The following is a 57,671-nucleotide window of genomic DNA, read 5'->3' as shown; positions in this document are numbered from 1 at the left end:
GCTTCAAAAATGCAGCCTGTACCAGATCACGGGGAAACCAGTTATAAAGGATCGGGACGTCTGAAAGGCAGGAAGGCTTTAATAACAGGAGGCGACTCAGGTATTGGCCGCGCTGCTGCTATCGCATATGCAAGAGAAGGTGCCGATGTAGTGATCAATTATTTACCCGAGGAGCAACCTGATGCCGATGAGGTGATTGCATTGATTACTGCAGAAGGACGCATCGGGTACGCAATTCCCGGAGATATCACAAACGAAGCGTTCTGTCAGTCTTTAGTAGAACAAGCAGCCGAAAAACTTGGCGGAATTGATATACTGATAAACAATGCTGGCCGTCAGCAAGCTGTAGATTCACTTTTGGATCTGTCTTCTGCTGGTTTTGATGCAACGATCAAGACCAATATTTACGCGCCATTCTGGATCACCAAGGCTGCATTGCCACACCTGCCTGCAGGTGCTGTGATTATTTCTACGACATCTGTACAGGCCTATGATCCTTCAGAAAACCTGTTCGATTATGCGCAGACCAAGGCTGCCAATGTTGCTTTTGTGAAGTCGCTGGCCAAACAGCTTGGCCCAAAAGGTATACGCGTAAACGGCGTTGCACCGGGGCCTGTATGGACACCGCTACAAACCAGTGGAGGTCAGCCTCAGGATGCTATTGTTGAATTTGGGGGCAAAACCCCGCTTGGACGCCCGGGACAGCCTGCAGAACTGGCTTCTATATTTGTTCAGCTTGCTGACAGTGAATCCAGTTATACTACCGGACAGGTTTACGGAGCAGCAGGGGGTAGTGGGAATCCCTAGAAAATCAAAAAATTGTTTTGTAAACAAAAGGAGCTTCCAATCAAATTAGAAGCTCCTTTTTACTTTTGTACACCCAATAGGATTCGAACCTATGACCTACGGTTTAGAAAACCGTTGCTCTATCCAGCTGAGCTATGGATGCGTGTTTCCCTGTTAGGAGCGCCAAAGATAGGATTTCTGTACAATACCAGCAAATCTTTTTTTCTAATTATGCTTCTTTGAGACTCAGTATTTTCTTGCCGGGGTTCATTTCTGCATAGTCTAAAACCATATTCAAAATATAATCATTTGATGGATAAGGTTCTATACATGACTTGAGGGTATCCATATCATTTACATCAGTATCAAAAGAAATATAACCCATTCCATAAAACTTGCCTTCTTCAACCCATAAACAGCTTTGTTCATCCTCATTTCTGCCGTTATCGATCAGTGCAAAAGATGGGAGGGTTGATTTTAAGTGTGCGACGGCAGCTTTTACACGCGTGTTGTAACTGTATGGATGCTCAAGTCCCTGACATGCCCCGTGGCAATCGCCCTTTTCCACGGCCGTGCAGGAAGACCTGTTTTTTTGGATAAAGCATAGTTTTTCACAAAGCTCATGCTCAGTGATCATCCCGCGCAGCATGCTTTGGCCGGCCAGGATACTGTTAAATGTAAACAGGGCATTGGTGTTCTTCTTATATTTATCTATCCCAAGCCTGATATAGCCCTTCTGATCTTCAAAGGAATACAGGGCATACTTTTGTTCAAAACGCTTTAATGCCCGGTTATTTTCAGGCCAGTGCTTCTGTATTTCTGCGGCTTCAAGAATGAGTGCCATCAACTCTGTTCCGCAGATCGTAAAATCAATTGTATGGATATTCTTAAGAAATTCCTGTCGTTGTTTCTTGATGCTGTTTCCGGAAAAGTGTGAGCAGACCCGTTTTTTAATGTTTATAGCTTTCCCTATATAGATAATTTTACCTTTATTGTCCTTAAAATAATATACCCCCGGGTTAGAAGGCAATGCATCTATTGAGGCTCTTGACAGGTTTGGGGGCAATACCTGTTCCTTTGATGCCTTGTGTAATGAAAGTGAAATGAGTCCTTCCGTATCATTTTCCAGCAGCAGGCTCAGCAAAAGTGCCGTTGCTGCAGCATCGCCCCCAGCCCTGTGGCGGTGGTTCAGAGGGATACGCAATGCCTGGCATAATTTACCCAGGCTGTAAGAGCTCTGGCCAGGGATGATCTTCCTGCTCATGCGTACTGTACAAAGTTTCTTAGAAATGAGATTAAAGCCGCTCTGTGCCAGCTGGTGTCTTACAAATGAGAAATCGAAATTCACATTATGTGCAACAAAAACTTTATCAAAAAGCATTTCATAGATCTTTGGTGCAACCTCTGCAAACAAAGGCGCATCTCTCACCATATCATTGCTAATGCCGGTTAAACTTTCTATATAGAAGGGAATTTCCTGTTCCGGGTTGATCAATGTTTCAAAAGCATCTATAACTTTTGAACCATCATGAACCAGGATGGAAATTTCGGTAATCCCATTACCCGAGGCAAAGCCCCCGGTGGTTTCAATATCTACTACTGCGTATAACATTTATCAAATGATGTTCTAATACAAATGTGCTAATAAATTTAGTAAAAAAAACGAATATTAAATTTATTCTCAAATGGCATGTAAATAGCATAGATGAAAATGAAATGGGGATAAGTAATGTCTAAGAAAATATTGGCGGTGGATGATGATAACGACATCCTTGACGTTATCAGAATTATATTGGAGGATGAGGGCTATGAAGTCTTTACACTGGCAAACGGAAAATATGTGTTTGATTCTGTGGAGGAAAATATCCCTGATCTGATCCTGCTTGACGTTATGCTGGGCGGATTAGACGGGAGAGATATATGCAGGGCACTCAAGGAACATGAGGAATATAAAAAAATACCTGTAGTGATGATCTCTGCAAGCCATAATTTAAACAACCTTTTGCTGATGCCAGGCGCGCCTGATAACTTTCTGGCCAAACCTTTTGATATTGATCGTTTGATCGACATGGTAAAAGCTCAGCTTGCAGCTTAATTTTAACTGTACTAATTAGTATATAAAATCGTACTAAATTCTATATAATTAAAACCGGTCAGAGTGTTTATTCTTATAAGATTGCTCAATGATCTGAGGATAGCGGAATGCAGGCGTTTTCTATCATCCGGTTTTACGAATTCATCCAGTTCCTGGAAAAAGGCCTCAATTGTTAATAGATCCGGGCAATTATTAAATGTTGAAAAATAAATTAATTTGCTAAAATGTTATAGCATTACAGATTCAATATTTGTTAACAATTACATGTTGCACACTTAAGAATTACTGAACATTTAATACCCATATTTGTTATGATAAATGAACTAACCAGATATGAATATGTTAAGTAATTATCTCAACTTTCAGTTTGATGTACAGGGCAAACCTGTAACAGGTTTTTGTATGAGAATCCAGGACGATTTTCATGAAACCTATGCTGTAATAATGGATGGATACCATTCATTTTGTGTTTGGCTGGATAAGCCTTCCTCTACCTGGAGGTCGTCCAAATATGTGAATGTTGAGCCTGGTGTTCTGGAGAAGATCATCGACCATTTAAACGTTCACCAGTTAGCCTAGCTAAACAAAATAATGGAAAAGCCTCTGTTGAATTCAATTCTCCAGAGGCTTTTACGTTAATAAACAATTATTTGTGGAAGAATAAATAGGATACGAGCACGGCTGCGATGATCCCGGCAAGATCTGCAATTAATCCAAAGGGTATGGCGTAACGGGTTCGCTTGATGCCTACAGAACCAAAATACAGGGCAACGATATAAAAAGTGGTATCTGCTGAGCCATTAAAAACACATGACAGCCTGCCAACAAAAGAATCAGGTCCGTACGTTTTCATCGTATCTACCATCATGGCCTTTGCACCACTTCCGCTAAGTGGTTTGATCAATGCTGTAGGCAATGCCGGAGTGAAATCAGTATTGATGCCCATGTGTACAAAACACCAGGTAAAACCATCGACAATATACCCCAATACACCGGAATTTCTGAGTACGCCAATTGCCACCAGCATGCCCACGAGATAGGGGATAATAGTAATGCAAGTGGTAAAGCCCTCTTTTGCACCTTCAATAAAGACTTCATATACATTTACTTTTTTGCGTAATGCGCCGAGGATAAATGCGATAATGATTGAAAAAAGAATCACATTCGAAGCTACTTTTGATACCGCCTGAATTTCTTCTTTGCTCAGGTAATTGGTAAAATAATAGACCAGAGCAGCAATACCTAAAGTAATACCTCCCAGCCAGGATATGACCACTGCATTGAGCAGGTTAATCTTCTGTTTCAGCGCAACAGCTATCAGGCCAACCACAGTTGCTACATAAGTGGCAATCATGCAGGGAATAAATATATCCGAGGGATCTGCTGCACCCAGGATAGCCCGCTGTGCCATGATCGCAAGGGGAATCAGTGTAAGTCCGGAAGTATGCAGCACCAGAAACATGATCTGCGCATTGCTGGCCGTTTCTTTATTGGGATTTATTTCCTGTAAACTCTGCATGGCTTTTAAGCCGAAGGGTGTTGCGGCATTATCCAGGCCCAGCAGATTTGCAGAGAAGTTCATCACCATGTGCCCAGTTGCCGGATGATTTTTCGGGACCTCCGGAAAGATGCGGCTGAAAAAAGGGCCGATGATCCTTGACAGGAAGCTGATCGCTCCGGCCTTCTCGCCAATGTTCATGATACCCAGCCAGAGGGTCATGATACCTGCCAGCGGAAGGGCAATATCCATCACCCCGGTTTTTGCCGATTCAAAAGTACCGTCTACAATCAGTTTAAAGATTTCTGTATCCCCAAAAAAGATCAGCCTGATCAGCGCCACAACAAAAGCAATCAGGAAAAATGCAACCCAAAGATAATTTAAAGCCATTAATTTTTGTTTGAAAGTATGAATGTAAAAAAAAGGATCTGTATTCCTGAGAATACAGATCCTTTTCAGTGGAAATCCTTTGATTATAGCTGTAGTTGTTCATGAAGGCTTAATTGATTGCCAGCTTAGGGTTTGTCATCTGTCAACTCAAAACCCCATGTTTTCCCTTTCTCAGTAGCCGGTATACCACCAGTCATCCATACCGGAGCTTTTGCACCTTTCAGGTAATAATCAAAAAACTGCTGTTCACGAATCTGAATGTCTTTCCTGTTCTGACGCAGCACCAGATTATGCGCTTCGTTATTATAGTTCAATAACCATGCAGGTTTTCCTAATCTTTTTAACGCAGTAAACATTTCTATTCCCTGGTACCATGGCACTGCTCCGTCTGCGTCGTTTGACATGATCACTACGGGTGTGCTTACCTTTGGGATAGAGAACAATGGTGAGTTTTCGATATAAAGTTCTGGTTTTTCCCAAAGCGTTGCGCCAATTCGGCTCTGTGTTTTCTCATACTGAAACTGTCTGTTCATACCGGTTTCCCAGCGGATACCACCGTAAGCGGAGGTCATGTTCACTACAGGTGCGCCAGCCCATGCTGCGGCATACATATTTGTTCTGGTGATCAGGTAAGCTACCTGATACCCGCCCCAGCTTTGTCCCTGGATACCGATTTTAGTGCCGTCAACCCAGCTGTTTTTCTTTAATGCCTCTACGCCGGAATTGATAAATTCCTCGGCAGATTTTCCCGGATAACCTCTTTCATAGCTGATATCCGGTGCAAACACAAGGTACCCGTTGCTTACAAAGTAGGAGATATTTAACCTTGATGGGGTAGGAGCAGGAGGGATATAATTGTATAATCCTTCCGATAACTTCTCATAAAAATAAACGATCATCGGATATTTTTTAGCAGGATCAAAGTTTTCTGGTTTGTACAGTATACCTTCCGACTGATATCCTTTTGGGGTAGTCCATTTTACCAGTTCTGAAGTTCCCCAGTTGTAAGCAGACTGCTGAGGATTGGTATTGCTGAGTTTGGTTTCAGTTTTGAGATCGGTAGAAACATATACATTTGGGGAAGTACTATAATTGCCTTTGTCATAAATATAGCGTTCTGCACCTTTGGCTTTCACTAAGTTTGAATATTTAAACTTTGCCATAACCGCCAGTTCAGGATTTTTACTGTCGCCGGCATGCGTTCTGTAAAATCCATATTCTTTAGTATCATTGTTAAATGCAGATAACCAGATATCGTCTTTCCGGGTAATGAACCGTTCTTCAGCATCCAGTTTCTCATAACGGAATGTAATCTTGTTTTGTCTTCCAAAACCATTGGTAATCATTTTTGGTGCTGATTTACCATCTGGTGTAAAACTCCAGATATCGTACCTGTCATAGATCAGTACCTGTTTGTCTTCTTCTGTCCAGCCGGCAACACCATAGGCTGAGGGATCGTCAGGCACATCATTGTCTTCATCGGCAAATTTAACTTTGCTGTCAGTATTGAGAACGGTAACTTTTCCAGTGGCAACGGTATAGGTGGACCAGAGGGATGTTTTCTTATCAAAATATAAGATGTAGTTCCCGGCAGGGGATGGGAATGCGTCACCGTCGAGAGCAGTAATGATCTTTTTTCTTGCACCTGTTTTTACATCTGCAAGATAGTAATCACGGATGCGGGCGCCTGTCCATTGCGACTGTATCCGGTTTCCGTAATCAGTTGAAGTAAGAACAAAGCTCGCGTCCCCTTCTTTTACAATGCTGGACTCAGGCATTTTCAAATCTGTTAATGGAATAACTTTAGGATCACTGCTAAAGATATCAATCACACTCAGGTAACTTCTTTTTAGTTCTTTATCCGAATTTTTTAACTGCATGGGCTGCAGATAATCATCTTTATATCCCCATACATCTACTTTAGCATTTTCAAAATCAACAAGCGTGGTATCTTTTGCTTTTTTTAGGGGTGCTATACCAAAGAATAATTTGGTGCCTTCTTTGCTGAAAGATAATTTTCCATCGCCGCTTACTGTCCATTTCGCGGGCAAACCATCAATTTCATTGTCTACTAAAACCTGTGCGGTATCCAGGGTCAGCGAGTTGTAATAGATTCCATAATCCTTCACTTCTGTTTTCTCCGGACTGGTTTCTCCTAAAAAAGCAACCTGTTCGCCGTCCTGGTCAAATACAAACCCATTAAAATTGCCTTTAATACCCACTAAGGTCTTAACAGTTCCTTTCTCTGTATTATAAACGAATACTCCTGCTTTTGCGGTGTTGTCTTTTTTTGATCCGGGAGAGGTAAAGATCAGCTGTTTGCCATTCTTACTGATTTCATAGTCGGTCACATATTTAAAAGTCCTTTCAACACCTGTCAGCAGGTTTCTCAGGACCAGCTCTGAGCTTTCTTTTTTATCCTTATTTTTACTGGTATCTAAAACAGCCTCTTTCTGGTAGGCCAGGAAGTCGCCCGCATCTTCAGGAATCTTGAATGATTTCACGCGTGCTACTTTAGTAACAGCATTTGTAGTCAGATTCACGAAGCCAAGGGTATCTTTCGACATTTCTTCGGGTTTTTTCTTTTTAATCTTTTCCTGCCTTGTAGCTGCAAAAAGCGGTTTGATTAGAAAAGCCGCAAACTTAGCATCAGCGGTAAATTTAAGCAGATCGCCTCTTGGTATAGTTATTTTTGTACTTGCAGACAGGCTGTTTAGATATAAATTTGCATCTCCTTCCTGTTTTACGATAGAATATCCTGCCCATTGTCCGTTGGCAGACAATTGTTTAATACCAATACTCTCCCAGGAATCATAAACCGAATGGTTGAGCGGCTTTTTCTGTGCAAAGACTGATGATGCAAAGAAGAGTAGGACAATAGTGAGTTTTTTGTGCATGATTTCAAGTAAATTTAGATAGTAATATTGTTCAGGCTTAAAAATTGCAAATTATTATCAATAAATCCTATAGGTATATCAATTTTTACATTTTTGGGTCATGAATGCCTCAAAAAGCAAAGGGGCTGTATCATTGCTTTATGTTGCAATAATACAGCCCCCGGGTTCGGTAAAGAAATAACTTATTTATTCTTTTTTTCCTGCGTTTTAACCTGATTCTGCTGACGCATATAATCATCCAAACGGGTCTGGAACTTTGATTTTTTCTTTTGCTCTTCAGGTTTCTTTTTGTTTTCCTTCAGAATATTGTGAATTTTTTCATCGTTAACCATTGATTTAATCAGGAACTGCTGACCAAATGTCATCATGTTCGCAAGGAAATAATAGTAGTTTAATCCTGCAGGGTATTTGTTCAGTACCCCAAGGAAAACGATCGGCATGATATAACCGATATATTTCATTTGTCCGGTAGCACCAGAAACCTGGTTGTTAAAATAAGTGTAGATCAGCGTTGAAATGGTCATCAGCACACACATTAAACTCAGGTGATCACCAATAAAGGGAACAGTAAAACCGAATTTGATAAAATCATCATAGGTGGAAAGGTCATGCATCCATAAGAAACTCTGTCCTCTCAGCTCAAATAGATTCGGGAAGAAGAAGAAAAAAGCCATTACGATTGGCAACTGCAGCAGCATCGGTAAACATCCGCCCAGGGGATTCACACCAACCTGTTTATAGAGTTTAAGGTATTCCTGCTGAAGAAGCGTAGCATTGTCTTCACCTACTTTGGCTTTGATCTCATCCATCTCCGGCTTTAAAATCCTCATTTTAGCCATTGATATATAAGACTTGTATGTCAGCGGTGATAAAACAAGTTTTAAAGCAATAGTAAGGACCAGAATAATTAAACCATAATTCCATCCGAATCCTTCAAGGAAGTTAAATACCGGAAGTACTATAAACCTGTTGATGTATTTCAACGGCCAGTAGCCCATTTCAACCAATTTTTCCAGTTCATGTCCCTGTGCTTTTAATACTTTAAACTGGTTGGTTCCGAAATAGAACTTCATTTTATAGTTTTGAGCGGCAAGCTGACTGAAAGGAAGGTTTACGTTTGCGCTGTAACCCTTTACTTCGCCCGGTGTAGTTAATATTCTAACGCTTGCATTTGCTTTCACAAAAGGATCAGCAGGAATCAGCACAGCCGAAAAGAAATGCTGTTTGAAAGCAATCCATTCAATCTTGGCTTTATTGATCTCTACGCTCTCCTCTTTTGCAAAGCTGAGGTGATCAGGGTTTTCGTCAACGTACTTATAATAAGGGGCAGAAGATTGCTGCTCGGCCTGTAAAGATTTCTCCTGCTGCATCAGGATAGTTTGCCAGTTAAGGGCAATGCTGTCCTTTTGGATTACCTGGTTCATCCCGCTCAGGTTGATATTGAAATCAACATCATGAGAATCGCTGCTTCCCAAAGCATACACATATTCAATGTACTTATCCGCGCTGTAATTGGCACGCATTACCAGAGCATTTGCAGTTTGAGTAGAGGTAAAATAAAGATCATTGGTATTGATCAGTTTACCACCAATATTTAAGCTTAAGCCAAAGGTATTTTGATCACCATCGAAAAGCACTACCGGTTTGCCCAGGTAATTTTTTTCCCCCTTAACTTCTACCGATTTGATTTTTCCTCCTTTATTGGTGAAAGTCAGTTTCAGGGCAGCGTTTTCAAGTACAGTTGTAGTAGCAGTACCAGCTAAATTTCCACCGAATGGGCCTTTTAAAGCAGATGAATCTACTGCCGGAACAGCAGCGGGCACATTTGCAGAAGCTGGTTTTACACCAGCTTTTGCTGCAGAGTCCAGTGAGATCCGCTCGCGTTCTTTCTTCATCTCAGCCTCGCTGGGCTTGAAAAAATAGAATGAACCTGCCAAAACGATCATAATCAGGAATAATCCTGTAAATGTATTTCTATACATTATTGTTAATTTAACGCGTATTAGTTTGTTTTTTTCTTCGCGTACTCCATTGCAGCGGCGACAAATTTAACAAAAAGTGGGTGAGGATTAGCAACTGTTGACTTTAATTCGGGATGAAATTGTCCACCAACAAAAAACGGGTGGTTTTTCAGCTCAATAATTTCTACCAGTTTGCTGTCAGGATTTATCCCTGAAGCAATCATTCCAGCTTCTTCATATTGTTTAAGGTAGGCATTGTTAAACTCATAACGATGTCTGTGACGCTCATTGATGTGTGCTTTTCCGTAAGCATGGAATGCTTTTGTGCCTTTTTTAAGGTCGCATGGATATGAACCCAAACGCATTGTTCCGCCTTTGTTTGTTACCGTTTTTTGATCTTCCATCATATTGATTACAGGATCAACTGTTTCCTGATCAATTTCTGTAGTATTTGCTGTTGTTAGTCCCAGTACGTTACGGCCGTATTCAATCACAGCACACTGCATACCCAGGCAAATACCAAAGAAAGGCACTTCATTTTCACGTACATATTTGATGGAATCAATTTTCCCTTCAATACCGCGGCTTCCGAAGCCCGGAGCAACAAGTACACCATCCAGGTGGCCCAATTTTTCTGCTGCATTGTCAGGATAGATCTCCTCAGAATGGATATATTCAATTCTTACCTTACATTCATTTTTCGCACCGGCGTGGATGAAAGATTCGATAATAGACTTGTACGCATCAGGTAACTCTACATATTTACCGATCAGACCGATCCTTACATCGGCAGTAGGATTTTTAAGACGGCCCAGAAAGTCTTTCCAGCTTTCCATATCCGGCTCGTTTTTCTGCGGCAGTTTCAATTTGCTCAATACCGTTTTATCCAGCTGCTCTTTCATCATCAGCAGGGGAACTGAATAAATTGAAGAAGCATCCATAGATTCGATTACCGCATTTACGTTTACATTACAAAACAGGGCGATCTTTTTACGGATATCCATATTTATGTGGTGTTCTGTACGGCATACCAGGATATCCGGCTGAATACCGTATTCCAGTAACATTTTAACAGAGTGCTGTGTAGGTTTTGTTTTTAATTCACCGGCCGCAGCAAGGTAAGGCACAAGGGTCAGGTGAATCACAATAGCGTTGTTGGCTCCCGCTTCCCACTTGAATTGTCTTACAGCTTCAACGAAGGGCAGGGATTCGATATCACCTACAGTTCCTCCAAGCTCAGTAATCACGATATCAAATTCTCCTGTATCGCCCAGGATACGCATGTTGCGTTTAATTTCGTCAGTAATATGCGGCACTACCTGTACCGTTTTCCCAAGGTATTCTCCCTGGCGTTCTTTATTGATTACATTCTGATAGATCCTTCCGGTGGTAATATTGTTGGCCTGAGAAGTAGGCACATTCAAAAAGCGTTCATAGTGGCCCAGATCCAGATCTGTTTCTGCACCATCTTCTGTTACGTAACATTCGCCATGCTCATAGGGATTTAATGTTCCGGGATCAATATTGATATAAGGATCGAATTTCTGAATGGTTACACGGTAACCTCTTGCTTGTAAAAGTTTGGCTAATGAAGCGGAGATGATGCCCTTCCCTAATGAGGAAGTAACACCGCCCGTAACAAAAATATACTTAGTCATGTTTGTGAGTTTGTGAAATAAGAAGAGTTTTTTATACCTCTCTTATTGTTTTTGTACGGGATACAAAGCTACGGAAATATTGTCAGAATTCACTCTAAATATTCGAATTCGAATAATTTCAACAGGATAAAAATGGGCGTAAACGAAAAAAGACCTGGTAAATTACCTGGCCTTTTTTAATTTTATATTTGGTTAGAATATGCTTGATTGGTTGAATGTTAAAGTTGTAAACCGTAACACTAAGGTAAATCTAATGTAATTTTTATAATATTGCATATCTAATGTAAAAAAAAAGAGTTGCTATTTATAATACGCTGATTATCAATGATAAAATTTATAGTCATGACACACGTTTTGTCATCATTTTATCAAAACTTAAGTTATTTTGGTGTGTATTTATAATCGTATGTATGACGCTTATTCAATACGCTTAGTGTTTTATATACACTAACTATCCATTTTACTTACAGCATTCATAGTACGGTTTTACTTTTCCGGCGGAGGGAGACCATGCGATATAAACATTGCTTTCTTTACCCAGCCGGTATTTGAATCCGTTCAGTCCTGATTTTTTTAATTCAGCAAAAAATATTTTGTCGGGAGTATTTTTATCCGGCAGTTCATCATCCGTTACTGCTGGTTCAAGAAAATTCTCTTCATCCAAAAATAAACCCAGTTCGTCCTGCATAAACTTGACCTGTTTTTTCTCTTTCCCTAAATCTACATTGTCTTTATAATTGTCAAGAAGGGAAGTGGCTTTTAATATCTTGGTATAGATACGCTGACCTGATGGGCTGGTAATTGTGAAAACGAGTTCCATTTCTTTAGGGCGTTCGCCACTCAGCACAATCTTAAAGGTGTCAACTGTGGCAGTATCACTGAAAGATCTTAAGACTACTTTTGTTCGGGCTGCGGTGTCGATTTGAACTGGTTTTTCCTGGCGGCAGGCCGTGAAGAATAAAAAGAAAACAGCAATGGTTGAAAAAGCGTATCTCATGAAGCATTAAATTAATTGCCTAATATAGCTAATTAATTGCCCTTCATCTTCATGATTTTTTCAAGATCTTCAGGTGTATCCACGGCAATGGACTCCATATCGGTTACCCTTGTTTGTATTTCGTAGCCATTCTCTATCCAGCGCAGCTGCTCCAGGCTTTCTGCAAGTTCCAGGGATGATGGCTTCAACCTGGTGATCTGCAGCAGCGTTTCTACCGTGTAACCGTAGATCCCGATATGTTTGTAGAACTGGTGTGTTTCGAGCCAGTTTGCCTGCTCAGTATTCCTCAGGAAGGGAATGGTGTGCCTGCTGAAATAAATAGCCTGCTGACGGTGGTTGAGCACTACCTTGGGGATATTCTGGTTAAACAGTTCTTCTTCATCCCGGATGCGCTTAACCAAAGTTGCCAGTTTCACTGCAGGATCTGTAAAGCAGGAGCCCAGCAGATCAATCTGGACAGGGTCGATATAAGGTTCATCGCCCTGTATATTGATGATCACTTCAAAGCCCGGAAATTTCTCGGCAACTTCTGCACAGCGGTCTGTGCCACTCTGATGATCATTTCGGGTCAGCGCAAATTCTCCTCCAAACCTTTTCACCTCTGTGATTATTCTTTCGTCATCGGTAGCGATTACTACTTTATCGAGACTGGATGAACTGCATGCCTGTTCATATACCCGCTGGATCATGCTTTTACCTGCAATATCAATCAGGGGCTTGCCCGGAAAGCGGGTAGAGGCGTACCGGGCGGGGATTATTCCAAGCTTTGCCATCTTAAAAAAGTCCGTGTATTTCTGCCTCGATAGACTGGATTACGGTACCCAGGTCTTCCGGGTTATTGGTAAAATCCAATTTATCCTTATCCAGGATCAGCAGTTTGCCCAGCTGGTAATTCTTGATCCAGGCCTCATACTTTTCGTTCAGTTTAGACAGGTAATCCAAACGGATGCCCGCCTCATAATCACGTCCCCTGCGCTGTATGTTGTCTACAAGTGTAGGAACGGAAGCACGAAGGTAAACCAGCAGATCCGGTGGTTTGATAAATGATGTGATATTATCAAAGATATCCTGGTAATTTTTATGGTCTCTGGTGGTCATCAGACCCATCTCGTGCAGGTTTTCTGCAAAGATGTGTGCATCTTCATAGATAGTTCTGTCCTGGATAACATTTCTCTGGTTCTTTTCAATGTCTACAATCTGCTGAAAACGGCTGTTCAGAAAGTAGATCTGCAGGTTAAAACTCCAGCGTTTCATATCACTGTAAAAGTCTTCAAGATAAGGGTTGTTGTCTACGGCTTCGTATAAAGCTTCCCATCCATAATTTTTAGCCAGTAAACTTGTTAAAGTAGTTTTACCGGCGCCTATATTTCCAACTATTGCTATATGCATATGATCAATCTGATGCGCTTAAGGTAGTAATTTTTATTTATTGATATTTAAAATGGTTTGAAACCTATCAGTTCCCTAACCTCCCTGATAGTCCTTCTTGCGCTTTCCCTCGCTTTCTCTGCACCATGATTTGCTATTTTACGCAGATAATCGTCGTCTTTTGCTATCTCTTCGATGCGTTCCCTGATGGGCGTATTAAAGATGATCATATCTTCGGCCAGCTGCTTTTTTAAGTCGCCGTAACGGATTGCACACTTATTGTAAAGTTCATCAAAATGCGTAATTGTATCCTCCGCAGAAACGATCTTCATCAGGTCGAACAAATTCTGTATAGGCTCGGGTTTGGGCTGGTTTTCTACAGTTGGGCCACCATCAGAAACCGCTTTCAGTACTTTCTTACGGATAACATCAGGTGCATCGGCCAGATAAATGCAGTTGGCGTCTCCTTCTGATTTTCCCATTTTTCCTTTTCCGTCAAGCCCCGGAACTTTCACCAGGTTTGCCGAATAGTTAAAGGCAAAAGCCTCAGGGAAATACTCATTGTTGTATAATCTGTTAAACCTGTTACCAAAAGTACGTGTCATTTCAAGATGCTGTTCCTGATCTTTCCCCACAGGTACTTTTGTAGCCTTATGAAGCAGGATGTCTGCTGCCATCAGAGATGGATAGGTTAACAGTCCGGCATTCACGTTATCTGGCTGAGAGCGGATTTTATCCTTGAAAGAAGTGCTCCTTTCAAGTTCTCCCATGTAGGCATTCATGTTCAGGTAAAGGTACAGTTCGGTTACCTCCGGAACATCTGACTGAATGTATATTGTGCTGGCTTCAGGATCTATGCCGCAGGCCAGGTATTCTACCAATACGTTTTTCACATTTCCATGCAGGTCGCCCGGCGTAGGATGTGTAGTTAATGAATGAAAATCAGCAATGAAAAAATAACAATTATATTCATGCTGCATCTTTACGAAATTACTTACAGCACCAAAGTAATTGCCTAAATGTAATTTGCCTGTGGGACGAATGCCGCTTACTACTGTTTCTTTCATGATCTGATTTTTGTGGTCCCCTGAAGGGTTTCAAGAGGCCGAAATTAAGAAAAAACAGTTACACAGACTTGTACTAATTGTCTTTTATGTTTAAAATCTTTGGTTATTAGCGCTTTCTTTTTTAACAAAGCCGCTTTGTTGAGATTTTTTGTAGTTTTGATTGCAATGATCAATCTATTAAAGCGGGTACACTATTATTATTTTCTGTTGATCGTCCTGCTTTTCTTTGTGTTTTTTTATCCTTTTTATTATTTGGCGGCGCGGAAGCCGGCCTGGTATGGCTTCCTGAACCAGCTAAGGGCGCTGAACAGTCTGGCCTGCAGTATTTTTACGGGTGTGTTTTTTCGCTTTACCTATGAAGAGAAGCCCGCCCGCAGTCAGCACTACATCTATTGCGGAAACCATACTTCCAATCTAGATATCATGATCTTTTGCCTGCTGGCTAAAGGGAAATTCAGTTTTATGGGGAAAGACGAACTGCTGAAAAACCCTGTACTGAAAATTTTTTTCAACACCATCGATATTCCAGTAAACAGGGACAGTAAAATGTCTTCATTCAGGGCATTTAAGCGCGCAGGCGACAATCTGAGACAAGGCATGAGCCTGATTATCTTTCCTGAGGGAAGAATTGATATGGGGCAGTATCCCCCGGTGATGGCTGCTTTTAAAAACGGACCATTCAGGCTGGCGATTGAAACCGGTACGCCCATCGTACCGGTGAGTGTAACCGATGCCTGGAAAAAGTTATGGGATGACGGTGCACGCTATGGCAGCAGACCTGGAATCTGCGATATTTACGTCCACAAGCCGGTTTATACAGAAAATATGAAAGCAGATGATGCGGATCAGCTAAAAGACACTATTTTTGATCTGATTAACAGTAAAGTGATTAAGAAATGAACATAGATAAACAGACTATTTATAAAGTTGCAGATCTGGCTAGAATTGAGATTGGAGATCATGAGGTAGCTCAGCTGCAGGAAGATATGAATAAGATCCTTACCTTTATGGAGAAACTAAATGAACTGGATACTACTGCTGTTGAACCTTTGGTATACATGAATCCTGAGGTGAATGTGTGGAGGGAAGATGTAGTCATTCAGGAGCTTACGGTTGCCGAGGGACTACAAAATGCTGCAGTACATAATGAGGATTTTTTCTTTGTGCCGAAAATACTGGATAAATAATTTCTTTTGTAACAATCACAGGGAGGCTGGTGTCTAAACCGAAAGCTTGTATTAGCTTTATTATTTGTAAAATATATAGGCGAAAATGGAGAACCCGTTAATTAATATTAAGGAAATAGGTCGTAAATATGTGATTGGAACAGAAACAATCCATGCACTGAAATCAGTTTCACTGGAAATCTTTAAAGGTGAATTTGTAGCCTTAATGGGACCTTCAGGTTCCGGGAAATCTACATTGATGAATATACTGGGTTGTCTGGATACCCCGAATAAAGGCGACTATATCTTAAACGGGATCAACGTCAGCCAGATGTCAGATGATGCACTAGCCGAAGTAAGAAACAAAGAAATCGGCTTCGTCTTCCAGACCTTTAACCTTCTACCACGATCCACTTCTCTCGATAACGTAGCTCTACCGCTGATTTATGCGGGAGCGAGTAAAAAGGACCGCGACGAGCGTGCTAAACTGGCCCTCGAAAATGTAGGTCTCGGCAACAGGATTACCCATAAGCCGAATGAGCTTTCCGGTGGACAGCGCCAGCGTGTAGCGGTGGCAAGAGCACTGATCAACAATCCTTCTATTATACTTGCAGACGAACCAACAGGTAACCTTGATACAAAAACCTCTATTGAGATCATGGGGCTGCTGGAAGAAATCCACAGTAAAGGGAATACAATCATCCTGGTTACCCATGAGGAAGATATCGCACAGCATGCCCACCGGATTGTAAGGATGCGGGACGGTTTGATTGAAAATGATTACCTTAATACGGATGTGAAGACAGTTTCTCCGCGACTGACCAAATTAAAGGAGAGTGGGGATGATTTTGAACAAATTGGTAAACAATGAAGATCTATACCAAGACCGGTGACGGGGGGGAGACCTCGCTTATCGGGGGGACAAGAGTCCCGAAATACCACCTGAGGATAGAAAGTTATGGTACGGTGGATGAACTCAATTCCTATATCGGACTCATCCAGTGCCAGGATATTGATGCCCATTCAAAACGGATCCTGAAGGAAATTCAGGACCGGCTGTTCACCATCGGTTCATCCCTGGCGGCCGATCCGGACAAATCGAGCATGAAAATTCCTGACCTGCATGCAGCTGATATTACGCTGCTGGAAGAGGAAATGGACCGGATGAATGAGTTCCTGCCTGAATTGAAACATTTTATTTTGCCGGGCGGAAATACAATTGTTTCGCATTGTCATATCGCAAGATGCATCTGCAGAAGGGCCGAAAGACTCATAGTACACCTGGCTTCGGAGAGTAATGTGGATAACCAGGTGACTGTTTATCTGAACCGCCTGAGTGATTATCTGTTTGTTCTAGGCAGAAAACTGAGTTTCGACCAGAACGCTGAGGAAAACCTCTGGTTACCAAGGTTATAAAAAGTGGAAAAAAAAGTTTGTTTTCATCAACTTTTTTAATATACTTTTGCAAATTAAATAAGAACAATAAAATAGTATAGAATATGTATTGGACATTAGAATTAGCATCGCACTTGGAGGACGCTCCATGGCCTGCAACAAAAGACGAATTGATTGATTATGGTATCAGATCCGGAGCTCCTGTAGAGGTGATTGAAAATCTTCAGGCTTTGGAAGACGACGGAGAACCGTATGAAACAATTGAAGAGATTTGGCCGGATTATCCGACTAAAGATGACTTCTTCTTTAATGAAGATGAATACTAAAGACTCATAATTTAAAGGCCCCGGTAATGGGGCCTTTCTTTTTTTGGAACGAAGATTGTTTATGAATTGTCAGGAGAGTGTACTTTAACTTTTAAATTCATTTAATTAACAAACTTTATTTTAAAAACTACAACTATGGGAAATTTACTTTATTTAATCGCAGTAGTATTAATTATACTTTGGGTGATTGGCTTTTTCTTTCACGGCTTTGGTGACGTGGGCGGACTGATTCACGTATTGCTGGTTATCGCCGTAATTGCAATCCTCCTGAAAATAATCAACAGAGCCGCTTAATCATAAACAGGGCTTTTGAGAAATCAAAAGCCTTTACTTTTGCAATCTATTTACTGCAGGAATTTTCTGTTTCCAAAGAAAATGGTTTTATTTCCTCAGCATGAAGGAAGCAAGTTCCAGGTCCTGTGCATAGGTAATCTTGATATTACTTCTTTCTCCCGGCAGGATATTGATCACGAATCCCGCCTTCTCCACCACTGATGCATCGTCTGTAAATTCTGTTTTGTATGGTTGCTCGTAAGCCGTTTTCAATTGCTGCGTCACAAAGGTCTGGGGAGTTTGGATCAGGTATAGTTCATCCCTGTTAAGGGCAACAGATTCCTGTCCATCCTTTTTTATTCTTACGGAATCCACCGGCTTTATAGCCGCAATGGCATTCCCTTTTTCGAGGGCCATCTGATAGGACGCCAGAACCAGTTCTGTGCTTACCAGCGGGCGCACAGCGTCATGTATAGCAACAACTCCGTCATCATTGATAAACTTCAATCCGTTTTTCACGGAATCGAACCTTTCCTGTCCGCCTTCGATCACCTGATGCGGGATGCTGAATTGGTGTTTTTCACACAAGCCCTGCCAAAACTGATGCTGCCGGATATTGAGGACTAAAATGATTTCAGGATTTAGAACACAGTTGTGGAATGCTTCAATTGTATGCATGAGTACAGGTTTTCCATCCAGTGCTAAAAACTGTTTGGGAATGTCCTGGTTCATTCTGTTCCCTTTTCCTCCGGCAACAATAATTGCGTAATATTTCATTTTGGGGGCAAGCTATTTTGATTCAAAAAAAAATAGGAGAGACCTAAAGATCCTCCTATTCATTTAAAGGGTTGTTCATTAAAATTAGATGATCAGCATTGCATCACCATAACTGTAGAAACGGTATTTTTCTTTCAATGCCACTTCATATGCATGTCTTACATAATCGTAACCACCAAATGCACTGATCATCATCAGCAACGTTGACTCTGGCGTGTGGAAATTAGTGATCATTGAATTGGCAATACTGAAATCATATGGAGGAAAAATGAATTTGCTTGTCCAGTCATTTGCCGGCTTCAGCATTTTACCGGAAGAAACAGCTGATTCAATAGCACGCATTGACGTAGTACCTACAGCACAGATACGTTTTTTGTTTTCAAGTGCCTTGTTTACAATTGCTGCCTGTTTTTCCTCAATAATGAACTGCTCAGAGTCCATTTTGTGTTTTGTCAGGTCTTCAACTTCAACAGTTCTGAATGTACCTAAACCGATATGTAATGTAACTTCTGCAAAGTTGATACCTTTCAGCTCAAGACGTTTCATCAGTTCACGGCTAAAGTGCATTCCCGCAGTTGGAGCTGCAACGGCACCTTCATGTTTGGCAAAAATCGTTTGGTAACGTTCTTTATCCATGGCAGTAGCCTTACGTTTAATATATTTCGGAAGCGGTGTTTCTCCAAGGATCTCGATGTTCTTTCTGAATTCCTCATCAGTACCGTCAAAAAGGAAACGGATAGTACGTCCTCTTGATGTAGTATTGTCTACAACCTCTGCAACCAGCAGGTCGTCATCACCAAAGTAAAGTTTGTTACCAACGCGGATTTTACGTGCAGGATCTACTAAAACATCCCATAAACGCAGTTCTCTGTTAAGTTCGCGTAATAAAAATACTTCAATGGTTGCACCGGTTTTCTCTTTGTTACCATATAAACGGGCAGGGAAAACTTTGGTGTTATTTAATATCATGACATCCTGATCATCAAAATATTCCAAGACATCTTTGAATATTTTATGTTCAATTTCACCAGTGTCTTTGTGTAGTACCATTAAACGGGCTTCGTCCCTTTGATCTGAAGGATTACTGGCAACTAATGATTCAGGTAAATTAAACTTAAATTGAGATAACTTCATGTTTTTTATAAAATAATTGAGGGCGCAAATTTACAAAATATAATAGAAATATTGCGTATAATGGAATTTTATTTGTACCAAAGCCTTGCAGTATCCTGTTATGCTATTGTAATTAATCGCAGACTGTTCGTATACTGGTCGTACAGTGCTTTATATTGCTGGCCCCCTGAGCGCATCTTCTTAGCAGGTCGAGAGGGGGTTGGGAGCATTTTTTGTGCTTCCAACATGCCGACAACGTGGGTCCAATACGCCGCCAAGGTGGTACCAAGGTGCCGTCAATATGCCTTCAATACAAAGCGACATACGAACAGTGCACGAACAGTATAAGAACATTGTATCTGACTGATACAGAATTGCTGAGGCTACATAAGATTTAAGCAGTAACAAATACCATGAAAGATGATATACGCTGTAACGTTTTTCCTTATTTTTGGTCTAACCATCAATTATGATCATATTCAGACTTATAGGAGAAAGCTTCAGGTTCGCTGCCGATGCGCTCCGCCAGAATAAGCTTCGTACCATGCTCTCCCTGTTAGGGATCACGATAGGTATATTTACTATTATCGCCGTCTTCTCCGGCGTGGATACACTGAGGAATAAACTTCAGGCAAGTGTGGATAAGCTGGGTTCGAAAACCCTGTTCGTACAGAAATGGCCCTGGGGCTTTGGTGGCGATTACCCATGGTGGAAGTATGTGAACAGGCCTGAGCCTTCGCTGCGCGACTATGAAGCATTGAAATCACGTCTCGAACATGTTGACGGGATATCATATGAAGCTACTTCTGGCAACAGAACGGTTAAATACAGGAGCAGTTCTGTTGAAGGTGCTGTGTTGCACGCGGCTACGCAGGATTATGATAAAACCTGGAACCTTGATTATGAAGAAGGACGGTATTTTACAGACAATGAAGGTAAGACAGGTTCTCCTGTTGTGATTCTTGGCGCTGAGATAGCCAATGGATTATTCTCCGGTCAGTCTGCAGTAGGGAAACAGATCAAGGTCATGGGACGCAGGCTTACTGTAGTGGGTGTTTACAAGAAGGAAGGCGAGGATATGCTGGGAATGTCTCAGGATAATAACATCCTGATCCCCCTGAATTTTGCCAAAGGTTTATTTGATGTTCAGAGCAGCAATTACGATCCGCAAATTAATATCAGGGGGAAGGAAAATATAGCACTTGAGGAAGTAGAAAGTGAGTTGCAGGGCGCTATGCGCTCGGTGCACAGGATCAGGCCAGGCACTGAGGATGATTTTGCACTGAACAAAACTACAATGATCACTAATCAGCTGGATACGATGTTCAAAATGGTGAATATTGCGGGATGGGTAATTGGCGGTTTTTCTATTCTGGTAGGAGGTTTTGGTATAGCCAATATCATGTTTGTATCAGTGAAGGAACGAACAAATATTATAGGGATTCAGAAATCGCTGGGTGCGAAGAATTATTTTATACTGCTGCAGTTTATGTTTGAGGCGATTGCGCTTTGTCTTTTGGGAGGTATGCTTGGTTTGACCTTTGTATATGCCCTTACGCTGGTTGCCAAGTATGGATTTGATACGGAGGTTGTGCTGTATATGAAGAATATTGTCATGGGGGTGGGGATTTCGCTGGTTATCGGTACGATTTCCGGTTTCTGGCCGGCTTATTCTGCTTCGCGGTTGGATCCTGTAGAAGCCATAAGGTCTTAGGTTTATCGGGGGGTATTCAAAATGTTTTTGTTATTTCGCTGCTGCCTGCCGCTGAAAGGCGCCAGAAGGCAGCGAAATAGCAAAAACATTTTGAATTAACCACCAGATATAACACGGGGTTATCCGACTCGCCTAGCTCAATAACCCACAGTAAAAACCACCATCAAGTCCCGTAGCATAAAGCTATCTTAAACCCACAATCAAAACCACCGTTTAATCCCATAGCATAAAGCATCGTATAAATCTACAGCTTATACCCAACTCAAAAATCCATATCGTACAGATCATAGTATAAAGCCTGCGGCATAAAAAAAGCGTGTTAGCTGCAATAATCATTGCCACTAACACGCTCTTTATTGATATCTGTTTAGATTAGCTTATTTTAGATAAAGCTTCTTTGATTCTCGATACGGCTTTAACCAATTGATCTTCGGCAGCAGCGTAAGAAATACGGATACAGTCTTCGTTACCGAAAGCTTCGCCAGTTACAGTTGATACGTGCGCTTCGTTTAACAGGTAGAGGCAAAGGTCTTCAGCATTGCTGATTACGTTACCGTTTACGCTTTTTCCGAAATAGTCTTTTACGGTAGGGAAGAAGTAAAAGGCTCCGTCCGGAAGATTAACCTGGATACCAGGAACTTCTTTCAGTAAGGCATAAACTATGTCCCTGCGTTTTTTGAACTCGTCTTTCATTGCAGTTACAGTTTCCAGTCCGTTTTGGTAAGCGGCTAATGCTGCGCGCTGTGAGATGGACGAGGTACCTGAGGTGATTTGTCCCTGTAATTTATCGCAGGCGTTAGCGATTTCTTTGTTGGAAGCCATATAACCAACTCTCCAGCCTGTCATTGCGTAGGCTTTGGAGAAACCGTTGATGATGATTACGCGGTCTTTGATGGAATCAAAAGCAGCTATGGAAGCATGTTTGTCAACAAAGTTGATGTGCTCATAGATCTCATCAGAGATGATGTAGATATTTGGATATTTCTCAAACACGGCAGCAAGGCTTGCCAGTTCTTCATGTGAGTAAACCGAACCTGTGGGGTTACACGGAGAGGAGAACATGAAGAGTTTGGTTTTAGGCGTGATAGCCGCTTCCAGCTGCTCTGCAGTGATTTTGAAATCATGCTCTACAGTAGCGTTGATGAATACCGTTTCACCTTCAGCAAGTTTGATCATTTCTGAGTACGATACCCAGTATGGAGTTGGTACAATTACTTCTTCTCCCGGGTTTACCAGGCATAGCACGGCATTGGCAAGAGATTGTTTTGCACCTGTAGATACAACGATCTGGTCAAAAGTATAAGTAAGGTCGTTCTCATTTTTTAACTTTTCAACAATAGCCTTACGCAGTTCAGGGTATCCGGAAACAGGAGTATAGTAAGAATAATTTTCGTCAACAGCCTTCTTTGCTGCTTCCTTTACGTGCTCCGGCGTAAAAAAGTCTGGCTCTCCAAAGCTCAGGTTAATTACGTCAATTCCTTTAGCGGTGAGTTCTCTCCCCAGCTTTGCCATTTTAATGGTCTGTGATTCTGATAGATTATTGATCCTGTTAGATAAAAATGTCATGATTCTCTTATAAGGTAGCAAATATAAAAACCTGATCCAACATGTGACTAATAAAAAATACTTTTTAGCGTATTATCATCGTGAAAGCGTATTTTTGGGGGCTAAATCATTCCCCTTGCTGCCCAAAAAGAAAGCGATACTTGTCTCCCTCTGCATTAGCATTGTCCTGATGCTGGCCAAATTCGGTGCTTATTTTCTTACACATTCCAATGCGATCCTCACTGATGCAGCGGAGAGTATTGTGAACGTACTTGCCAGTGGCTTTGCCTTTTACAGTATCTACCTGGCTACGCTGCCTAAAGATGAAAACCATCCCTACGGCCATGGTAAAGTAGAGTTTTTTTCAGCCTTTGTAGAGGGCGCTCTGATCAGCATCGCAGGCCTTATCATTATTTTTAAATCCAGTTACGACCTGATTTTTCCGAAGGAAATTTTCCAGCTGCTGGAAGGTGCGGTCATCATTGGCAGTACCGGCGTTGTAAACCTCATAGTGGGATATTACCTGATCCGGACAGGAAAAAAACACAGGTCGCTCACACTCGAAGCAGATGGTAAACACCTGCTGACAGACGCTGTAACCAGTGCAGGACTGGTAGCAGGAATTATCCTGATTAAAATTACCCAGGTTTTCTGGCTGGACAGCGTGATCTCCATTCTACTTGGAATTTACATCGTTTACAGCGGGTATAAGTTAACCAGAACGTCAGTGGGCGGATTGATGGACGAAAGTAACATTGGACTCGTAAAAACTATTGTAGATATTATGCAGGAAAACCGTCAGGATGCCTGGATTGACGTACATAACCTCCGCGCACAGCAATATGGTTCGGATCTTCATATCGACTGCCACATAACCCTTCCTTATTATTACGACCTCAATCAGGTACATACAGAGATTTCAGACATAGACAAGCTGATCAATGGGAGCGGAGAACACGATACAGAATTATTTATACATGCAGACCCCTGTTTACCGGAATGCTGTACTTATTGCAGGATGAAAAATTGTCCTGTACGGCAGGAAGCTTTCCATGGTGAAATCACCTGGACAGTAGACAATGCCACTAAAAACAAAAAACATTTCCAATGAGTTATTTTAATGTAAGAGTATACGGCCTGCTGATTAACGATGCCAACCAGCTGCTCGTAAGTGATGAACAGTCAGGTGACAGAAGTTTCAGCAAATTTCCCGGCGGGGGAGTAGAGTATGGCGAAGGACTGATCGATGCCCTCAAACGTGAGTTTATGGAAGAATGCGAGGCAGAGATTGAAGTGATCAGCCATTTCTATACCACAGATTTCTACGAGAAATCTTCCTTCAATGACAGTCAGATCCTGAGTGTTTACTACCTGGTAAGAGAAGCTGGTCCTATGAAGCTGAATTACAAGACCAAAGTGTTTGACTTTGATCCGGATACCCTTCAATCCTTCAGGTGGGTAAACCTGACTGAACTTACAGAAGATGATGTTACTTTCAGAACTGATAAGACAGCTGTTTCCTTACTGCTTTCGCTAATCGCACAAGGAGCGGAGTAAATACTATAACTGACTTCCCGGGTCCGGGTAACTTAAACCGCTACTACTTTTTCGGGGGTGATCGCATAGAACTGGTCGCCCTCCTCAGCCTTGATTTTACTTAGTCCGGTAAAGAGGCTGAATGCGGGCAGAATCGCACAGGTGCTCCCAAAGTAAAAACATGGCAGTTTGATTTGCTGGCGTGCTTTACCATAGATGGTGATGCCCGGATGGATATGACCTGTAATATTGTAATATTCATCGAACACCTTTGGCTGGTCGTGCACAAACCTGAAGGGAAAACTCAGCAGCTCCCGGGGGCAGATCTCTATTGAGAGATCCCCATAGTCGTCATTTGACAACAGATCATGATTCCCCTTGATCAGGATAATCCTGAGGTCAGGAAATGAAGCCCGCCATGTGCTGAAAACCTGCACTTCTGTATTCATATCAGAATGAAACATGTCGCCCGTTACAAGTAATATTTCCGGACTGTACTTAGAGATCAGCCGCCCCAGTTTTTCCAGGTCGGTTTCTGTTACTGTTGCCGGAACCTGTATCCCGGCTTTCCTGAAATGAGCGGCCTTACCCATGTGGAGGTCGCTGATGATCAGCATTTTTTTAGATTCCCAGTAAATTGCCCTATCCTTATCTAATACTAAACTTTCCCCTTTACAATTGATGGTCATTCTTTTTCCTTCGTTGTGCCTGTGCGTTCTTTTTATCCGCTTCGGCAGTCATTCTTGCAATTCTTTCTCCAAGTTCCTCAGAACTCATATTTTCCCTTAAGCTGTCCACCTTGATTGGGAAGCAAAGCGGGGTATAACTTTCGGCTTTCACGATGATCACCCTGCTGGTCTGGATCCTGTGCAGGGCAGCGGCCAGTCGTGGTTCTTCAATCTGCTGATAAAAGGCTTCATCGTATGCCTGCCGCAATAATAGGTTATGTTTATCATAATCGCTAAAAACATTAAAAAATAATGCTGCTGAGGATTGCAGGTGTTTGTTTGCCACATACTTTCCTGGAAAACCCTGAAATACCAGTCCGGAGATACAGGCAATATCCCTGAACTTACGCCTTGCCATTTCTGTAGAATTGATACTGGCCACAATGTCTTCACTCAGATTGGCGGGACTAAACAGCAGTTTAATATTGTCTTCATCCAGGGGAATGGGCTTTTCACTCAGCAGCTCAAAACCATAATCATTCATCGCAATAGAAAAACTGATAGGTTTGGATTTGGATAAGCGATAGGCAATCAGTGCGGCCAGGATTTCGTGAACCTGCCTTCCCTCAAAAGGATAGGCAAAAAAGTGGTAGCCATCCCGGGTCTTAATCAGTTCAATCAGGAATTCATCATCCTTGGGCACATGTGATACTTTTGCCTGGCGTTCAAACAGAGGGAGAATAATATCAAGTTCTTCATCCTCGTGGGTTTTATCCAGAGTCTGGTTATACTTTTTTCGCAATATAGCACCCAGGTTGGCAGTCAGCGACATCCTGCCACCCATCCAGCTTGGGGTAATAGCAGTTTTCAGCCTGCTTTTCCGCACCAGTGCAGTCATTTCTTTCACCATGATAAACTCCAATACGCGGCCGGCCAGCGTAAAACTGTTGCCGGGTTTGATTTTTGAAAGGAATGATTCTTCCACCATTCCCACATACCCGCCGGTCATGTATTTTACCTTGATCATAGCATCACTAACAATAGTACCGATATGCAGCCGGTGCCTCATTGCCATTTGCCGGCTCTTCACCTTCCAGAGGCCGTCTTCTTTTTCAACTTTGCTGAATTCGGTGTATGCCGTTAAGCTTTCCCCGCCGGTTGTGATAAACTGCATCATCCAGCTCCATTCATCCGGTTCAAGTTCCCTGAAGGCAAAAGTCTGCTTCACCTCCTCAAATAATTTCCTGTCGTCAAAACCGTCTCCAACGGCGAGTGTAACCATGTACTGGATCAGCACATCAAAAGACATTACCACCGGCTCACGGCTTTCGATATCATTGGTTTTAGCTGCCTCCTTGATTGCTGCGGCTTCTACCAGTTCCAGCGCATGTGTTGGAAGGAAGAAGATCTTTGAAGTTTCGTAAGGGGAGTGCCCGCTGCGACCAGCGCGTTGTAGAAAACGGGCAACACCCTTGGGTGATCCAATCTGTACTACAGTGTCTACTGGTTTAAAATCCACACCAAGATCCAGTGATGAAGTACTGATTACAGCTTTGAGTGCCCCGGTATGTATGGCCTCTTCAATCCAGTTGCGCAGTTCATGATCAATCGATCCGTGGTGTATGGCTATCTGGCCTGCAAGATTTTCATCGAGTTTCAGCAAGTTCTGGTACCAAAGCTCAGCCTGTCCGCGGGTATTGCAGAAAATGAGTGTGGTTTTGCTTTTTTCGATGATGGGCAGCAGCTTGTGTGCAAGTTTATGACCAAGATGTCCGGCCCAGGGCAACATGTCGATATGATCCGGCAGTATAGATTTAATTTCAATCTTTTTTTCCAGATCGGCAACCACGATAGTTTTAAGTACCTCATCATAGGGCACCAGAACATCAAGAGCCTGTTCCAGATTTCCTATAGTTGCAGAGATGCCCCAGATTCTGAGCAATTTTTCAGGATGTTTTTCAAGCAGGAGGCCCCTGATACGGGAGATAGCCAGCTCAGCCATCACGCCACGTTTGCTGCCCAGGAGTTCGTGCCATTCGTCGGCCACGATACACTGCAGTTCGTCAAAGTATCGGGATGTATCTTTTTGCGCCAGCAGCAGGTGCATACTTTCGGGAGTGATGATCAGCACCTCTGGCATCTGTTTCTTCTGTTTTAGTTTTTCGCTCTGTGCTGTATCTCCGTTGCGCACACCAACGTGCCAGTCGAGTTCAAGCGCAGTGCAGACCTCAGTCATTGCCCTCGCCAGATCTTTCGCAAGCGAGCGCAGCGGAGTAATCCAGATCAGTTTTAAACCCTGGGGCTGGTATTTCTTTGTTTTCGTTTCCCGTGTGGTTTTTGCTTTCGCATCGCTCATTACCACAGCTTTGCGTGATTCCTGGTCATTCAGCTCATCAATCACAACTGCAAGAAACATGGAAAATGTCTTTCCGAAACCTGTAGGTGCATTGACCAGTCCGCTGTAACCTTCGGCGTAATACTGCCAGGCATCGGTCTGAAATTTAAACGGTTTCCTTTTGCTGTCTTTCAGCCATTTAATTACCTTTTTATAACCAGGACTTTTTTCCAGCGTCATAGTGTAGAAGCTAAGAGTTGTCTTAAATCATCCAGCGTATTGATCTCTGCCGCTACTTTATCTTTTCGCCAGCGGGCGATGCGGGGAAAGCGAAGTGCCAGTCCGGCCTTATGCCTTTTACTTTCTGCAATCCCTTCAAAGGCAATTTCAAATACAAGTTCCGGCTTCACCGTTCTTACCGGGCCAAATTTTTCTATCGCATTTTTCTTCACAAAAGAATCCACCTCCTTGATTTCTTTATCGGTTAAGCCGGAATAAGCTTTTGCAATGGTGATCAGGTTTTCGCCATCGCGCACCGCAAAGGTGTAATCTGTAAAGTGATTGGCGCGCCTGCCACTTCCTTTTTGTGCATAAATCATCACGGTATCTACGGTATAGGGGTTGATCTTCCATTTCCACCAGTCGCCACGTTTACGTCCGCTATGGTAAAAGGAGCTCAGTTTCTTGAGCATGATACCCTCACTGTTGTTTTCTCTCGAACCTTTCCTGATCTCAGCGAGCTCATCCCAGTCGCTGAATGTAATAACCGGAGAAAGTACGGCCACATCAGTGTTGCTGATCTCAGCTACAATTTCTTCCAGTAACCTTCGTCTTTCTGACAGAGGTTCCGTGCGTATATCGCCGCCTTTGTATTCCAGCAGGTCGTAAATGAAAAATCCTACAGGTGCATCCTTTAACTGTGATTTGTTGATGGTTTTTCTGTTCAGCCTTTGCTGAAGGATACTGAATGCCTGTACCTGTCCATCCTTTACAGAAAGGATCTCTCCGTCCAGCACTGTACCGTCCGGCAACTCATCCCTCAGGAAATGCAGTTCCGGAAACTGGTCAGTAACGAGTTCTTCGCCGCGCGACCAGATAAAGAGCTCTCCGTTTCTTTTGACGATCTGTCCGCGGATGCCGTCCCATTTCCACTCGGCCTGCCATTCTCCGCTGCCACCCAGGCTTGCGGGCTCGGCTTCAAGTGCATAGGCCAGACAAAACGGATAAGGCCATGAGTTATCTGTATTTACATGTGCTCCTTCAATCAGCTCCTGGTAAGTGATTTCCCCGGGATTCCATTTACCCATGATACTGTGCATGATCTTGTTGCTGTCGGTATCACTTTGTTTGGAAATGGCATTCACCAGCATTTTGTTGGATACACCAATTCTGAAATTTCCTGAGATCAGTTTATTGAAGATAAAACGTTCCTGGGTATCCAGGTTATCCCATGCGTAAAGTATAAATTCTTTTTTGGCTTCATCACTTTTGCCGTTCAGCGCAGCCAGATCGTTGATCCATTCATGCAGCTTCCGGTCTGTGGTGTGTGCCGCAGGTGGAAGTACCAGCGCAATTGTTTCACTCAGGTCGCCCACACTGTGGTAACTTTCAGCAAATAGCCATGCGGGAATATCGCTCAGTTCTGTTGCCCAGGCCCTGATCAGCGCAGTAGGAACAGGCCGTTTTGGCTTTTTACCGGTGAACATAGCAATCACAAAAGGTTTATCCTTTTCGTCGGCTGTGCTGAAATAGCTAACCAGCGCAGCGATCTTATCGTTGGTCTTGTTGCTTGTTTCCAGCTGCTGTATCAGTTGTGTGAACCTTCTCAAATTAAGCTTCTTTTAAAATTTCTTCTTCCTCGTCATCTTCATTTCCATAACGCGTTACCACCTCTGCTGAGGGTATACCAATTTCGTTAAGGTATTTGGAGAATGTAGAGACAAAACCGTGGGTAACATATACTTTTTCTGCTTCAGTAGCCTTAATCGCTGACAACAAACCCGGCCAGTCGGCATGGTCACTCAATGCAAATCCTGCATCGGCTGCCCGCCACCTGCGGCCGGCCCTTACCTGCATCCAGCCGGAACAAACACCCGTAGCAGCATGGTGGAGGCTTTTCATCCATTTTCCTTCTGCCAGTGCAGGAGGGACGATGACTATGCCTTTTTGCAGGTCATCTTTTTTGGTGTCCGGCGTAATTCTTATTGTTTCAGGAAGATCTACTCCAGCTTTGATAAAGCCTTCATTCAGGTTAGCGATGGAATTGTGAACATATATGGGTACATCGCCTGCGAGGTTTTTGATCAGCCGCTGTGCTTTGCCCAGGCTGTAAGCTACCAGTACACTGGTTTTCATCTGGTCATGGTTATCCGAAACCCAGTTTCTGATCTGCCCGAAAACAGTTTCCTGTGGCAGCCACTTATAAATGGGCAGCCCAAATGTGCTCTCAGAAACGAAAGTATGGCATTTCACCGGTTCGAACGCGGTGCTGATGCCATCGAATTCCACTTTGTAATCGCCTGAGACCACGCAGATTTCGCCTTTGTATTCCAGCCTGACCTGCGAAGAACCGATCACATGACCTGCCGGGAAAAAACTGACCTTAACGCCATTGATACTGATTTCCTCATTGTAAGGTAGTGTCTGAACGGGCAGATCAAATCCGAGACGCTGTAACAATACGGGTTTTGTCAGCTCCTGGCAGAGGTATCCCTTATTGCCCCATTTTACGTGGTCAGCATGGCCATGCGTAGTTACTGCAAGATCTACAGGTTTCCAGGGGTCGATATAAAAATCACCCTGTTTGCAATATATTCCCTTATTTGTGAATGTGATTAATGCCATTGCAGGATACAACAACGTGTTTACTGCAAAAGTTTTAAGCGCATTAACCGCTTTTTTCAAACGCTAAATCATCCAGCCGGCAGACGATTTTAAAACATAAAAACGATTACATGGTTTATTAAGGGTGAAAAAATCCCCAGCATATCTACCCATAGAAAACTACGGCATTATCGGAAATATGAAAACGATCGCTCTTGTATCCCTTGATGGCAATATCGATTTTATGTGTTTCCCTGATTTTGATTCACCCACTATCTTTGCCAGCCTGCTGGACCAGAAGGAGGGTGGAAGTTTCTCTGTGACTCCCCAGTTTGATTCATTCAAAACCAAACAGCTTTACATTCCGGGAACCGCAGTATTGCTGACCAGGTTTTTCTCAGATGACGGAATTGTGGAAGTAACCGACTATATGCCGCTGGAAGAAGGGGATGATAAAAAGATCTGTGCCATTGTCAGGAAAATTAAAACGATACGCGGAAATATCGATTATACAATAAATTGTGCACCCAGGTTTGATTACGCTAAAGCAAGCCACCAGATTGAAAAGACAGGTAAAAATGAACTGACATTTACCGCTGTAAATGATGGAGATACCATGGTACGGCTGGTCGCGGATTTTCCATTGAAATTTAAAGGTAAGGACGGCTATGCCGAATTTAACCTTGCGCAGGGTGAAGAAGCCTGGGTGGTACTGGAGTCGGCCGAAAAAGACGACGCCAGGGAGCTGCGTAATATAGATTATTATAAAAACGCGACCTATCAGAAGACGGTGACTTTCTGGCGCAACTGGATCAGTAAATCGACCTATAAAGGCAGGTGGACGGATCTGGTACTGAGATCAGCCATCACGCTTAAATTGCTTACCTCTGCTACATACGGATCAATGGTTGCAGCGCCTACGTTTAGTCTTCCTGAATCTGTAGGCAATGACAGGAACTGGGATTACCGCTTTACCTGGATCCGTGATGCAGCTTTTACTATGTACGCGTTTCTGCGTTTAGGTTACTGGGAAGAAGCTTCGGGATTTCTGAAATGGATCCACGAGCGCTCGGGGGATGATGTGCTGAACCTGATGTATAACATAGATGGTTCGCCGGTGATGGAAGAAGTGGTGCTCGACAATATGGAAGGATACATGGGCTCCGGTCCTGTGCGGATTGGTAATGCCGCCAAAGACCAGCACCAGCTGGACATTTATGGTGAACTGATCGATACCATTTACCTTTACAATAAAAACCACAGTAAGATCAACTACGAATTCTGGCAGACAGTACAAAAACACATTGCCTGCGTAGTAGAAGACTGGAAGAAGCCGGACCACGGCATGTGGGAAGTAAGGAGTGGAAAAAAACAATTTCTGCATACGCGCCTGATGTGCTGGGTGGCCATGGACAGGGCAATAAAAATAGCTGTGGACCGCTCATTTCCCTACCCGGAAAAGCAATGGAAGGAAGTGCGGGATGCCATCTATGTTGATATCTATGAAAGCTTCTGGAATAAAAAGCTGGGAGCATGGGTTCAATACAAGGGGGCGGATGTAGTTGATGCTTCGGTATTGCTGATGCCCCTGGTGCATTTTATTACGCCGGATGAACCGCGCTGGTTATCTACACTCAAGGTGGTCGAAGAAAAACTGAGTACCGATGTCCTCATCTACAGATATGATAATAAAGGAGGTTCTGATGGTCTTGAAGGGGAAGAGGGCACCTTTAATATGTGCTCATTCTGGTTCATAGAGGTACTTGCCAAGAATAAAGAAATAGACAAAGCCCTGGAGAGCTTCGAAAAGATGACCGGTTATGCCAATCATCTGGGGCTCTTCGCAGAGCAGATCGGCAAACGTGGTGAGCACCTCGGTAATTTTCCCCAGGCATTTACCCACCTTGCTTTGATCAGCGCAGCACTGGAACTTGATAAACAACTGGACAGGTTATAAAATAGACAGATACTGAAATGAAAAAACTTGAAAATAAAGTAGCGCTCGTAACGGGATCAGATTCCGGCATCGGGCTGGCCATAGCCGTAGAATATGCAAAAAACGGAGCTAAAGTAATAGTTTGCTACCACAGCCATGAAGACCGCGCTAAAGAAGCGCTGAAACTTGTACAGGTACAACAGGAGGATGCTCAGCTGATCCAGTTTGATGTCAGTGATGAAAAGGATGTAGAGAAGAAAATGGAAACAATCATCAAAGACTTTGGTGGTATCGATATCCTGGTGAATAACTCGGGCGTAAACGGATCCGGTATCCCTATCGATGAAATGGATACAAAAACATTTGATACAACTATCCGTACAAATCTGTACGGTACATTCTTTTGCAGCAGGAAATTTATCCAGCACCGTAAAGGTTTGAAAAAACCGGGCAAAATCATTAACATTTCATCCGTACATGAAGAAATCACCGCTCCCGGCAATTGCGATTACAATGCCTCGAAAGCAGGAGTGAGAAACCTGATGCGGACGACAGCGCTGGAAGTTGCTCCATTTGGCATCACAGTGAATGACATTGCACCTGGAATGATCCTGACAGCAATGAACCAGAAAGCCATGGATGATCCGGAAGTGCGTAAAAAAGCAGAAAAGAACATCCCTTTGGGCAGGGCCGGAAAACCGGAGGAGATCGCCTATCTGGCATTATTCCTGGCATCGGACGAGGCCGATTATATCACTGGCAGTACTTATCTGATGGATGGTGGCTTATCGATTAACGTTGGTCAGGGTGCCTGATGTTCTTTAGTACCGTGGGTGCAGTATAGGCTACCTGCTACAGGACCATCTTTTTAAAACAATGCGTTTATTTTTCAATGCCTTCTGCTGCTTTTCAGCAGCAGAAGGCATTGAAAAATAAACGCATTGTTTTAAGCGAAGCCGGAAAATCTCCCTAACCCGCAGGCAAAGCCAACTTATCTCCCTCCCGGAGGGCAATTTTGCTGCAGAAACTTAGTATAAGTCCTCGCAAGATGCTCTCTCGTACCAGCACCTTCGCTGATACTGTGCGTGCGGTTAGGATAAGACATCAGCTGAAATACCTTTTGGTTCTTAATCAGCTCATTGATCAGCATTTCTGCATTCTGATAGTGTACATTATCATCGCCGGTACCATGAATATATAAAAGATTACCCTCCAGGTTTTTCGCATATGTAACTGGCGAACCTTTAATATACGCCTCTTTAGATTTCAACGGAGAACCCATATACCGTTCCTGGTAGATGTTATCATACGTAAGCTGATTACCTACTGCCGCAATGGCAATCCCCGTTTTATAAATCTCAGGGTGCTGGAACATCAGGTTCAGCGTTGATGAACCGCCACCGCTCCATCCCCATACTGCAACACGTTCTTTATCAATAAAAGGCCATTCCAATATCTTTTTAGCTGCCGAAGCCTGGTCGCTGATATTCAGGATACCAATATTTTTATAGATGCTCTTACGGAACTCACGCCCTTTTGGCGCCGGAGCACCGCGGTTCTCAATAGATATATAAACATAACCATCCTGAGGCATATCACCTGCATATAAGAAGTTGCGCCCCACCCCGTAAGTATCCGTTACAGTTTGCGAAGCCGGTTCGCCATATACATAAAAAACAACCGGATATTTCTTCGTCTGGTCAAAATTATCTGGTTTTTTCATCCAGCCATCCAGTTCAGTTCCGTCATCGGTTTTGATTTTAAAGAACTCCAATTTATTTTTAGGCTGCTGCATCCTGCCCAGCTGGTTGGTTAAGCTGCCTTCCATAGTGAAAGGATTACCAGTATCTATGCGCATCCATTCTGTGATAGGGCTGATGTTGGCACTTTCATAAGTATGGTTGGCAAAGCTGCCGTTGGGAGAGATATCATATTCATGAGTTCCCGGGAAAATGGAAGGTGTAACCCGTTCCAGTTTGCCACTCCCGTCAAGCTTTGTTTTGTAAAGGTATTTTTGTGTAGCGTTAGTGGGCGAAGCTGTGAAATAAAAAGTGTTGGTTTTCTCGTCCACCAGGCTACTTTCAATCACATCGTATGCACCTTTATTAATCAGCGTCTGTTTTTTACCATCCCTGCTGATGCGGTAGTAATGGCGCCAGCCGTCTTTCTCGCTGATCCAGATAAACTCCTTGCCGCCGTTGATCCATTGCCATTCCTGTCCGGCGTCTACCCATGCCTTATCAGTCTCAGTATAAATATTCTTTACAGCACCGGTTTGTGTATTGGCAACAAACAGATTTGTGGTATTTTGCTCTCTGTTAATTTGCTGAAGAATGATATCGCTTGTGTTTGGTACCCAGTCCATCCTTGGAATATAGTTCTGGACATTATCCCCCGGTACATTTACCCAGGTAGTTTTTGCAGAAGCAATATTCACAATCCCAACTCTGCAGGCCGAAGGATTTTCTCCTACGATAGGATATTCAACCGGCACAGCAAAAGGATAGATGGAATCTGTATTGTTCAGCATCAGGAAGTTTTTGATCTTTCTTGCATCAATCTGCCAGTAAGCCACCGAAGTACCGTCCGGGCTCCACTTGAAACCATCCCTGCAATCAAATTCCTCTTCGTATACCCAATCGAAAGTTCCATTGATCAGTCTGTCGTTGCCATCGGTAGTTAGTGCTGTGGTGGTCCTGGAGGCAAGATCGTCCACATAAAGGTTATGTCCGCTTACGTAAGCTACCTTGCCTGCATCCGGAGACATTTTTGCAAACATCAGGGAAGAGGCTGGTTTGTCCTTTCCTATCTGCGTCAGTGTATTGGCTTTGAGATCAGCCAGCCAGTAATCGCCCCTGGTTTCGTAACGCCATACTTTTTTTGCATTGGTGTAGATCAGTACTTTTGCGCCATCTGCTGAGATCACGAAACTTTTGATCCTGAGGGGCTGGTTCATTCCCTGGGGTGTCAGCTGAGTTCTGCTGAGGATAGTTTTTCGCTCCCTTTTGGGTAAAGTAATATCAACAATCTCACCGTCGGAGATTTCATAGTAGCCATTGCCGTCCTTCGTCCAGTTGATCTGACGTTTACCCTGTGCATAGGTGTTTACACAGAAAAAACTGATCAGCAGCACCAGGCTTAGCTTTAAGATTAGTTTTTGATTCATTGGTTTCAATATTTTTATTTCAGTTAGTTTTGAGCTGTATGCTCTGCAGGTTTTTTAATCAGAGGGCCAGAAAATGGTGGTAGGCCGACTGCATGTAAGATTGGGCGTTCTTCAGCAGCTGCTTTGTGTTTCTGGCATCCTGGGGATGGTCATTGTATAAAACCATCTTACCTACATTGTCAAATGTAACACATTGTTTGTTATCGATAAAACCCATTCCGTTGTCCCAGCTGAAAAAAGCGAAAGAGCGGGTGCCTGGATTGAGCAGATTTTTACTCCATTTGAACCCCCTGGAGCTGATACCCAGCTGATGGAGCAGGGTAGAGGGCACATCTATCTGGCTGCCTACACCGCTCATTATTTTTCCGCGGTACTCATCTTTGATCACATCACCAAAAAATAACAGTGGAATATGGTACCGCTGAGGAATGAAAACTTCGTTACGGCCCTTTGGCATGATGTGGCCATGGTCAGCCACAAAGATGAAAAGTGTATTGGCATACCAGGGCTGTTTCTTTGCCCGGGCAAGGAAATCGTTGAGGCAGGAATCCGTATAAAAGGCCGTACTTTTAAATTTATGGACATTGTCACTGTTCCCAAATTTATAGTTGCCGGGCACCTCAAAAGGTTCATGGTTTGTGAGCGTCATCTGTGTGGAGAAGAACGGCTGTCTAGCCTGGTTAAGGTGCCTCAGGTGGGCATTGAAAACAGTACCATCATAAGCACCCCACTTGGAGTTCATGTCCTTACTACTGAATTTAGATTTATCTACCAGCAGCTGGTAACCATGACTCAGCACAAAGGCTTTGTAATTATCGAATTCTGACTGCCCGCCATAGAAAAAAGAGGTTTGATAGCCATTTCTGAGCAGTTCCCTGGAAAGTGCAGATATCCGCTCCATTTTTTCGGGAAATTTAACAATGCTTTCTGCTGCCAGACTTGGATAACCCGCAAGCGTACCTACAATTCCTTTATCAGTTCTGTTGCCGGTAGAATAAATCCTGCTAAAAAGTACACCTTGCCTGGCCAGGCTGTCAAACTTAGGGGTGATCCCGTTTTCGTTGCCAAGTGTTTTGGTCAGGTCAGCAGTGAAGCTCTCCATAATGACCACTACAACATTTGGCCTTTTGGCTTTGAGAATTTGCAGCGTTGTATCTTTTTTCACGGCGTACAGCTCTTTAACCATCAGTTCAGCATCCTTCTCCGAAACATAGTTGTAGGGGTTGCGTTCGGTATGTCTTGATTTCAGCAAGTCAGCTATAAGATTCCACTCCGTGTTGACTGCCGCGTGGTTGAGCATTTGCTGATCGCTGTAGTAAGCCATGCTCTGGTTATTTGGCGAAACTCCCCATCCACCGCGTATCATTAAAAAGGTTAATCCGGCAAGCAGCACACAAAATGGTATTTTAACCCATAAAGAGATCCTTCTAAGCGTTAATTCCTGCGGGATGATCCATTTACTCAGGACAAATCCTGAGGCGATCAGAATGGCTAAAATGCCAAGACTGAAAAATATTGGTGATGACGCACTGGATGCAAGTGCTTCGTTGGGTGATGAAAAGGCAAAGCCAACAGCTTTGGCATTTATTTTAGAACCCCATTCGCGGTAGATATTCAGATTGATTACAGCAATGATGCTGAAAAGAATGATATAGGCTTTGTTCAGTTTTCTGAGCCAGTGCATTTCCTTCTTCCGTCCGGAAATGAGATAGGAAATAATAAAGTAGAGCAGAGGCAGGCTGATCATATATGCTGCCGCAGCAAGGTCCAGACGGATTCCATGCCAGGAAACGGCTACAATTTCCAGTACTGCAGCATGCGGTATGTCTTTCAGGAAATTGCATACGAAAATGATTCTGTCCAGCAGAAAGAACAGTAACCAGAATATAAAAAACCGGGCAAAAAAAATCAGGACTTTTAACATTATCGCAAACTTAGTTAAATGCACGATGTTAAAAATCCTGATTTTGTAAAATTATTTCAATTTTACTGACCGCCCATAGCTTTTAAAGCATCCATGGTTGTGATCTCATACGCTGGTGGAACTTCCAGTGAAATAGGCCCAACCTTTTCTTCTACAAGAGTTTTGATCAGGATATTGGCTTTTACACCATTCTGTACTCTGGTAAATTTTACCGGAGTAGCGCCAAGAGCTTTAAATTCCGAACCCGAAATGCCTTCAGGCAATTGGATGTCATTTGTTGCCCACACTTCATAAGCCGTACCGCTCTCGTCTTTGTAAGTGTATTTTTCAGTGTTGTAGTTTCCGATTTTCTGTTTTTCGCCTGTAGCTTTGAAGTCGCTCAATACAGGAGTTTTTCCCATCATCTGCTCATTGTCTTCTTTGGAAGTTTTTACTGCATATTGTTTCTGCGCAATAGGTACATCAACCAATACTAATCCTGTTTTTGCAACTGCATCATTGATTACAGTGATTTTTGCAGGTCCCTGCTCCATTTCAAGCTTAATCAGGCTTCCGTTGAACTTAAACTTTGTTTCTGGTGGCAGCTGTGAGGCCATAGATTTCTGGTCAGCACTAAGATCATAAGTGATACCATACGTAAGTGTACCTTCATTCACCTTTTTTTGTGCGTGTGCAATGGCAGCAGTGCTGATCAGTATTGCAGCTAGTACACTCGTTTTAATCGACTTTAACATATTGTTTTAATTTATAGTTTACCATTTAATATTTTCTTTGCTGATAAAGGCAGCAATACCTTTTTTGAAATCATCACTCTCCCGTACCCTGGCGTTGATCTGTACTGCTAAGTTAAGCGCAGTTTCCAATGCCGTATTGGTCGTTTGTCCGATTAACTGTTTAGTCACCATCAGGGAATTGGAAGAAGTCTCTTCACAAAGCTTTAACGCAAAGTCCTGAACTGTTTGACTCATGTTTTCCTTATTTGTTACATAAGTAATCAAATTATACGCCAATGCCTGCTCTGCGGAGAATAAATCTCCCGTCAGCAGGATCTTTTTAGCAATGGTTTCTCCGGTTTTGCGCATCAGAAAACAAGATACTATGGCCGGAACAAAACCCAGTTTGACTTCTGTATAGCCGAAATTGGCTTCGGGCACGGCAAATGTAATGTCGCATACTGTCGCGAGCCCGCATCCCCCGGCAATCGCATGTCCCTCAACCTGTGCAATAACCACTTTTGGCAGATAGTAGATGGTAGTGAAAAGTGTTTTCAGGTTTTCACTGTCCTTCACATTCTCCTCATGGGAGTTCTGCTGTAGTTGCTGTAAGTATTCCAGATCTGCTCCTGCACTGAACGCAGGGCCTTCAGCTTTGAGGACAATTACTTTTACATCATCATCATCTGAGGCTTCGAGCAGTGCTTCGGTCAGTGAGCTGACCAGTTCAGGGTTAAAGGCATTGCGTTTTTCAGGACGGTTCAGTGATATCGTAGCAATGCGGTTTGCTACCGAATATAAGACCAAAGGTGATGTCATGCGAATACTGATAGGTTTATATTTATTTTAGGTTAACCAAAGATGCTTTATTTTGTTTGAAAACCAGAGTTGAGTTTTCAAAATAAAGGGTGTCGCTTTCAAATTTGATTTTAAAATGCCGGAACCAGAGCTGATGATCCCTGATGTGAAACTCTTGTTTTTTCTTGTACTTCTCGGGGCGGTTGATGAAATCCCAGGGTATACAAGTTATACTGCTGATCTTTCGCTGATCGAGCGAGGGCTGAATATGAAATTTAAAGAGTTTATCTTTAGGTGAGAGATCAGTAAGCACAATTGCTTTGTCTGACCGTAGAAACGCGGTGGCATAATTCCTGCGCAATGCATATGTGATAGTCGTCATTTGCTGCCTGGCCACAGTTTTGTCCCTGAGTAACATACCCTGAAAAATAATGCACAGGAATAACCCGGCAATAAGCTGTTGCTTCTTTCTGTCACAAATCCCATTCATCATGAAAAGCATGGCGGCGCAAAGCACTGCCAGTTCTGTTTTTGTGATCCAGATTTGCTGAATGGCCGAGTAGGGGAGGCTGGCAATGCACTCTAATCCATGATTCATAAAATTAAGGAGCCATTCAAAGGCAGGAGCGAGAAAGTAACAGCGGAAAAGAAGGATGGCCAGGCCGCCATACATCAATACCGCAACAGGCACTGCGATAAACAGATTGCTTAGCAGAAAATACACCGGGAACTGGTGGAAGTAGTAAATGCTGAGCGGAAACGTGAACAAAGTTGCGGCAATCGATACGGAGGTAATGCTCCATGTCTGTTGCAGGAGCCACCACCGGAAAGAAATGAGTTTACAGATCTTCGGATGCAGATAAATCAATCCGCATACAGCAAGGTAAGAAAGCTGAAAGCCTGCGTCCCAAAGGAGGTTTGGGTTGCTAAAAAGCAGGCAAAAGGCAGAGAGGGCGAGGATATGAAAACCTCCGGTGTTTTTGTGAAGGGATTTTGTAAGGATCAGCATTGTAATCATAATGGCTGATCTCAGTACAGAAGCTGAACATCCGGTAACCAATGTATAGTACCAGATCAGCGCGAGGATGACAGTCATCTTTAGCCATTTCAAAACTTTTTTCCTGTTCATCCATCCTAGTGCAAACTCAAGAACCATGTATACCATTGCCACATGCATACCAGATACAGACAGTGCATGAATGGTTCCCGTCTTCGAATAGGCTGCTATAGTTTCTGCATCAAGGTCTGCCCGGTACCCCAAAATCAGGGTTGCTGCAACGGCAAATGCTTCATCAGAACTGATCAGTTTACGGTACCGCTCAACCTGCTGTTTTCTGAATGCAAGTACAAACCTGGTTACAGCTGATCCCCGATGTTCCTGAAGAGGGATCAGCTCGCCGGAGGAAAGCAAAACCTGGTGGTAAATCTGCTGATTGGCCAACCAGGATCTACTGTCAAACTCAGCAGGATTAGCGGGGGGCTGTACCCTGTGCCAGCGGGCAGGAATGAGATATACCCTGCCATAATTCACACCCGTAAAATGGAGGCTGTCCAGCCGCTGGCTGACCATCAGCAGACCTGAAGATTTCTTCATTTTCCTGCCAGTGCCGGCAGCAATAACCCTTGCTTTAAATCTCAAATACCCGGCTCTTTCAGTCGGTTCATCCGCAACATAAATTTTTAAATATGCTGCCTTACCTGCTGAAAAATGACTCTGATTCAGCGCGTCAGGCTGAGCTATTACGGAAAGTGCTCCGAGTAAAAAGAACAGCAGGTATAATAGAACAGCAAGTTTATGTTTGTGATGGTAAACTTTAATTGAACGGTATAAGTAATTGAATGTGAACAATAAAATTAAATCTGTAAATAGTAGAATACAAACTGGCAAATTTAATTTGGCAAAAACGGCATACCGCAGAACCCCTATTCCTGCACAAAATGGAACGAGTATCCGTACGAATACAGTCGGTTTCGGGTACATAACTTTACTAAAATTGGTAGCGTAACTGCAACTTGATTTCAGGCTTGCTGCTTCCTGTAATCTCATCAAGTCCGGAGCCTGTATGTTCTTCGCCGGGGTAGAAATAAAGAGCATATCTCAGCCATGCTTTCAGTCGCCCGGTAAGCCTGAAATTCATGTTCAGAAAACTGCGAAAGCCACGACCGTTATACAGGCCCGAACCTGCTCCGTACAGCACGTCATCTTCGTAGGCGTAGATCCTGTTTTCGTAACTGGCTGTACTGAAAAAGGCCAGCCTGATATTGGCAGAAAATCTGGAGGAAAGCGGGCTGTAATCTGCATCCTGAAAGATCATGCAGCCATATGTTGAAGCGGCATTTCCTTTCCTGAACTGAGTGATTTCAACCCGGTTTTCCATCTTCATTTTGCTGTTCAGCCGCCAGCTGGCCCCCAGTCTGCAGTTCTCTTTGTATAGCTTGGCAAGAGGATTAACGGGAAGAGAGGAACTTAGATTTTGCTCACTAACCTTAATGCTGATCCTGAAATTCAGCTTTAGATTTTTTCTGGGTAAATAGCTGATCTGTCCCATCAGATCAGCTCCGTCCGAAGCGCTGTCTATCCTGTACTTAGCCCATGGAAAATGAAACAGATCGGCATAAACGGAGATATCCCAGCGCGTACCGCGGTTCCAGTGTATGCCCCCGTACCAGCCCTGCTCATTTGCAGCATCCGATCCAGCGCCTAATCCCTGGCTATAAAATGTATGATAATCCTTTGCGTAATTCCTGTAAAGGATGACAGCGGAAAAAGAGCGGGAGATGCTCGTCATTGCACCCTGAAGAAGTGCGAAGCCACCCGGGACACTTTTTGCTGTTTCGCCGAATAAGTAGATATTTCTGAGGTTACAACTATACCAGAAGCCAAGGTTGCTGAGTTCTTTTCCCTCAAAGGCATATTGCCTGTATCTTGCGCTACCTTTTGTAAACTGATGTTCGTATGAACTGTGGTAGGCTAGGAGTCCTGCTTCAAGGCTGGTTTTTCTCAGCTCAAGTGCTGTGCCATAAGCCGTTTGCCGGAGACTGCCTTTGTTTCTGATTTCGGATGCTGTGCGGTGCAAACCACTGATGCCTATGGTTGTAAGGCTGTACTCAGCTTCAGAGCTTTTGCTCAGGCTGGCATCTAAATTCCTGAATGAAATAAATGAAGTAATATCAATATCTTTTGATACACTTACTGTGGATCCTGCACCCCTGAAAAAAGCAAATTCATCAGCCGAGGTGTAAGGTTTTAGTCCCGTATCCTTTTTTGCTACTCCAGCCACATCTGCCCCTTTACCAAATGATGATCCTGTCCAGAGGCTCAGGCCCTGTCCAAACTGCAGACTGTAATCTCCGATTACAATCTTTTTAAAGCGGCCATTTTTGTAGAGGCCCAGACTTGCCGAGAGGAAATCGAAACCAGCTTGAGAATGACTCCCCAGAAAGCTTTCTCCGGCATCCTTATCACCTGTTAGAGCAAACGATAGCTGGTCGCCAAGGTAATATTTATATTTCAGCCGGAATTTCTGCGGGCTGCCAAGGTACCTGCTTCCGGGAAGCTCGTCAAAGCCTTTTTGCCTTTTCAGTACCTGTCCGTACCTCAGGATCAATTCGTTATTCCCGTTATGCAGCAGGTTTCTGAGATTAAGCAAGCCTCTGTAACTCTGCCCGGGTCTAACTGTTACATAGGGCAGTATTCTCCTGATCGTTTCGGTATCGAAATCATCTATTCCCTGCAGCTCAAGAATATCCTTTAGCTTTCCATTGACACGGATATGTCTCAACAGATTGCTGATCTGTAACGCAGAGAGAAATACCAGTTCCTTCAGCTGATCAGGTTTTGCCTGATTCAGGTCGATAGGCTGGTCTTTGTAAAAAGACAGACGTTCGGTGAGAGCGGAGAGGTCTTCTTCCTCAGGCAGGCTTTCTGCAAGATGAGAAGTTATATTTTTGAGAACTGCATCTTCCTGTGCAATGGCGGTCTGCCTGCAACAGCAACAGCAGATGAGTGCTGTCAGCAGGCCGCATAGCGGTGGACTGAACAGCGGGAAATGGAGAATGGTATACTTTGACATGATGACAAAGTAATACCAATAAAGAAATTATGTTAATTTATTATTTAAATCTCTTCGTTTAACTTCAATAAGAAATCCTTCAGGCGTTCCAGCGAAGCAATGATCTTCTGGTTTTCCTTTACATCCCCGCTATTGTTCTTCAGGTGGTCCTTTGCACCTTTAAGGGTAAAACCCTTGTCATCTACCAGGTGAAAGATCATCTTCAGATTCTCAACGTCCTCAGGGGTAAACAGGCGGTTTCCCTTCTTGTTTTTCTTGGGCTGGAGGATGTCAAACTCTTTCTCATAAAAACGGATCTGAGAAGCATTTACGCCAAACATTTCCGTTACCTCACCCATCGTATAATACATTTTATTAATTTCCCGTTCCTTGTAAGGCATACTTTTATGTTGATAGTTAGTGTTTTACAGCATTTATATGAAGCATTCAAATGTAAAGGGATTTTAGTAGAATACCGCAATAAAATTTTAATTTTGTTGAATAATTTTCAAGCAAAGAATGACAGCAAAAGAAATCAGACAGGCCTACCTAAAATTTTTTGAATCGAAACAGCACCATATTGTTTCATCAGCGCCGATCGTGGTTAAAAACGATCCTACCCTGATGTTTACCAATGCGGGGATGAACCAGTTCAAAGACATATTTCTAGGGGAAGCTCCTGCCAAATATCCGAGGGTAACCGATACACAACGTTGTTTAAGGGTTTCAGGTAAACACAATGACCTGGAAGAAGTGGGGATTGATACGTATCACCATACCATGTTCGAAATGCTGGGCAACTGGAGTTTTGGAGATTATTTTAAAAAAGAAGCCATCGCCTGGAGCTGGGAACTGCTCACCGTAGTGTATGGCATTCCTAAGGATAAGTTATATGTTTCGATCTTCGAAGGAGATGAGAAAGAAGGGCTGCCCAGAGATACCGAAGCTTATGAACTGTGGAAGCAGTTTGTACCTGAAGACAGGATCATTTTGGGAAATAAAAAAGATAACTTCTGGGAGATGGGCGATATGGGGCCCTGTGGTCCCTGTTCAGAAATCCATGTAGATTGCCGTCCTGATGAGGAGCGTGCAGCAGTTTCCGGTAAGGAGCTTGTCAACGCAGACCATCCTCAGGTAATAGAGATCTGGAATAACGTTTTTATGCAGTTTAACAGATTGAAAGATGGTTCTTTACAACCTTTACCTGCACAGCACGTTGATACAGGAATGGGCTTTGAACGTTTGGTGCGTGTCCTGCAGAATAAGGCTTCCAATTACGACACTGATGTGTTTCAGCCACTGATCCAGTTCATCTCGCAAAAGGCCGGCATCGCCTATGGCACTGACGAAAAAACAGACATCGCTATGCGTGTGATGGCGGATCATATCCGTGCAATTTCATTTGTCATTGCCGATGGACAACTTCCTGCAAACAACAAAGCAGGATACGTGATCCGAAGGATCCTCAGAAGGGCGGTGCGCTATGCATATACCTTCCTGAACCTGAAAGATCCATTCCTGAACCAGTTGGTGCCTGTACTTGCAGAACAATTCAAAGGCGTTTTTGATGAACTGTCCCTGCAACAGGATTTTGTACAGAAAGTTGTGCTGGAAGAAGAAGTATCTTTCCTGAGGACACTGGCGACAGGAATCCAGCGTTTTGAAAGCTATACGAAGAAACAGGCAGAGTTCCTGATGTCAGAAAACGCAATTGACCCGGAAAAGCCATTTGAAGATGCATGGGTATACAGCATTCTGAAGGATCAGATGGTGATCTCGGGAGAGTTTGCATTTGAATTACAGGATACCTATGGTTTCCCGATAGATCTGACCGAACTGATGGCCAGGGAGAAGAAATGGAATGTAGATATGGATGAATACCACATCAGTCTTCAGAAACAAAAATCGAGATCAAGAGCTGCAACAGCGGTGGATACGGGGGACTGGATTACAGTACATCCGGATCCTGAAACCGAATTTGTTGGTTATGACGACCTGGAGATCGAAACAAAAATCCTGAAGTACAGACAGGTTACTGCCAAAGGAAAGGAGCAATACCAGATTGTATTGCAGAAAACACCTTTCTACGGTGAAAGCGGGGGGCAGGTAGGAGATACCGGGCGACTGGAAGACCACAGCAGGATGTTTTTTGTGGAGATCACAGATACCAAAAAAGAAAATGGGGTAATTGTTCACTATACCGATACATTACCGGAAGATATTGATGGCCAGTTCTGGGCTGTTGTAAACGAAGATAAGAGGGCTCAGACGAATAACAACCACTCGGCGACCCATTTACTGCACGCGGCATTAAAAAGCGTCCTGGGCGAGCATGTGAACCAGAAGGGATCACTGGTAAATCCGGAGTATCTGCGCTTCGACTTTTCTCATTTTGCCAAGATCACTGATGCTGAGCTGACATCCATTGAGCATATCGTCAATAAAAAGATCAGGGAGAACATTCCGCTGAAAGAGCAACGCCAGGTTCCTTATGCAGAGGCATTGTCAAGCGGTGTTACAGCTTTGTTCGGCGAGAAGTATGGCGAGGTGGTAAGGATAATCACTTTTGATGATAATTATTCAAAGGAACTTTGCGGTGGTACGCATGTACAGGCTACAGGTCAGATTGGCTATTTTAAAATCCTGTCTGAAAGTGCAGTAGCAGCCGGGGTAAGGCGTATTGAAGCAATCACTGCTGATGCAGCAGAAGCATTTATTGTGAATCAGAATCAGGAAATCAGTCAGTTAAGGGCGCTACTTAAAGGAAATAAAGATCTTGCCGGAGCTGTTACCGCCCTGATAGATGAGAACGCCAAGCTGAAAAAGGATGCTGAAAAAGCCGTTATCGAACGTTCAGGCAACCTTAAACATGAAATTGTTCATCATATGAAGACGGTAAGCGGTATCAATGTAATTGCAGTGCAGGTTGACCTGCCCAATGCTGATGCCATAAAGAATCTTGCTTTTTCGGTGAAGGATCTTGTTGATAATCTGTTTCTTGTGTTTACTACTTTAATTGATGATAAACCAGGTATTACAGTCATGTTATCAGAAAATCTTGTAGCTGAAAGGGGAATGAATGCTTCAAATATCGTTCGTGAACTGGCTAAAGATATCCAGGGCGGAGGAGGCGGACAGCCATTTTATGCAACAGCCGGTGGAAAGAATAAAGAAGGGTTGCCAAAAGTCCTCGAAAAGGTAATCAGCCTGGTGCCAGCAGGAGAATAAAAAATTATGTTCTGACAGGACGATCCTGTCAGAACATTCTTAATTACCAAATTTGTAACGCGCAAGCGGTACAGCCGAGAAGATCCCGCGGGGATCTACTTTTTCTCTAAACATCCATTTTCTGGATTCTTACAGCGTTCAATATAGCCAGTAAGGCTACACCGACATCAGCAATTACGGCCTCCCATAATGTCGCTACACCACCAGCACCCAGCGTAAGCACAATGATTTTTATGCCCATGGCCAGGGCTATATTTTGCCAAACGATATTGCGGGTTAGTTTGCCTATTTTGATGGCAGTAACGATTTTTGAAGGCTGATCATTCTGGATCACGATATCTGCAGTTTCAATTGTTGCGTCGCTGCCTAATCCACCCATGGCAATTCCTGCGTCTGCAAGTGCCACAACCGGTGCATCATTAATTCCGTCGCCCACAAAAGCAAGTTTCCTGCCTTCGTTTTTTAAGGCTTCTACTTGCTCAACTTTATTTTCAGGCAGCAAATCGCCGAATGCCTGATCTATGCCCAGTATTTTTGCAATCTTATTTACCACAGCCTGTTTATCGCCGCTAAGCATCACGGTTTTCAGGTTCAGGTTGTGCATTTGTCTGATCGCCTCCAGGGCATCTTCCTTCAGTTCATCAGCAATGGTGACATAACCGGCGTATTTTCCGTCCAGTGCAATAACCACAACTGTATCTTCTTCCTCAGCGGCAGCCTTGTCATATCCAATCTTAAACTGATCGAGTAATCTGGTATTTCCGGCGAGGATTTCTTTGCCATTCACTGTGCCTTTCAATCCCCTGCCTGCAACTTCCTCTACATTTTCGGTTACATAAGTGGATCTATTATCCGCCGTTGGCTGTAGCAAATCTTCATTTGGCAGTGATGCATAGTCTTTTTCATTTGCCGCCAGTTTATTCGAATATGCGGTAATAGCGAGCGCAATCGGATGGGTGGATTTACTTTCGATCGCTGCCGCCAGATTGATAAGTTCCTTTTTATCGCCATTGGCAGCTACCACTTTCTGTACATTGAAAACCCCTTTGGTCAGCGTACCGGTTTTATCCATCACAATGGTATTAATGGTGGTGACCACATCCAAAAAATTTGAGCCTTTAAAAAGGATTCCGTTCTTGGAGGCCAGGCCGATCCCGCCGAAATACCCGAGCGGAATAGAAACCACGAGGGCACATGGACAGCTGATCACCAGGAATACCAGACCGCGGTACAACCATTCGGTAAATACATAATGGTCTGTAATGAAATAAGGTAGTCCCACTACCAGTACGGCAAGCGCAAATACTGCAGGGGTGTAGATCTTTGCGAACCTGGAGATGAACAGTTGTGTTTTAGATTTTCTTGCCGTGGCATCCTGTACCATTTCCAGTATTTTACTCAGCTTGCTGTCTTTGAATAAGGCAAGGACTTTCACCTCGGTGACGGTGTTGAGGTTGATCATTCCCGCAAGTACAGTATCACCTTTTACTTTAGTATCCGGTTTGCTTTCGCCGGTCATTGCCGCAGTATTGAATGTGCCTTTGTCTGATAACAGTTCACCGTCCAGTGCCACTTTTTCACCCGCTTTGATCTGGATGATCTCTCCGGTTTTTACTTCAGAAGAATGGACAGTCTCCGAATTTCCATTCCTGAGTACGGTCACTTTATCGGGGCGGATATCCAGCAAAGCTTTGATGCTGCGTTTTGCATTGGAAACAGCGCTGTCCTGAAACCATTCGCCGATAGAGTAAAAAACCATTACCGCAACACCTTCGCTATAAGAACCGATCGCAAACGCACCTATGGTAGCTACACTCATCAGGAAAAACTCATTGAAAAAATCCAGGTGCATTGCTTTTTTGAAAGAGAGCCGCAGTACTTCCCATCCCGCCAGCAGATAGGCTGCACCAAAAATCAGAAGCTGAATGATTTTGGATGGCTGGTAATGGAAACCGAAATCAAGCACAAGCATCACAGCAAGGATGAGCAGAGCAGATAAGAGAGGGAGTTGTCCCCTCCAGCTTGCATCATGATCGCCCCCATGGTTATGGTCATCATCATCACCGTCTTCATGGCTTTCATGATTGTGGCCTTCATGTTCATGTCCTTCGTGACTATGATTTACTGCTTTTTTTATTGGTTTCGGTTCTGTCGAACAGCATTCGCATGCGTGTGGTCTACTCATTTCTCTACTTTAACAGCCCCAGGAACTGATGTGTTCCTGTCTGTATGTACTGTAAAAGTACTGAAAAGAGGCTTGCAATGGCATTGCAAACTTTAGGATCCGCCTGGATTTCAGGAGAAACACTTACGGCAGGTTCCTTTGACCGTCAGGTTTACTTCTTCAGATGCAAAACCTTCGGGCAGGATCACCTGTGGTATTTTAGATTTAGGCAGACAGGAGGTTTCACGGCAGGCATTACAAAAGAAATGTACATGCAGGTCATGGTGGTGGCCGGCTACGCAGTCTTCTGCGCAAAGTGCGTACTTAGGCACCCCGGAACCATCGTCAATACTGTGTGCAAGTCCCTTTTCCTCAAATTTCTTGAGTACACGGTAAAGCGTTACCCTGTCTGCAGGCTCAAGGCCTTTCTCTACGTCGCTTAAACTGATTGCTGAAGACTGTTTGAGCAGAAATTCAAGTACAAGAAGCCGCATCGCCGTTGGGCTGATGTCTTTTTGAACGAGAATCTGTTCTGCTTCTTTAATCATGATTTTATTTTCCTGCAGCAGCAGGATACAGTGTAAAAATAAAAAAAGTTGTAGAGTATATGGCCATTCTGACCATATACTTTACAACTCAGTGATAATTATATTGAAAAAGATTAACCTCTTTGTCCACCTCTTCCGCCACCGTGATTGCCACCACCATGATTGCCGCCGCCTCCGCCATGGTTGTTTCCACCACCGTGGTTATCGCCTCTGCCTGGTCCGCCGTGGTTATTGCCGCCACCGTGGTCATTTCCACCTCTTGGACCGCCATGATTGAAACCGCCTCGTGGTCCGCCACCGTGGTTGTTATATCCGCCTCTTGGGCCACCATGGTTGCTGTATCCGCCTCTCGGGCCAAAATAGTTATTTCTGTGGATCACAGTTGTTCTGCCGCCCCTGTATCCGCCTCCGCGGTAATTGGTTACGTATCTGGTCCGGTAATCATTGTGGCGCAACCATGGGTCACGTGAATTGATCACTATTTTCCTTCCGCCATAAAGATCATAACCTCTGTAGCGGGATGGCAAATACCTTCTGTGAACCCAGCTTCCGCCTTCTAAATATACGTATTGTCTGGTTGGAACATCATAGTAACTATCTACATCTGGCAGGTAGTAGTAGTCTACATGGTTATAGCCCCTCGGCCCCCAGTCGGGCTGTAAGCCGATGTTTACACTTAAACTCACCTGGGCTTTTGCAGGTACAGCTGCCAGAGATCCAATCCCGATTGCTGCAATTAAAAGTAGTTTTTTCATAATGGTTTCATTTGTGTGTGATAACATTTGTTCAAAGTCTGTGCCAATGATTATAATTTTTCTAACCGCCATTGGCATTAACTTATTTGGTTATATTTGTGAGACAGTAATTCCCGACATTAGTTTAATTTATTGCCCTTAAATGATTACGAAAACTGCAATTTCTGCCACAGAATTTGAATTGGTATCAGGCTTAGAGATTCACGTTCAGTTAAATACGGCTTCCAAAATATTTTCTTCAGACAGTGCTGCATTTGGTGCCAAACCGAATGAAAATATATCTACAGTCTCTCTTGCACTGCCAGGAGCACTGCCTAAACTCAATAAAGAAGTGGTGGCCAAAGCCATCAGAATGGGCCTTGCCCTCAATTGTACGATCAACCAGACCAACTTTTTTGACAGAAAAAATTACTTCTATGCTGATCTTCCGAAGGGATATCAGATCACGCAGGATAACCGCCCCATCTGCCAGAACGGATATATAGACCTTAGCCTCAGTGACGGTACTGAAAAAAGAATAGGCATCAACCGCATCCATCTTGAAGAAGATGCAGGTAAAAGCATGCATGATCAGAACGATCAATACTCTTATGTAGACCTGAACAGGGCCGGAGTACCTTTGATAGAGATTGTAACTGAGCCCGACATCCGGTCGGCTGAAGAAGCTTCGGCACTGCTTACCGAAATGCGAAAGCTGGTAAGGCACCTTGACGTAAGTGACGGAAATATGGAAGAAGGCAGTTTACGCTGCGACGCAAATATTTCCATTCGCGAACTGGGCACAACGGAGTTTGGAACACGCTGTGAAGTAAAAAACCTCAATTCAATCCGGAATGTGCGCAGGGCGATGGATTTTGAATTTAAACGCCAGCAGGAACTGGTTTCGGCAGGAGGGGTGATTGTTCAGAGTACTTTAACTTTTGATGCTGATCATGGTACTACTGCACCAATGCGAACTAAGGAGGAGGCCAACGATTACCGTTACTTCCCTGATCCTGATCTTCCTCCGGTACAGATCTCAGATGAATGGCTGGCACAGTTAAAAGCCGCGATGCCTGCCCTGCCCAAAGAAATTACAGCAAAACTGATCAGCAATTTCGGCATCGGCAACTCCGAAGCAGTGATTTTCGCCGAGGACGCAGAGCTGCTGGATTACCTGAATAAGGGTTTGGCGGAAGTGAGGAATCCCAAAAGCCTGATCAACTGGCTTACAGGGCCAGTTAGGGCAATGCTCAACGAACAGCAGCTCAGTATCAGTTCATTTGGGATTGATCCCCTGCAGTTTGCTGCAGTGATTAACCTTGTTGATGAAAAGAAGATTACACAGCAGATTGCCCTGCAGCAGCTCTTACCTGCTATGCAGCAGAAAGCCGGAACAGATGCCCTGGCACTGGCTGCAGAAATGAATATCCTGATCGTTGAAAACAATGACGAGCTGGCGGGCTTTGCTGATCAGGTGCTGGAAAAATTCAAGCCCCAGGTGCAGGCCTATAAAAACGGTAAAAAAGGAGTTCTTGGTCTGTTTGTTGGTGAAATAATGAAACTCGCAAAAGGTAAAGCAGATCCGCAGAAGATCAATGCGCTGCTCGAAGAAAAATTAAAATGAAAAGGCTCATTTAATGAGGACAAAATGAAAACATACACTATAGCTATACAAATGAAAAGAATCTTCTTCTTCCTTGCTTTATGCATCACTTTTGCAGCCTGCAAAGACAAGAGTAAATTTGAGATCGGGGGCAAGTTTGAGCATGCCACACCCAAAGCCAAAGTTTATTTGTATTCGATTGTGAAAAACGTAGAGACAGCGACAGACTCTACAGTGCTGTCAGATAAGGGAGAATTCAAATTTGCGGGTGACGCACCGGACGTAGATTTTTTCAAAGTTAAAATTGACCACAGCGAATATGTACTGATCGCGAAGAATGGCGATGTGATTAAACTGGAGGCCGATCTTTCCAGTCCTACGCTTGATTATAAACTATCAGGTGCTGATGAAGCAGATAAACTGGAAGAACTGAACAAAAACAGAAACGAATACGTAGCCAAACTTACAGCGCTCGAAACACAATTTCAGGAGAACGTGGCTAAAAATCCGGAAAGCAGACAGGCCATCATCGCGCAGATGAGCCCTGAGCTGATTAAAGTAAAACAGGAGATGGTGGATTACATCCTGAAGTTCGCGATGGACAATACTTCTTCACTGGCAAGTTTCTATGCCATCAATTCTTTAAATCCCAGTGATTATGAGCAGGAAATGCTGGCTTATGCCGAAAAGATCAAAAGCAACTTCAATAAAAATGATGCAGTAACGGATTTCCTTGTAAGGATGGCCAAACTGAGATCAGTACAGGTAGGGCAGCCGGCACCGCAATTCACCATGCCTACCATTGATGGGAAAACAATCAGCCTGAGCAGCTTAAAAGGTAAATACGTGATGCTTGATTTCTGGGCCTCATGGTGCCAGCCATGCAGACAGGAAAACCCTAACGTAGTAAAAGCATACAATAAATATAAAAGCAGGAACTTTACCATCGTAGGTATTTCCCTGGATAAGGATGCTGAAGCCTGGAAACAGGCCGTGATACAGGACGGATTAACCTGGACACATGGCAGTGAACTGAACGATTTTGCAAGTGCTACTGTGAGGGCATATCAGGTAGATCAGATCCCTGCATCTTTCATTCTTGATCCGGAAGGCAAGATCATCGCTAAGAACCTTCATGGAGAAGAACTGGACTCCTTTTTAAATAAGACTTTACGTTAACCCTAAATCCATGTTAAACTAAGGGATGCTATTAACAATTTGTTAACTTGCATTTAACCTCTTAGTATAATTGATTACTTAATTTCGTAACAAATATTTAAAGCCATGAGCACCGTAAAACAAAAGATCCTGATAGTAGATGATGAACCTGATATTTTAGAGTTAATTGAATACAACCTTAAGAAAGAAGGATACCAGGTATACCTTGCAAGCAATGGACAAGACGGTATAACGGTAGCGAAGAAGGTTCATCCTGATTTGATCATTCTGGATATCATGATGCCAAAGATGGATGGGATAGAGGCCTGCCGTATTATGCGCGCTATTCCTGAGTTTAAAAATACCTTTATGGTATTTCTTACTGCAAGGAGCGAAGAATATTCTGAGATCGCGGGTTTTAATGTTGGAGCGGATGATTATATCGCCAAACCTATTAAACCACGTGCGCTGGTAAGCAGGATCAATGCCATTCTGCGACGTAATGTAAGTAACGACGAAGTATCTGATAATAAAGTGGAGATTGGTGACCTGGTAATTGACAGGGAAGCCTACCTTGTTTACCAGAACGGACAAAAGGTTGTTCTGGCCAAAAAAGAATTTGAACTGCTGTACCTGCTGGCCTCTAAACCAGGTAAAGTATACACAAGGGAGTCTATACTGAAGAACATATGGGAAGATTCTGTAGTGGTTACCAACAGGACTATCGATGTGCATATTCGTAAACTGAGGGAGAAATTAGGTGAAACTTATGTGGCAACAGTGAAGGGTGTAGGGTATAAGTTCGAACTTTCTTAGTACTTTTGTGCTTTAGAAAAACCACACCATTGAAATATCCTGTATTTAAAGATCTTATTCTATTCGAAGACGATAACCATATCGTTGTAAACAAGCCGCCATTTGTTGCCTCATTAGACGAACGTGGCGGCTCGGGCGAAGTAAATATTCTTCGTCTCGCTAAACAATATTCAGAAGATGCCCAGGTTTGTCACCGTCTGGACAAAGAAACCTCCGGTGCAATCATCATTGCAAAAAATCCCGAAGCCTACCGTTCTGTTTCCATGCAGTTCGAAAAACGCAAAGTCAAAAAGACTTACCATGCTGTGGTAGACGGTCAGTACACTTTCAATGAACTTTTTATTGACCTTCCCATTCTCAATGACGGTAACAGGAGCGTAACGATCGACCGGAAGGAAGGTAAGCGTGCCGAGACCATTTTCAACTCTATCAAATTTTATAAACACTATACCCTGGTTGAATGCAGGCCGATTACCGGAAGGATGCACCAGATCAGGATTCACCTTGCTACGCAGCGCGCTGCAATCTGCGGCGATACCTTATACAAAGGAAAGCCTGTCTTTCTATCCAGTATCAAAAAGGGGTACAGGATTGCCAAAGATGACGAGGAACAGCCGATCATGAAACGCTTTGCCCTGCATGCAAAACATGTCATCTTTAAAGGCCTTGACGATAAAGATATAGAGGTGGAAGCCCCTTATCCTAAGGATTACGCCACACTGATCAAATTATTAGATAAGTTCGATAGCTAATTCCGCTGCCGGATAGATTTGATTTAATAAGTTTTATCATTTAAATAAAGAATAATGTATGTAAGACTGGTAACCTATCTTGACACACTAAACCAATACCGCCGCACTAAAATCTCCAACAGGAATTTTCTTGTTATTGCAGCTTTGATTGTTGGAATACTGGCGGGACTCGCAGCCGCGATATTGAAATCACTTACGCACCGCATTGAAGATTTCCTTCAGGACGGCTTTCACTGGGAATATAAGTACTATCTTTTTCTTGTTTTTCCTTTTATAGGGATTTTGCTGTCGGTGATGTATGTGAGAAGGTTTATCAGGAAAGGTAAGTTTGAGACGGGCTTAACACCTTTACTATATACCATCTCAAGAAAGTCAAGCCGCGTTGAGCCCCATAACATTTATTCCCAGATTATCACTGCTGCGCTGACTGTAGGGTTCGGTGGCTCTACTGGTCTTGAAGCCCCGATTGTTCAAAGCGGAGCGGGGATAGGCTCTGTACTTGGCCGTTTCTTAGGTTTATCGTACAGGGAAACTACGATGCTGCTTGCCTGCGGTGCAGCGGCAGGTATCGCCGGAGCATTTAACAGTCCCATTGCCGGGATTGTATTTGCGATTGAGATCCTTTTACCTGAATTTTCTATTCCTGCCTTTATCCCGCTCTTGCTGGCTTCGGCAACAGCAGCGGTGGTAGCCAGGTTTTTTTATAATGAGCAGTTGTTCTTCCTGGTAACAGAAGGCTGGCAGTTTAATGCCCTGATATGGTATGTGGTGCTTGCTGCGTTAATTGGGGTTTTCTCTATCTATTTTAATAAGATATACTACTTTATCAAACATGTTTTCCATGATATCAAAGGCCCTTATCAAAGGGTAATTGCCGGTGGTATTGTACTTGGTGCAATGGTGTTTTTATTCCCAACGCTATATGGTGAAGGCTATATCACTATCAAGAACCTTCTGGGGGGTAACTACAGCACAGTGATCACGAACAGTATTTTTGCTTCTTACAGCAACCTGCCATGGGCCATTATCCTGTTCACAACGATAACCCTGTTTGCCAAATCTGCTGCTACGCTGATTACCCTTGGCGCCGGTGGTAACGGAGGGATATTTGCACCAAGCCTGATCATGGGCGGACTCATTGGCTTTGTACTCGCATTTACGATCAACACACTGGGTATTGCCCAGGTAAACGTTGCTAACTTTATCGTTGCAGGAATGGCGGCATCACTGAGTGCGATAATGCATGCCCCGCTTACCGGAATTTTCCTTATTGCTGAAATCACAGGCGGATATGTCCTGATGGTACCACTGATGATTACTTCTGCAGTGGCTTACCTGATCAGCAGGGGCAAAAACAAATATTCTATCTACACCAAACCTTTGGCAGAAAGAGGTGAGCTCATGTCTTATGAAGATAAGGATGCCACAGTACTGCACATGATGAAATTGAAGTACCTGGTAGAAAACGATTACCTGGTACTCAATCAAAATGAAATGATCGCTGAGCGGTTGCATGATATTCTGAATTCCAAACGGAACCTCTTCCCGGTAATTGGCGAGGACAAAACTTTTAAAGGGCTGATCTATGTAGAGGATGTCCTGAAAAAGGCAATCAATGTTCCTGCTGCTGCAGATTTATCTGTGCATGACCTGATGCAGTCTGCCCCTGATGTTTTATACATCAATGATTCACTGAAAAATGTACTCACGAAAATGGAGAAGGAAAATGCCTGGCTGCTGCCTGTATTGAATGACCAGGAGGAGTATCTGGGGATTGTTTCCAAGACAAAAATATTTAACAAGTACCGTGCACTGCTGAGCAGGCAGGCAGATTATATGGAGTAAAACAGTTGGTGGCATATTACAAGCCATCATGCAACTGATAATCTTATAAAAAAAAAGGTACTATTGAATCAATGCCTTCAGACGCTCTTCCGTCTGGCAGCATTGGTTCAATAGTACCTTTTTTCACGAAGCAAGGAGATGCTTCCCAATTCGCGTAAAACTTTATTCAGTAACTCTTTTCAGGCCAAACTTTTCGATCTTGCTGTAGAGATGACTGCGCTGAATATCGATATCATCAGCAGTTTTGGAAACGTTCCAGTTATTTTTTTCCAGTTTAAACTTGATAAATTCCCTTTCAGCATGGTCTTTATAATCCTGGAAGTTATTGAATTTATCATAGTTGGTAGAACTTACGGCAGCACCATTTGAACTGCTGGAAGATCCTGCAGCACCAATGTTTGTACCACCACCAGGATTGGCAAATGCAGCTACATCATGTTCGGTGATGATCTTATCACTAAGGATAATCAGGCGCTCAATCATGTTATGCAGCTCACGTACGTTCCCTGTCCATGGTAAGCCTTTTAATGCTTCCATACCAGCGTCGCTGATCTTCTTAACCGGCATACCGTAATCCTTGCAGATGTCTTCAAGAAAGCTCAGTGCAATTTCAGGAATATCTTCTGTACGTTCGGTAAGGTGAGGTACATGGATGTTGATAACGTTCAGACGGTGATACAAGTCCATTCTGAAATTGCCGTCTTCGATCTCTTTCATCAGGTCTTTGTTCGTTGCGGCGAGCACACGTACATTCACTTCCAGTTCTTTCTCACCACCCACGCGTGTAATCTTGTGTTCCTGTAAAGCGCGCAGCACTTTCGCCTGTGCAGAAAGGCTCATGTCACCAATCTCATCCAGGAATAACGTTCCGCCGTTGGCCAGTTCAAACTTCCCTATACGTTGTTTCACTGCAGAAGTAAATGATCCCTTCTCATGACCAAACAATTCACTTTCGATCAGTTCAGAGGGTATCGCGGCACAGTTTACCTCGATCAGCGGACTTTCAGAACGCTGTGATTTTTCGTGCAGCCAGCGGGCTACCAGTTCTTTACCGCTACCGTTTGCACCTGTGATCAATACACGGGCTTCAGTAGGGGCAACACGCTCGATCGTTTCCTTGATCTTATTGATATTTTCAGAGCTGCCAAGGATATCCCTTGTTTTGCTTACTTTCCTTTTTAAAACTTTGGTTTCGGTAACCAGGTTACCTCTGTCCAGTGCATTTCTTACTGTAATCAGCAACCGGTTCAGATCCGGTGGTTTTGAAATGAAGTCGAACGCTCCTTTTTTACTGGCTTCAATTGCAGTTTCAACGGTACCATGACCAGAGATCATGATGAACGGAAGATCAGGGCTATGCGCAAGTGCCTGTTCAAGCACTTCCATACCATCCATCTTGTTCATTTTGATGTCGCACAATACCAGGTCAAACTTCTTTTTCCTGATCAGATCTAACCCATCAACTCCATTATCAATATCCTCAACGTCATAGTTCTCATACTCTAAGATTTCACGTAATGTGCTTCTTATCGCACGTTCATCATCAATAATTAATAATTTTGCCATAGGTTGTAACTCTCTTCTCTTTTGTTGGATACTAATATATTTACTAATTATCAATTAATACTGATAAAATAAAAAAATGCAAGCCTGTAAGCCGGGTTCTGTACCCTGATTGCTCGGGGCTTCTATCATTAATCTACTATAAACGTTGCCATTTATCTCTAACGACCTACCCACTGACATCGGACGAGCAGCCCTACATGCGTCAGCCTATTTGGTCTTTCAACTCCCGGGGTTTACCAGCTCCTCCGGTCGCCCGGAGAATTCGTGAGCTCTTACC

At 43.4% G+C, this 57,671-nt stretch carries 47 protein-coding genes, 1 tRNA gene and 1 other RNA gene (1 of these 49 running past the window's edge); 20 read left to right on the top strand and 29 right to left on the bottom strand.

The window, feature by feature from the left end; genetic code table 11:
* Positions 1 to 807 carry the 3' portion of an SDR family oxidoreductase gene (locus ABWY16_RS09930; protein WP_353904490.1) on the top strand. The gene continues 93 nt to the left of window position 1, outside the view, so 807 of the gene's 900 nt are visible here — the last part of the coding sequence; its start codon lies off the left edge, out of view; its stop codon occupies positions 805 to 807.
* Positions 808 to 875: 68 nt separating this feature from the next.
* Here ABWY16_RS09930 and ABWY16_RS09925 read toward each other — a convergent pair.
* Both ABWY16_RS09925 and ABWY16_RS09920 read right to left on the bottom strand, forming a co-directional pair.
* A tRNA-Arg gene (locus ABWY16_RS09925) sits at positions 876 to 949 on the bottom strand.
* Positions 950 to 1,015: 66 nt separating this feature from the next.
* Positions 1,016 to 2,398, bottom strand: coding sequence for an exonuclease domain-containing protein (locus ABWY16_RS09920; protein ID WP_353904489.1), 1,383 nt, complete (start codon positions 2,396 to 2,398; stop codon positions 1,016 to 1,018).
* A 117-nt stretch (positions 2,399 to 2,515) separates the two neighbouring features.
* Here ABWY16_RS09920 and ABWY16_RS09915 point away from each other — a divergent pair, with 117 nt between their 5' ends.
* Both ABWY16_RS09915 and ABWY16_RS09910 read left to right on the top strand, forming a co-directional pair.
* Positions 2,516 to 2,881: a response regulator transcription factor gene (locus ABWY16_RS09915; RefSeq protein WP_353904488.1), complete on the top strand. Its 366-nt coding sequence runs from the start codon at positions 2,516 to 2,518 to the stop codon at positions 2,879 to 2,881.
* Positions 2,882 to 3,220: 339 nt separating this feature from the next.
* The gene (locus ABWY16_RS09910; RefSeq protein ID WP_353904487.1) at positions 3,221 to 3,460 is read left to right on the top strand and encodes a hypothetical protein; all 240 of its coding nucleotides are present in this window, start codon (positions 3,221 to 3,223) and stop codon (positions 3,458 to 3,460) included.
* 67 nt (positions 3,461 to 3,527) lie between these two features.
* Here the strand turns inward: ABWY16_RS09910 and ABWY16_RS09905 are convergent, their stop codons facing one another.
* From ABWY16_RS09905 to trpS, 8 genes are all read right to left on the bottom strand, one after another.
* Entirely contained in the window at positions 3,528 to 4,769 is a 1,242-nt protein-coding gene (locus tag ABWY16_RS09905; RefSeq protein WP_353904486.1) for a spore maturation protein, read from the bottom strand.
* A gap of 125 nt (positions 4,770 to 4,894) precedes the next feature.
* Positions 4,895 to 7,666: a S9 family peptidase gene (locus ABWY16_RS09900; protein WP_353904485.1), complete on the bottom strand. Its 2,772-nt coding sequence runs from the start codon at positions 7,664 to 7,666 to the stop codon at positions 4,895 to 4,897.
* Positions 7,667 to 7,848: 182 nt separating this feature from the next.
* On the bottom strand, positions 7,849 to 9,648 hold the full coding sequence (gene yidC / locus ABWY16_RS09895; protein WP_353904484.1) for a membrane protein insertase YidC: 1,800 nt from the start codon (positions 9,646 to 9,648) through the stop codon (positions 7,849 to 7,851).
* Between the two features lie 20 nt (positions 9,649 to 9,668).
* Positions 9,669 to 11,285, bottom strand: coding sequence for a CTP synthase (pyrG, locus tag ABWY16_RS09890; RefSeq protein ID WP_353904483.1), 1,617 nt, complete (start codon positions 11,283 to 11,285; stop codon positions 9,669 to 9,671).
* A 460-nt stretch (positions 11,286 to 11,745) separates the two neighbouring features.
* Positions 11,746 to 12,282, bottom strand: a complete 537-nt coding sequence (locus ABWY16_RS09885) for a hypothetical protein (protein ID WP_353904482.1) — start codon at positions 12,280 to 12,282, stop codon at positions 11,746 to 11,748.
* A 32-nt stretch (positions 12,283 to 12,314) separates the two neighbouring features.
* A complete protein-coding gene (gene kdsB, locus ABWY16_RS09880) occupies positions 12,315 to 13,055 on the bottom strand; it encodes a 3-deoxy-manno-octulosonate cytidylyltransferase (protein WP_353904481.1) in 741 nt (246 codons plus the stop codon).
* 1 nt (position 13,056) lies between these two features.
* Entirely contained in the window at positions 13,057 to 13,671 is a 615-nt protein-coding gene (locus ABWY16_RS09875; RefSeq protein WP_353904480.1) for a deoxynucleoside kinase, read from the bottom strand.
* Between the two features lie 47 nt (positions 13,672 to 13,718).
* On the bottom strand, positions 13,719 to 14,717 hold the full coding sequence (trpS, locus tag ABWY16_RS09870; protein WP_353904479.1) for a tryptophan--tRNA ligase: 999 nt from the start codon (positions 14,715 to 14,717) through the stop codon (positions 13,719 to 13,721).
* Positions 14,718 to 14,882: 165 nt separating this feature from the next.
* On the opposite strand from trpS, the gene ABWY16_RS09865 reads away from it, so the two are divergent.
* From ABWY16_RS09865 to ABWY16_RS09840, 6 genes are all read left to right on the top strand, one after another.
* Positions 14,883 to 15,617, top strand: coding sequence for a lysophospholipid acyltransferase family protein (locus ABWY16_RS09865; protein ID WP_353904478.1), 735 nt, complete (start codon positions 14,883 to 14,885; stop codon positions 15,615 to 15,617).
* On the top strand, positions 15,614 to 15,904 hold the full coding sequence (gatC, locus tag ABWY16_RS09860; RefSeq protein ID WP_353904477.1) for an Asp-tRNA(Asn)/Glu-tRNA(Gln) amidotransferase subunit GatC: 291 nt from the start codon (positions 15,614 to 15,616) through the stop codon (positions 15,902 to 15,904). Before ABWY16_RS09865 ends, gatC begins: the two co-directional genes overlap by 4 nt.
* An 85-nt stretch (positions 15,905 to 15,989) precedes the next feature.
* Positions 15,990 to 16,754: an ABC transporter ATP-binding protein gene (locus ABWY16_RS09855; RefSeq protein ID WP_353904476.1), complete on the top strand. Its 765-nt coding sequence runs from the start codon at positions 15,990 to 15,992 to the stop codon at positions 16,752 to 16,754.
* Positions 16,751 to 17,299 carry a cob(I)yrinic acid a,c-diamide adenosyltransferase gene (locus ABWY16_RS09850; protein ID WP_353904475.1) on the top strand — a complete coding sequence of 183 codons (549 nt, stop codon included), beginning with the start codon at positions 16,751 to 16,753 and terminating at the stop codon, positions 17,297 to 17,299. The genes ABWY16_RS09855 and ABWY16_RS09850 overlap by 4 nt, the downstream gene beginning before the upstream one ends.
* Before the next feature lie 83 nt (positions 17,300 to 17,382).
* The gene (locus ABWY16_RS09845) at positions 17,383 to 17,604 is read left to right on the top strand and encodes a DUF2795 domain-containing protein (RefSeq protein WP_008240955.1); all 222 of its coding nucleotides are present in this window, start codon (positions 17,383 to 17,385) and stop codon (positions 17,602 to 17,604) included.
* 135 nt (positions 17,605 to 17,739) lie between these two features.
* On the top strand, positions 17,740 to 17,898 hold the full coding sequence (locus ABWY16_RS09840) for a lmo0937 family membrane protein (RefSeq protein ID WP_142527036.1): 159 nt from the start codon (positions 17,740 to 17,742) through the stop codon (positions 17,896 to 17,898).
* An 87-nt stretch (positions 17,899 to 17,985) separates the two neighbouring features.
* On the opposite strand, the gene ABWY16_RS09835 is transcribed toward ABWY16_RS09840, so the two are convergent.
* Together ABWY16_RS09835 and queA are read right to left on the bottom strand one after the other, a co-directional pair.
* A complete protein-coding gene (locus ABWY16_RS09835) occupies positions 17,986 to 18,654 on the bottom strand; it encodes a 2-C-methyl-D-erythritol 4-phosphate cytidylyltransferase (RefSeq protein ID WP_353904474.1) in 669 nt (222 codons plus the stop codon).
* Between the two features lie 84 nt (positions 18,655 to 18,738).
* Positions 18,739 to 19,788, bottom strand: a complete 1,050-nt coding sequence (gene queA, locus ABWY16_RS09830; RefSeq protein WP_353904473.1) for a tRNA preQ1(34) S-adenosylmethionine ribosyltransferase-isomerase QueA — start codon at positions 19,786 to 19,788, stop codon at positions 18,739 to 18,741.
* A 448-nt stretch (positions 19,789 to 20,236) separates the two neighbouring features.
* Between queA and ABWY16_RS09825 the strand changes: the two genes are divergently transcribed.
* On the top strand, positions 20,237 to 21,481 hold the full coding sequence (locus ABWY16_RS09825) for an ABC transporter permease (protein ID WP_353904472.1): 1,245 nt from the start codon (positions 20,237 to 20,239) through the stop codon (positions 21,479 to 21,481).
* 372 nt (positions 21,482 to 21,853) lie between these two features.
* On the opposite strand, the gene ABWY16_RS09820 is transcribed toward ABWY16_RS09825, so the two are convergent.
* Positions 21,854 to 23,047, bottom strand: coding sequence for a pyridoxal phosphate-dependent aminotransferase (locus ABWY16_RS09820; RefSeq protein ID WP_353904471.1), 1,194 nt, complete (start codon positions 23,045 to 23,047; stop codon positions 21,854 to 21,856).
* Between the two features lie 169 nt (positions 23,048 to 23,216).
* Between ABWY16_RS09820 and ABWY16_RS09815 the strand changes: the two genes are divergently transcribed.
* On the top strand, positions 23,217 to 24,137 hold the full coding sequence (locus ABWY16_RS09815) for a cation diffusion facilitator family transporter (protein WP_502930991.1): 921 nt from the start codon (positions 23,217 to 23,219) through the stop codon (positions 24,135 to 24,137).
* Entirely contained in the window at positions 24,134 to 24,583 is a 450-nt protein-coding gene (locus ABWY16_RS09810) for an NUDIX domain-containing protein (RefSeq protein WP_353904470.1), read from the top strand. The genes ABWY16_RS09815 and ABWY16_RS09810 overlap by 4 nt, the downstream gene beginning before the upstream one ends.
* Positions 24,584 to 24,615: 32 nt before the next feature.
* Here the strand turns inward: ABWY16_RS09810 and pdeM are convergent, their stop codons facing one another.
* The 4 genes from pdeM to ABWY16_RS09790 are packed head-to-tail and all read right to left on the bottom strand — an operon-like array spanning position 24,616 to position 30,409.
* The gene (pdeM, locus tag ABWY16_RS09805; RefSeq protein ID WP_353904469.1) at positions 24,616 to 25,251 is read right to left on the bottom strand and encodes a ligase-associated DNA damage response endonuclease PdeM; all 636 of its coding nucleotides are present in this window, start codon (positions 25,249 to 25,251) and stop codon (positions 24,616 to 24,618) included.
* Entirely contained in the window at positions 25,235 to 27,805 is a 2,571-nt protein-coding gene (locus tag ABWY16_RS09800; RefSeq protein WP_353904468.1) for a ligase-associated DNA damage response DEXH box helicase, read from the bottom strand. Before ABWY16_RS09800 ends, pdeM begins: the two co-directional genes overlap by 17 nt.
* Positions 27,802 to 29,394, bottom strand: coding sequence for an ATP-dependent DNA ligase (locus ABWY16_RS09795; protein WP_353904467.1), 1,593 nt, complete (start codon positions 29,392 to 29,394; stop codon positions 27,802 to 27,804). The genes ABWY16_RS09800 and ABWY16_RS09795 overlap by 4 nt, the downstream gene beginning before the upstream one ends.
* A gap of 1 nt (position 29,395) precedes the next feature.
* Complete coding sequence (locus tag ABWY16_RS09790; RefSeq protein ID WP_353904466.1) at positions 29,396 to 30,409, bottom strand: ligase-associated DNA damage response exonuclease; 1,014 nt, start codon at positions 30,407 to 30,409, stop codon at positions 29,396 to 29,398.
* A 124-nt stretch (positions 30,410 to 30,533) separates the two neighbouring features.
* On the opposite strand from ABWY16_RS09790, the gene ABWY16_RS09785 reads away from it, so the two are divergent.
* Together ABWY16_RS09785 and ABWY16_RS09780 are read left to right on the top strand one after the other, a co-directional pair.
* Positions 30,534 to 32,345 carry a glycoside hydrolase family 15 protein gene (locus ABWY16_RS09785; RefSeq protein ID WP_353904465.1) on the top strand — a complete coding sequence of 604 codons (1,812 nt, stop codon included), beginning with the start codon at positions 30,534 to 30,536 and terminating at the stop codon, positions 32,343 to 32,345.
* Between the two features lie 17 nt (positions 32,346 to 32,362).
* Positions 32,363 to 33,139, top strand: a complete 777-nt coding sequence (locus ABWY16_RS09780; protein ID WP_353904464.1) for an SDR family NAD(P)-dependent oxidoreductase — start codon at positions 32,363 to 32,365, stop codon at positions 33,137 to 33,139.
* A gap of 176 nt (positions 33,140 to 33,315) precedes the next feature.
* On the opposite strand, the gene ABWY16_RS09775 is transcribed toward ABWY16_RS09780, so the two are convergent.
* The 7 genes from ABWY16_RS09775 to ABWY16_RS09745 form a co-directional block, all read right to left on the bottom strand.
* Positions 33,316 to 35,490, bottom strand: a complete 2,175-nt coding sequence (locus tag ABWY16_RS09775; RefSeq protein ID WP_353904463.1) for a S9 family peptidase — start codon at positions 35,488 to 35,490, stop codon at positions 33,316 to 33,318.
* Between the two features lie 58 nt (positions 35,491 to 35,548).
* Positions 35,549 to 37,414, bottom strand: a complete 1,866-nt coding sequence (locus tag ABWY16_RS09770) for an LTA synthase family protein (RefSeq protein WP_353904462.1) — start codon at positions 37,412 to 37,414, stop codon at positions 35,549 to 35,551.
* A gap of 62 nt (positions 37,415 to 37,476) precedes the next feature.
* A complete protein-coding gene (locus tag ABWY16_RS09765; RefSeq protein ID WP_353904461.1) occupies positions 37,477 to 38,148 on the bottom strand; it encodes a hypothetical protein in 672 nt (223 codons plus the stop codon).
* Between the two features lie 18 nt (positions 38,149 to 38,166).
* Entirely contained in the window at positions 38,167 to 38,946 is a 780-nt protein-coding gene (locus tag ABWY16_RS09760) for an enoyl-CoA hydratase/isomerase family protein (protein ID WP_353904460.1), read from the bottom strand.
* Between the two features lie 22 nt (positions 38,947 to 38,968).
* Positions 38,969 to 40,906 carry a ComEC/Rec2 family competence protein gene (locus ABWY16_RS09755; RefSeq protein ID WP_353904459.1) on the bottom strand — a complete coding sequence of 646 codons (1,938 nt, stop codon included), beginning with the start codon at positions 40,904 to 40,906 and terminating at the stop codon, positions 38,969 to 38,971.
* A 7-nt stretch (positions 40,907 to 40,913) separates the two neighbouring features.
* Positions 40,914 to 42,998: a ComEA family DNA-binding protein gene (locus tag ABWY16_RS09750; RefSeq protein ID WP_353904458.1), complete on the bottom strand. Its 2,085-nt coding sequence runs from the start codon at positions 42,996 to 42,998 to the stop codon at positions 40,914 to 40,916.
* Positions 42,999 to 43,042: 44 nt separating this feature from the next.
* Positions 43,043 to 43,378 carry a MerR family transcriptional regulator gene (locus ABWY16_RS09745; RefSeq protein ID WP_142527052.1) on the bottom strand — a complete coding sequence of 112 codons (336 nt, stop codon included), beginning with the start codon at positions 43,376 to 43,378 and terminating at the stop codon, positions 43,043 to 43,045.
* Between the two features lie 118 nt (positions 43,379 to 43,496).
* Here ABWY16_RS09745 and alaS point away from each other — a divergent pair, with 118 nt between their 5' ends.
* Positions 43,497 to 46,205, top strand: coding sequence for an alanine--tRNA ligase (gene alaS, locus ABWY16_RS09740; protein ID WP_353904457.1), 2,709 nt, complete (start codon positions 43,497 to 43,499; stop codon positions 46,203 to 46,205).
* A gap of 106 nt (positions 46,206 to 46,311) precedes the next feature.
* Here the strand turns inward: alaS and ABWY16_RS09735 are convergent, their stop codons facing one another.
* The 3 genes from ABWY16_RS09735 to ABWY16_RS09725 form a co-directional block, all read right to left on the bottom strand.
* Complete coding sequence (locus ABWY16_RS09735) at positions 46,312 to 48,390, bottom strand: heavy metal translocating P-type ATPase (protein WP_353904456.1); 2,079 nt, start codon at positions 48,388 to 48,390, stop codon at positions 46,312 to 46,314.
* A gap of 110 nt (positions 48,391 to 48,500) precedes the next feature.
* On the bottom strand, positions 48,501 to 48,917 hold the full coding sequence (locus ABWY16_RS09730) for a Fur family transcriptional regulator (protein ID WP_353904455.1): 417 nt from the start codon (positions 48,915 to 48,917) through the stop codon (positions 48,501 to 48,503).
* 113 nt (positions 48,918 to 49,030) lie between these two features.
* Complete coding sequence (locus ABWY16_RS09725) at positions 49,031 to 49,672, bottom strand: hypothetical protein (protein ID WP_353904454.1); 642 nt, start codon at positions 49,670 to 49,672, stop codon at positions 49,031 to 49,033.
* 142 nt (positions 49,673 to 49,814) lie between these two features.
* On the opposite strand from ABWY16_RS09725, the gene gatB reads away from it, so the two are divergent.
* From gatB to ABWY16_RS09700, 5 genes are all read left to right on the top strand, one after another.
* Complete coding sequence (gene gatB, locus ABWY16_RS09720) at positions 49,815 to 51,278, top strand: Asp-tRNA(Asn)/Glu-tRNA(Gln) amidotransferase subunit GatB (RefSeq protein WP_353904453.1); 1,464 nt, start codon at positions 49,815 to 49,817, stop codon at positions 51,276 to 51,278.
* A gap of 51 nt (positions 51,279 to 51,329) precedes the next feature.
* Positions 51,330 to 52,436 (top strand): redoxin domain-containing protein, encoded by a 1,107-nt coding sequence (locus ABWY16_RS09715; protein ID WP_353904452.1) that lies wholly within the window; start codon positions 51,330 to 51,332, stop codon positions 52,434 to 52,436.
* A gap of 105 nt (positions 52,437 to 52,541) precedes the next feature.
* On the top strand, positions 52,542 to 53,231 hold the full coding sequence (locus tag ABWY16_RS09710) for a response regulator transcription factor (protein ID WP_353904451.1): 690 nt from the start codon (positions 52,542 to 52,544) through the stop codon (positions 53,229 to 53,231).
* Between the two features lie 29 nt (positions 53,232 to 53,260).
* Entirely contained in the window at positions 53,261 to 53,983 is a 723-nt protein-coding gene (locus ABWY16_RS09705; RefSeq protein ID WP_353904450.1) for an RluA family pseudouridine synthase, read from the top strand.
* A gap of 54 nt (positions 53,984 to 54,037) precedes the next feature.
* Entirely contained in the window at positions 54,038 to 55,828 is a 1,791-nt protein-coding gene (locus tag ABWY16_RS09700; protein WP_353904449.1) for a chloride channel protein, read from the top strand.
* A 162-nt stretch (positions 55,829 to 55,990) separates the two neighbouring features.
* Here the strand turns inward: ABWY16_RS09700 and ABWY16_RS09695 are convergent, their stop codons facing one another.
* Together ABWY16_RS09695 and rnpB are read right to left on the bottom strand one after the other, a co-directional pair.
* Positions 55,991 to 57,394 carry a sigma-54-dependent transcriptional regulator gene (locus ABWY16_RS09695; protein ID WP_353904448.1) on the bottom strand — a complete coding sequence of 468 codons (1,404 nt, stop codon included), beginning with the start codon at positions 57,392 to 57,394 and terminating at the stop codon, positions 55,991 to 55,993.
* 71 nt (positions 57,395 to 57,465) lie between these two features.
* An RNA gene (gene rnpB / locus ABWY16_RS09690) (RNase P RNA component class A) lies at positions 57,466 to 57,671 on the bottom strand; the annotation flags it as partial.

The organism is Pedobacter sp., assembly GCF_040513095.1.
GTDB lineage: Bacteria > Bacteroidota > Bacteroidia > Sphingobacteriales > Sphingobacteriaceae > Pedobacter.
This window is presented reverse-complemented; position numbering and strand designations above follow the sequence as displayed.

Excerpts from the sequence above, each read along its gene's own strand:
- ABWY16_RS09700 (WP_353904449.1), top strand. The coding sequence starts at position 54,038 with ATGTATGTAAGACTGGTAACCTATCTTGACACACTAAACCAATACCGC.
- ABWY16_RS09855 (WP_353904476.1), top strand. The coding sequence starts at position 15,990 with ATGGAGAACCCGTTAATTAATATTAAGGAAATAGGTCGTAAATATGTG.
- ABWY16_RS09875 (WP_353904480.1), bottom strand. The coding sequence starts at position 13,671 with ATGCATATAGCAATAGTTGGAAATATAGGCGCCGGTAAAACTACTTTA.
- gatB (WP_353904453.1), top strand. The coding sequence starts at position 49,815 with ATGATTACGAAAACTGCAATTTCTGCCACAGAATTTGAATTGGTATCA.
- ABWY16_RS09800 (WP_353904468.1), bottom strand. The coding sequence starts at position 27,805 with ATGACGCTGGAAAAAAGTCCTGGTTATAAAAAGGTAATTAAATGGCTG.
- ABWY16_RS09780 (WP_353904464.1), top strand. The coding sequence starts at position 32,363 with ATGAAAAAACTTGAAAATAAAGTAGCGCTCGTAACGGGATCAGATTCC.
- ABWY16_RS09850 (WP_353904475.1), top strand. The coding sequence starts at position 16,751 with ATGAAGATCTATACCAAGACCGGTGACGGGGGGGAGACCTCGCTTATC.
- ABWY16_RS09865 (WP_353904478.1), top strand. The coding sequence starts at position 14,883 with ATGATCAATCTATTAAAGCGGGTACACTATTATTATTTTCTGTTGATC.
- ABWY16_RS09770 (WP_353904462.1), bottom strand. The coding sequence starts at position 37,414 with ATGTTAAAAGTCCTGATTTTTTTTGCCCGGTTTTTTATATTCTGGTTA.
- ABWY16_RS09750 (WP_353904458.1), bottom strand. The coding sequence starts at position 42,998 with ATGTCAAAGTATACCATTCTCCATTTCCCGCTGTTCAGTCCACCGCTA.
- ABWY16_RS09905 (WP_353904486.1), bottom strand. The coding sequence starts at position 4,769 with ATGGCTTTAAATTATCTTTGGGTTGCATTTTTCCTGATTGCTTTTGTT.
- ABWY16_RS09715 (WP_353904452.1), top strand. The coding sequence starts at position 51,330 with ATGAAAAGAATCTTCTTCTTCCTTGCTTTATGCATCACTTTTGCAGCC.
- kdsB (WP_353904481.1), bottom strand. The coding sequence starts at position 13,055 with ATGGCAAAGCTTGGAATAATCCCCGCCCGGTACGCCTCTACCCGCTTT.
- ABWY16_RS09755 (WP_353904459.1), bottom strand. The coding sequence starts at position 40,906 with ATGTACCCGAAACCGACTGTATTCGTACGGATACTCGTTCCATTTTGT.
- ABWY16_RS09745 (WP_142527052.1), bottom strand. The coding sequence starts at position 43,378 with ATGCCTTACAAGGAACGGGAAATTAATAAAATGTATTATACGATGGGT.
- ABWY16_RS09810 (WP_353904470.1), top strand. The coding sequence starts at position 24,134 with ATGAGTTATTTTAATGTAAGAGTATACGGCCTGCTGATTAACGATGCC.
- ABWY16_RS09725 (WP_353904454.1), bottom strand. The coding sequence starts at position 49,672 with ATGAAAAAACTACTTTTAATTGCAGCAATCGGGATTGGATCTCTGGCA.
- ABWY16_RS09915 (WP_353904488.1), top strand. The coding sequence starts at position 2,516 with ATGTCTAAGAAAATATTGGCGGTGGATGATGATAACGACATCCTTGAC.
- ABWY16_RS09910 (WP_353904487.1), top strand. The coding sequence starts at position 3,221 with ATGTTAAGTAATTATCTCAACTTTCAGTTTGATGTACAGGGCAAACCT.
- ABWY16_RS09840 (WP_142527036.1), top strand. The coding sequence starts at position 17,740 with ATGGGAAATTTACTTTATTTAATCGCAGTAGTATTAATTATACTTTGG.
- ABWY16_RS09815 (WP_502930991.1), top strand. The coding sequence starts at position 23,217 with ATGCTGGCCAAATTCGGTGCTTATTTTCTTACACATTCCAATGCGATC.
- ABWY16_RS09765 (WP_353904461.1), bottom strand. The coding sequence starts at position 38,148 with ATGTTAAAGTCGATTAAAACGAGTGTACTAGCTGCAATACTGATCAGC.
- alaS (WP_353904457.1), top strand. The coding sequence starts at position 43,497 with ATGACAGCAAAAGAAATCAGACAGGCCTACCTAAAATTTTTTGAATCG.
- trpS (WP_353904479.1), bottom strand. The coding sequence starts at position 14,717 with ATGAAAGAAACAGTAGTAAGCGGCATTCGTCCCACAGGCAAATTACAT.
- ABWY16_RS09695 (WP_353904448.1), bottom strand. The coding sequence starts at position 57,394 with ATGGCAAAATTATTAATTATTGATGATGAACGTGCGATAAGAAGCACA.
- ABWY16_RS09825 (WP_353904472.1), top strand. The coding sequence starts at position 20,237 with ATGATCATATTCAGACTTATAGGAGAAAGCTTCAGGTTCGCTGCCGAT.
- ABWY16_RS09835 (WP_353904474.1), bottom strand. The coding sequence starts at position 18,654 with ATGAAATATTACGCAATTATTGTTGCCGGAGGAAAAGGGAACAGAATG.
- ABWY16_RS09730 (WP_353904455.1), bottom strand. The coding sequence starts at position 48,917 with ATGATTAAAGAAGCAGAACAGATTCTCGTTCAAAAAGACATCAGCCCA.
- ABWY16_RS09845 (WP_008240955.1), top strand. The coding sequence starts at position 17,383 with ATGTATTGGACATTAGAATTAGCATCGCACTTGGAGGACGCTCCATGG.
- ABWY16_RS09885 (WP_353904482.1), bottom strand. The coding sequence starts at position 12,282 with ATGAGATACGCTTTTTCAACCATTGCTGTTTTCTTTTTATTCTTCACG.
- ABWY16_RS09820 (WP_353904471.1), bottom strand. The coding sequence starts at position 23,047 with ATGACATTTTTATCTAACAGGATCAATAATCTATCAGAATCACAGACC.
- ABWY16_RS09760 (WP_353904460.1), bottom strand. The coding sequence starts at position 38,946 with ATGACATCACCTTTGGTCTTATATTCGGTAGCAAACCGCATTGCTACG.
- ABWY16_RS09710 (WP_353904451.1), top strand. The coding sequence starts at position 52,542 with ATGAGCACCGTAAAACAAAAGATCCTGATAGTAGATGATGAACCTGAT.
- ABWY16_RS09775 (WP_353904463.1), bottom strand. The coding sequence starts at position 35,490 with ATGAATCAAAAACTAATCTTAAAGCTAAGCCTGGTGCTGCTGATCAGT.
- ABWY16_RS09900 (WP_353904485.1), bottom strand. The coding sequence starts at position 7,666 with ATGCACAAAAAACTCACTATTGTCCTACTCTTCTTTGCATCATCAGTC.
- gatC (WP_353904477.1), top strand. The coding sequence starts at position 15,614 with ATGAACATAGATAAACAGACTATTTATAAAGTTGCAGATCTGGCTAGA.
- pdeM (WP_353904469.1), bottom strand. The coding sequence starts at position 25,251 with ATGACCATCAATTGTAAAGGGGAAAGTTTAGTATTAGATAAGGATAGG.
- yidC (WP_353904484.1), bottom strand. The coding sequence starts at position 9,648 with ATGTATAGAAATACATTTACAGGATTATTCCTGATTATGATCGTTTTG.
- pyrG (WP_353904483.1), bottom strand. The coding sequence starts at position 11,285 with ATGACTAAGTATATTTTTGTTACGGGCGGTGTTACTTCCTCATTAGGG.
- ABWY16_RS09735 (WP_353904456.1), bottom strand. The coding sequence starts at position 48,390 with ATGAGTAGACCACACGCATGCGAATGCTGTTCGACAGAACCGAAACCA.
- ABWY16_RS09920 (WP_353904489.1), bottom strand. The coding sequence starts at position 2,398 with ATGTTATACGCAGTAGTAGATATTGAAACCACCGGGGGCTTTGCCTCG.
- queA (WP_353904473.1), bottom strand. The coding sequence starts at position 19,788 with ATGAAGTTATCTCAATTTAAGTTTAATTTACCTGAATCATTAGTTGCC.
- ABWY16_RS09790 (WP_353904466.1), bottom strand. The coding sequence starts at position 30,409 with ATGGCATTAATCACATTCACAAATAAGGGAATATATTGCAAACAGGGT.